Raw genomic sequence first — 57,671 nt, 5'->3', positions numbered from 1 at the left:
GACGTACTTTTGCAGTTGTTACTTCAACGCCACATTTTTCACAAATGACGCCCTTGTATTTCATACGCTTGTATTTACCACACAAGCATTCGTAATCTTTTACTGGACCAAAGATTTTGGCACAGAATAAACCATCACGTTCAGGTTTGAACGTACGGTAGTTAATGGTTTCAGGCTTTTTAACTTCACCATGAGACCACGACTTAATCATTTCTGGTGACGCAAGACCAATACGGATGCGATCAAACTCTACAGGAGCATGACCGTCTGAATCCGTCTTTTTGCGCATGATATCGAGCAAGTCTTTCAATTTTTTTCTCCGTGTGTTGTGGAGATTTTCACTTCACAACTGGGTCACAAATATTGTTTTTTAACTGAGAAATCCCCCTTGCCCCTCTTGATTAAAGAGGTGAGAAGCACTGCTTCGCAAGGGAGATTCAATGGAGCTAATTAGTCACCATTTTTCAGTTCAATGTTGATACCTAAAGAACGGATCTCTTTGGTCAATACGTTGAACGATTCAGGCATACCTGGGTCCATGTAATGGTTACCATCTACAATGTTCTTATAGATACGGGTACGACCTTCAACGTCATCCGACTTCACAGTAAGCATTTCTTGAAGTGTGTATGCTGCACCGTAAGCTTCGAGTGCCCATACTTCCATCTCACCGAAACGCTGACCACCGAATTGTGCTTTACCACCAAGCGGTTGCTGCGTTACTAGAGAGTAAGAACCAGTAGAACGCGCATGCATCTTGTCGTCAACCAAGTGGTTCAGTTTCAACATGTACATGTAACCTACAGTTACTGGACGGTCAAAACGTTCACCTGTACGACCATCATACAATACTGTTTGACCAGTACGTGAAATGCCACCAAGTTCTAACAATTCTTTAATTTGTGATTCTTCAGCACCATCAAATACTGGTGTTGCTAAAGGAACACCTTTACGCAAGTTACCTGAAAGCACCAAGATTTCTTCATCAGTCAAGCTATCAAGATCTTCTTGTTCGCCACCAACTTTGTTGTAAATCTTGTCTAAGAAATCACGAAGCTCAAGTACAGTACGTTGCTCTTTCATCATCTTGTCGATTTGATCGCCAAGACCTTTAGCTGCCATACCTAAGTGAGTTTCAAGAATCTGACCCACGTTCATACGTGATGGTACACCCAGTGGGTTAAGTACAACATCAACTGGAACACCGTTTGCATCGTGTGGCATGTCTTCTACAGGTAAGATGTTAGATACAACACCTTTGTTACCGTGACGACCCGCCATTTTATCACCCGGTTGGATGCGACGTTTTACAGCCAAGTAAACTTTAACAACTTTCAATACGCCAGTTGTCAGTTCATCACCTGTAGAAAGTTTGCGTTTTTTCTCTGCAAATTTCTCGTCAATTTCAAGGCTCTTCTCTTTCAAGAACACTTGAATTTGAGTTAAACGTTCAGCAATCGCTTCGTCGACTGGTTGGATTTCAATAAGATCAACCAACTCAAGACCAGACAATAACTCTTCAGTTAATTTGTCACCGCGTTTAGTTGTACCGCCACCGTTAGATTCTTGACCTTTCAATAGACGAACAATACGTTCACGAGCCGCTTCTTCGAAGATTTTGTATTCTTCTTTCAAGTCTTTACGGTAAGCATCAAGTTGTGCTTTCTCAATTGCTTGAGCACGTTCGTCTTTTTCAAGACCGTCACGTGTAAATACTTGAACGTCAATTACAGTACCTTTCACAGATGAAGATACGCGTAATGAAGAGTCTTTTACGTCAGCCGCTTTTTCACCGAAGATTGCACGAAGCAATTTTTCTTCCGGAGTTAACTGCGTTTCACCTTTAGGCGTTACTTTACCGACAAGAATGTCACCCGCAGTAACTTCAGCACCGATATAAACGATACCTGATTCATCCAATTTAGAAAGTGCAGCTTCACCCACGTTCGGGATATCCGCTGTAATTTCTTCAGCACCCAATTTGGTATCACGTGCAACACATGAAAGCTCTTGGATGTGGATAGACGTTAAACGATCTTCTTGAAGTACACGCTCTGAAAGTAAGATCGAGTCTTCGTAGTTATAACCGTTCCAAGTCATGAACGCTACACGCATGTTTTGACCCAATGCCAATTCACCGCCATCTGTTGATGGACCATCAGCAAGAACGTCACCACGTGCAACTTTGTCACCTAAACGTACAACAACGTTTTGGTTGATACATGTATTTTGGTTCGAACGGGTGTATTTGATCAGGTTGTAGATATCTACACCTGCTTCGCCTGCCACCATCTCTTCTTCGTTTACACGAATAACGACACGAGAAGCATCAACGAACTCAATACGACCACCACGTTTCGCAAGTACACACACACCCGAGTCATGCGCTACGTTTGCTTCCATACCTGTACCAACAAGCGGTTTGTCAGCACGTAATGTAGGAACAGCCTGACGCTGCATGTTTGAACCCATCAATGCACGGTTGGCATCATCGTGTTCAAGGAACGGAATAAGTGATGCCGCTACAGATACCACCTGCTGAGCAGATACATCCATATGCGTTACTTTTTCTGGTGGAATACGTACGAATTCACCTTGGTGACGTACAGATACGAATTCTTCAGTTAAGTTACCGTCTTTATCGATACCAGAATCGGCCTGTGCAATCACAGTACCTACTTCTTCAATCGCAGAAAGGTATTCAACGTCATCCGTTACACGACCATCAACAACTTTACGGTATGGAGTTTCCAAGAAACCGAAGTTATTACATTTCGCATAAACAGAAAGTGAGTTGATCAAACCAATGTTTGGACCTTCAGGAGTCTCAATTGGACATACACGACCGTAGTGAGTTTGATGTACGTCACGTACTTCGAAGCCCGCACGTTCACGAGTCAAACCACCTGGGCCCAATGCTGATACACGACGTTTGTGTGTAATTTCAGACAATGGGTTGTTTTGGTCCATGAACTGAGACAACTGGCTTGAACCAAAGAATTCTTTGATTGCCGCAGCAACTGGTTTCGCATTGATTAAATCTTGCGGAGACAAGTTATCAGTTTCAGCTTGAGATAAACGTTCTTTAACAGCACGTTCAACACGAACTAGACCAACACGGAATTGGTTTTCTGTCATTTCACCAACAGAACGAACACGACGGTTACCCAAGTGATCGATATCGTCGACTTCACCTTTACCGTTGCGGATTTCAACTAATGTTTTCAATACATCAGTGATGTCTTCGTTCGAAAGAATGCCTTCAACTTCACGAGACTTCTGATCCGTACCCACTTCGTAAGGACGACCCAAACGACGGTTGAACTTCATACGACCTACTGGTGATAAGTCATAACGTTCAGAAGAGAAGAACAAGTTGTTGAATAAGTTTTCAGCAGCTTCTTTTGTTGGTGGCTCACCCGGACGCATCACTTTGTAGATTTCTACAAGTGCTTCTTCACGACCAGTTGTAGTATCTGCACGTAAAGAATCCGCAATGAATGGACCACGGTCGATATCATTGGTATAAAGTACGTTGAATTGTTTAACGCCGCCTTCAGCCAATTTCACCATAATTTCATGGCTAAGCACGGTATTTGCCGCAACAACTTCGCCATCACGTAACGTTACATCTTCAGCAACAATACGTTCATATAGGTATTCATCAGGAACAGAAAGTTTTTCAAGACCTGCTGCTTCCATTTGACGAACATGGCGCGCGTTAATACGTTTACCTTGTTCAACAATTGTTTTACCGTCTGTACCCACGATATCAAACTGTGCCATTTCGCCACGTAGACGTTCTGGAACCAAGTCAATTTGATAGCTACCCATATCAAGATATACAGGTACTTTTTCGTAGAACATGTCTAGGATTTGTTCGTTGTTATAACCCAAGGCACGAAGCACAACAGTCGCAAGTAATTTACGACGACGGTCAATACGAACATAGACAAGATCTTTTGCATCGAATTCAAAGTCTAGCCATGAACCACGGTAAGGAATGATACGAGCAGAATAAAGAACTTTACCGCTAGAGTGAGTTTTGCCTTTATCGTGGTCAAAGAATACACCTGGTGAACGGTGTAATTGAGATACGATTACACGCTCAGTACCATTGATTACAAAGGTACCATTGTCTGTCATAAGTGGCATTTCACCCATGTAGACTTCTTGCTCACGCACATCTTTGATTGTTTTAGTTTCGCGATCTTTAATGATCAGACGAATTTTTACACGCATTGGCGCCGCATAAGTTGAGCCACGAAGAATACATTCGCGCACATCAAATTCAGGCTTACCAAGACTATACTCAACAAATTCTAAAGCAGCATTGCCAGAATAACTTTCAATAGGAAAAACTGAACGAAATGCGGCTTGGAGACCGATATCTTCGCGGTTTTTTGGAGTTTTGCCGTCTTGAAGGAAAGTTCGGTACGAGTCGACTTGAATCGCGAGCAAGTACGGAACATCCATTACCTTGGGCAATTTACCAAAATTCTTACGGATCCGTTTCTTTTCGGTATATGAGTATGCCATCTGGAGTCCTCGGAAAGTAAACTAAGTCCGCCTGCAGAACGAACTTAGAAGGAATTACGCAGGCCGATATGGCCACCACTTTCACAAATGCTGCAATTTTTAGTGGTATTAAAACGCTTAACAATATTTTTTACTGAAAAATATTGGTAAGCGTTTGGTTTTATAAATTATTTTTAATTTGTATGATTTTTATATCATGCAAACAAAAATCGAGCCGATTATTGTAACGCAAAAAGGCTGATGACCCAAGGGCCACCAGCCATTTTTTGGAGCCGATTATAAAAAAATCGACTCCCCTTAAGATTACTTAAGTGTAACTGTAGCACCAGCTTCTTCAAGTTTTTTCTTAAGTTCTTCGCCTTCTTCTTTAGAAACGCCTTCTTTAAGAACTGAAGGAGCGCTTTCAACAAGATCTTTAGCTTCTTTAAGACCAAGGCCAGTAGCTTCACGAACTGCTTTAATTACAGCAACTTTGTTAGCACCGAAAGAAGTCAACTCAACGTTGAATTCTGATTGTTCTTCAGCAGCAGCACCAGCAGCGCCAGGAGCAGCAGCAACTGCTACAGCAGCAGCAGATACGTTGAATTTTTCTTCGAAAGCAGAAATAAGTTCAACAAGTTCAAGAACAGTTTTTTCAGCAACTGCGTTTAAGATTTCTTCGTTTGTTAAAGCCATGAGAGTAACTCCAAATGGGTATTGAATGGTGTGTAAATTGATTTAAGCTTAAGCAGCTTCTGACTCGTTTTTCTCTTTGAGCGCTGTAATAAGGCGACCCAATTTCGAAATAGGAGCTTGAAGAACGTTTGCAAGCATAGTAAGCGCTTTCTCTTGGTTTGGAAGGTTCGCGATAACGCTAACTTCAGCACCTTGATAAACTTTACCGTCAAATGCAGCAGCTTTAAGTTCAAATGCTTTATTAGTTTTAGCAAATTCTTCGAACAAACGAGCAGCTGCGCCCATGTCGTCTTCAGAAGTTGAGAAAGCTAAGATTGTTGGGCCAACAAGGTTGTCGCTCAAGATATTGAATTGAGTATCTTGAAGAGCACGTTTAGCCAAAGTGTTACGAACTACGCGAGTAGCAACACCTAGTTTACGAGCTTCAACACGTAGAGCAGTTAATTGCTCAACAGTTAAACCTTGATAGTCAGCAACAACAGCAGCATACGCAGTAGAAGCAACTTCAGTTACTTCAGCTACGATCTGTTTTTTGCCTTCGATAAGAAGAGCCATTGTAAAACCTCCTAACGGTGATTTATGCACCTATACAGATGCACTCCCAATTCGTTAGCTCATCACTGAACCAACACGCGGAGGAGGAACAAATCACACCACCGCGTCTACTCAGGCTGGGCTATTAAGAAGAAAGCATAAAACTCCCCTCGCCTGAGGTCTTTGACGCTGATAAATCTAAATTTATCAATTCAAAGTTTGCCTGAGGGGCGATCAGCAAAGTACCGCTTTGCCGACCCGCAAGACGAGAAACTATGCTTCGAGTGAAGCAAATATCTTTTCTTGCGTAAAAATCAAAGCAGCGCTTTGATTTTTACTCAGGGCTTTAAAATTCTGTAATAAGTCGAAACTTATTTAGAAACGTTTGCTACATCAACAACAAGACCAGGACCCATAGTTGAGCTTAAAGTGATCTTTTGGATGTAAACACCTTTAGAAGTAGCAGGTTTTGCTTTCTTAAGGTCAGCTACAAGAGCTTCAACGTTTGAACGAACAGCTTCAGCAGTGAAACCTACTTGACCGATCGCAGCGTGGATAATACCCGCTTTGTCTACACGGTAACGTGCTTGACCAGCTTTCGCGTTTTTAACAGCAGAAGCTACGTCAGGAGTTACAGTACCCACTTTAGGGTTTGGCATTAAGCCACGTGGACCAAGAATCGTACCTAACTTACCAACAACGCGCATTGCATCCGGAGCTGCAATTACTACATCAAAGTCAAGGTTACCCGCTTGGATGCTTTCAGCAAGGTCATCAAAACCAACAACGTCCGCGCCTTCAGCTTTAGCAGCTTCAGCAGCAGCGCCTTGAGCAAACACAGCTACACGTACAGTTTTACCAGTACCTGCAGGAAGTGTAGTCGCGCCACGAACAACTTGGTCAGATTTACGAGGATCAACACCTAGGTTTACAGCAACATCCAAAGATTCTTTGAATTTTACTGCTGGAAGGCCGTTAAGAACTGCAACTGCTTCTTCCAAAGTGTAAACTTTGTTAGCTTCAACAGCAGCAACAATGGCTTTTTGACGTTTAGTTAATTTAGCCATGTCTTATAGCTCCACTTCCAAGCCCATAGAACGCGCAGAACCAGCAATGGTACGTACACGTGCGTCTAAATCAGCACCAGTAAGATCTGGTTCTTTAGTAGTCGCAATTTCTTCTAATTGAGCGCGAGTCAACTTACCAACTTTAGTTTTGTTAGGTACAGCTGAACCCTTTTGGATGCCCGCAGCTTTCTTAAGAAGAATCGCAGCAGGAGGAGTTTTCATGATGAATGTGAACGACTTGTCGTTGTACACAGTGATCACTACTGGAATTGGAAGACCAGCTTCAACTTTTTGTGTCGCAGCATTGAATTCTTTACAGAATGCCATGATGTTAACACCACGTTGACCTAGTGCAGGACCAATCGGTGGAGATGGATTTGCTTTACCAGCTGGAACTTGCAGCTTGATATAGCCGTCAATCTTCTTAGCCATTTCAATTACCTCTGGGTACTAACGCCGCTAGGCTCCCCATACATATAAGTAACGATACCGTTACAACAACAATGCCCGACTCATAACAAATCGGGCGTTTATCAACCAAGTTAAATTAAACCGATTTTTCGACTTGGCGAAATTCCAGCTCAACCTGAGTTGGTCGATTAAATACATTAATCGTCAACGTTAAACGTGACTTATCGTATAGAACTTCTTCCACCACGCCTTTAAAATCGGTGAATGGACCGTCAATTACGAGTAATTCTTCACCTGGTTCAAACATCGTCTTAGGACGAGGTGCTTCGCCAGTATTGCGTACACGTGCAAGAATCGCATCAGCTTCTTTTTGCGTAATTGGTGCAGGTTTTTCTGCAGTACCACCAATGAAACCTAATACTTTTGGACATTCTTTAACAATGTGCCAAGTTTCATCATTCATTTCCATTTCGACTAACACATAGCCTGGAAAGAATTTACGCTCAGATTTACGTTTCTTACCATCCTTCATTTCCACTACTTCTTCAGTAGGGACAAGGACTTCACCAAAGCTATCGGCTACAGCGCTACGCTGGATTCGATCATTAAGTGAGCGTAACACTTGTTTTTCATAGCCTGAATAGGCATGAATAATGTACCAACGTTTCATAGCTCTCTTACCCGATAATAAACTTCATTAACCAGCTCAAAGCATAGTCAAAGCACCATAATAAAATAGATGCCACTAAGACTACCGCAAGTACCTGCCAAGATGTGGTCATGGTCTCTTGCTTGGTTGGCCAAGTCACTCGACGTAACTCAATTCGAGCATCTTTCAACAATCGAACAAAGCCTTTGCCTTGATGGGTGGCGTATAATAAACCTAAAGCCACGATGATACAAGCCAAAATTACCCCAACACGGACCCAGACATCATTCGCTGGTGCCCAGTATGCTGGCAAATGTTGATTCACCATCATAGAACTACCGAGTAAAATCAACGCGATAACCCACAGAACATAGTCTAAAGGGGAACCAGAATTAACAACTTCAGCAGGATTATTTCTTTGAGGAATTGGCGCGTCGCTTAATGCGTCACGCGATTTATCATTCGACATTTTTGTACTCGTCGTAGGATTCGCGACTTATTATATGACCAGTTGAGCCAGCATCAAGCTTCTTTTTAAAAAAATTTGGCAGGCCAGGAGGGACTCGAACCCCCAACATTCGGTTTTGGAGACCGACGCTCTACCAATTGAACTACTGACCTGCAGAGCAAATCGAGAGTCGAAACTCTCGATCTGTACAAAGATAACTGTATTATATTATGCAGTTACTTTAGAAACAACACCCGCACCAACTGTACGACCACCTTCACGGATCGCGAAGCGTAAGCCAGCGTCCATTGCGATTGGGTGGATTAATTCTACTGACATTTCTACATTGTCACCAGGCATAACCATTTCTACGCCTTCTTTAAGCGCGATCGCACCAGTTACGTCAGTTGTACGGAAGTAGAACTGTGGACGGTAACCGTTAAGGAATGGAGTATGACGACCACCTTCGTCTTTAGAAAGTACGTATACTTCTGCGTCGAATTTAGTATGCGGTTTGATTGTACCTGGTTTAGCAAGTACTTGACCACGTTGAACGTCTTCACGTTTAGTACCACGTAGAAGAACACCACAGTTCTCGCCCGCACGACCTTCGTCAAGAAGTTTACGGAACATTTCTACGCCAGTTACAGTTGTTTTAACTGTATCTTTAATACCAACGATTTCAACTTCTTCGCCTACTTTCACGATACCAGTTTCAACACGGCCAGTTACTACTGTACCACGACCTGAAATTGAGAATACATCTTCGATTGGCATAAGGAATGCAAGGTCGATAGCACGTTCTGGCTCTGGAATGTAAGAGTCAAGAGCTTCAACAAGAGCAACTACTGCGTCTTCGCCGTATTGACCAGCTTCACCATTAAGCGCTGCAAGAGCAGAACCACGGATTACTGGGGTGTCGTCGCCTGGGAAGTCATAAGTAGAAAGAAGTTCACGAACTTCCATTTCTACTAATTCAAGAAGCTCTTCGTCATCAACAAGGTCGCATTTGTTTAAGAATACAACGATGTAAGGTACACCTACCTGACGAGAAAGAAGGATGTGTTCACGAGTTTGTGGCATTGGACCATCAGTCGCAGCACATACAAGGATCGCACCATCCATTTGCGCAGCACCAGTAATCATGTTTTTAACATAATCGGCGTGACCTGGGCAGTCTACGTGAGCGTAGTGACGGATTGGAGAATCGTATTCTACGTGTGAAGTATTAATTGTAATACCACGTGCTTTTTCTTCTGGTGCAGAGTCGATTGCAGCGTAATCTTTCGCTTCACCGCCGAATTTTTTTGCACATACAGTTGCAATTGCAGCTGTTAAAGTCGTTTTACCATGGTCAACGTGACCGATTGTGCCCACGTTAACGTGTGGCTTATTACGTTCAAACTTAGCCTTAGCCATGCTTTTCTTCCTCGTTTACGTCGAACACAATTCTGAGTAAAACCCAGCTCCGACATATCGCCTAAAAAAATAAACACCCAATACTTGAAAAGCAGACTAAAAAGCCTGCTTCTGGAATCTTGTGCAACATTTAAAGTTGCTAAACTGTAAAATCTGGAGCTCTTATCGAGATTTGAACTCGAGACCTCTCCCTTACCAAGGGAGTGCTCTACCACTGAGCTATAAGAGCAAATATAAGCACTTCAATAGATATGGAGCGGGAGACGAGGGTCGAACTCGCGACATGTAGCTTGGAAGGCTACCGCTCTACCAACTGAGCTACTCCCGCACGATGTTGGTACAAACCACTTATTGAAGTCTTAAAATTGGTGGTGAGGGAAGGATTCGAACCTTCGAAACTTTCGTAGCGGAGTTACAGTCCGCCCCCTTTGACCGCTCGGGAACCTCACCATTTTACACTTACTTCAGTGTCGTTCTTTCTACTCACTCTCAAACTTTCTAAGATGGTGCCGGCACACGGATTCGAACTGTGGACCTACTGATTACAAGTCAGTTGCTCTACCAACTGAGCTATGCCGGCGTTTCTTAGTGTTTCGTACGTTTCGTATCGGAACGGTGTGCAGTTTAGCAAATCTTGAAATCCTTGCAAGTGTTTTTTCTAAAAAAAACGTGAAAAACTCATAAAATCAATCCATTTGATGATAATTCAACCGCTTTGATCACTGCGCGAGCTTTTATTTGGGTTTCATTCCACTCTGATTCAGGATTAGAGTCATACACCACCCCTGCTCCAGCTTGAACATAGACCTTATTTTCACGAATTACACAGGTACGAATCGCAATCGACATGTCCATTTCACCATGCCAGCCTAAATAACCAACAGCACCACCAAAAATTCCACGTTTTACTGGTTCAACTTCGTCAATAATTTCCATAGCGCGGATTTTTGGTGCGCCTGAAAGTGTGCCCGCAGGGAATGTTGCTTTAAAAACATCCAAAGCATCGACATCATCACGTACTTCACCTTGCACATTTGACACAATGTGCATAACATGCGAATAACGTTCGATCACCATTTGATCAGTCACGTGAACTTTACCGATTTTAGAAACGCGTCCAACATCATTTCGCCCCAAATCGATCAACATCAAATGCTCTGCAATTTCTTTTTCATCAGATAGCAAATCTTTTTCTAGCGCTAAATCTTCTTCTTTTGTTTTACCTCGTGGTCGCGTTCCCGCCAAAGGACGAACTGTTGCCACACCATTTTCTAAACGGGACAAAATTTCAGGTGATGAACCGACGATATGAAAGGGAATGTCATTCTCAAGTGTTTGCCCTTGCACCAAGAACAAATATGGAGATGGATTGAGGTGACGTAGTGCACGATAGACCTGCAAAGGCTCACCATCAAAATCGGATACCATACGATGGCCCGGCACAACCTGCATCACATCACCGGCTTTAATATACTCTTTTACTTTTGCAATAGAGTCAATAAAGTTGTCATGTCCAGTGATGGATTCAAACTGTGGTGCAGTATGCTTATTTGCTTTGAGTGCAATTGGGGTTGCCAAAAGTTCTTCTAGCTCATCCAATTGTTGCTGCGCTTGGGTATAGGCCTCAGCATCATTTACATCGGCATGTACAATTAAGAATAAAGTATCTTTGAGGTTATCAAAGACAATGACGGTTTTAGATAGCATCATCCAAATATCTGGAATCCCGACTGGGTCAGCTTCTGGCACATTATTGAGCTTCGGTTCGATATAACGCACAGCGTCATAACCAAAGTATCCAACCAATCCACCGGTAAAGCTCGGTAACGTAGGCAAATCTTGCTGTGTAGGGACTTTATATTGTGCTTGGAAGTCACGGATGTATTGAAATGGGTCTGCACATTGTTGTTTTTCAATCGAACCATCAACATGTTGAACGGTCAACTGCCCTTCATTACACGAAAATACGGTGGACTCACCCAAACCAATAATGGAGTAACGTGCCCAGTTTTCGCCACCCTCTACAGATTCAAATAAATAGGCTTGTTTATGTTGTTTTAATCGCGCAAAGACAGACAGCGGAGTTTCTGTATCTGCCAAGCGCTGACGATAGACTGGAATCAAGTTATATCCAGCAGATTTCAGTTGTTCAAATTGAGTTTGTGTAGTCATCTCGGTTTCTCTATATTTCGCGTGGTCAATTTCAGTTAATTTCTTCTCATGCTGATTGAGTGACGCCATCGAAAACCTACACACTTGCTCATTTTCACTTCCTTAACCCTAATTATTTCAACCCAATAATTCTTTTAAGTTATCGACCACATGCTGCGGCTGACAATCTCGAATATTTTCACCATGATTATAGCCATAGCTGACCACAATACAATCAATACCAGCACGACGTGCTGCCTCTACATCATTGACAGAATCACCCACCATCAAAATTTGCTGTTTTGGTAAGGCATAATGTTCCGCACAATACTCTAGCTGCTTGGGATGTGGTTTCCGCTCTTCAAAACGATCTCCGCCTATCACATCATCAAAGTAATCATGCATACCCAGTGCTTGCACAATACTGCGTGCCGGTTGCTCTGGTTTATTGGTTACACAAATCAGAATTTTCTGCTCTGCTTTTGCCCAATCCAAGAACGATAGAATGCCGTCAAAGGGCTGCGTCAAGACACAAGGATCGGCATTGTAAATCTTTAGAAAAGTTTCCAGTAAAAGATGGTGCTGTGCGGCATCCACCTTTCCGGTCAAGTATTCAAGTACGCTATGACAAAATAATGAAGTCCCTTTCCCAATCCAGTTTCGCACCTGCTCTTCTGTGACCAAAGGTAATTGCAACGCATTTAGACTCATATTCATCGCACGATGTAAGTCAGATGCTGAATCGACTAGCGTTCCATCCAGATCAAATAAAATCATTTGGCGTTCTGCTAAACGAACTTCAAACATAATATCCCTCTATTTTTTTGTAAATTTTCCCCATAAAAAAGGCATGCCCATGCATGCCTTTTGAGGAATGTCTCGGTTTATTTAAACAACACCCATGCAATAATTGCAAGAATGATTAAAACAATGACTGAGATTAAGCCTACAGAGGCATTTTTTTGCGCTTCACGCTCTTGCTCTACACATGTCGCTGGAATTTCTACATCACATGCTTCATTTTTCGGAGCAGCAGTAATGTCAATTCCCTCAGGGATTGGCGCAGGTTTAGGCACACCCACATTGGTCGGCATACCATCACGAGTCAATTGAACTGAACCATCACGCTCTTTCAACTCTGGCATCCCTTGATCATTCATTTGTTGTGCTGCAGTTTTAACGATAGGCTCTTGTGTCTCAGTTTCAGACGTTTTAACAACAGGTTCTTGTGCCGCAGTTTCAGAAACCGCAACAGCTTCAGACGGCTGCTGAACAGGTGTAATTTCTTCTGTTTGCAACGCTTCAACGCTTTGTTCAATATCCGCTGGGATCTGAACAGCTTTAGCTGGAGCCAATAAACTAAACTTCACACTGGCAAACTGTACAATATCACCTTCTTTTAAAAGTGATTCACCAGTCAAACGGACATCATTAATAAACGTCCCATTGGATGAATTGAGATCTTGCAACCAGAGTGCCTGATCTTTCAGTACAAAGGCAGCATGTTTACGCGATACATCAGATTCTTGTAAAACAATATCTGCTTGTTGATGACGACCCACCAACATATCTCGCTCAATACTAATTTCTTGTCCTGTTAAATCACCAGAAATTGCTTGAATTTTCCAAGTCATGAAGTTAATTCTCTATTGCTCGTTTTTTTCATCATAGCATGCAGTGGTTTCAAAGCTAAACCACCCTACTGTCTAACCTAAGGAGTTTCCGCCACTTTGCCATTCGGTACGGTTATGGTTTGGCGCTTCACTGCAGGTTCAATGGCGACTGGCGTGGAGACCACTGCCGCTGGCTGTGTGGTTTGTGGTGCTGTAGGTACCGTCTTATACACAGGGGCTGGTGCTGTACCTTTTGAAACAGGTATGCGCTGCTGATACACATCGTCCACATTTTCAGGTAATTTCGCAAAATTACCGTCATTATCCAGTGCCAGTTGCAGACTATAGAGCTGACTGTAACGTTGCTGAGACATTTTCTTCACATCAGCAGAATTTCCAACAATGGTCGGATGAATAAAGATCAGCAAATTGCGTTTACTGTTGGATTTTCCTTCCGAGCTAAAAAGTTTGCCCAGTACAGGAATAGCCCCGAGCCCCGGAACGGATTGACGCCCATGCAATGTATTGTCCGAGATCAAACCACCCAACACAATCGTTTGACCATGCTCTGCCAAGATCGAGGTTTTAATCGCACGTTTAGTCGTAACTAAGTCCGACGCTTGACCTTTATTGTCTTTTACATCAGAAACTTCTTGCTCGACCTCTAAACGCACCGAGCCGCCATCACCAATATGCGGCACAACTTTCAAAGTAACACCGACATCTTTACGCTCAATCGATGTATACGGATTGGCTGTACCACCATTGGTGGTGACCGAACCTGTCACAAATGGAACGTTTTCACCCACCACAATATAGGCTTCTTCGTTGTCCATCGTCACTATCGACGGTGTAGATAATAAATTGGATTTGGTCTTTTCTTTTAAGGCCTGAATCATCGCACCATAGAGTTTGCGCGAACCATCACTACCTTCACGATAATCACCAAGAACTAAAGAAGTACCCGCACTCACCGCGCTACCCGCACCCGCAGCACCACCAGTTAAATAACCTGCGGCAATATTTTTTAAACTAGAACCAAAGTTATCAAAGTTAATTAAGCCGATACCACTACTGATATCTCCCAACGCCCATTGCACACCGAGCTGATCGGTATCCGTGCCTTCAACTTCAATAATCGCCGCTTCGATCAGCACTTGCTGACGACGAATATCGAGCTGCTGAATCGCAGATTCAATTTCACGCATGAGCTGCGGATCTGCTTTCACAATCAGTGCATTTTGTGTGGCATCAGCAATAATACTCACGCCATTGGCATTAAAGCTTGAGATACCGTTTTGCGTATTATTGGAAGAGTTATTACTGTTGAGGTTAATACCTGAACTGGTGTTATTTTGTGAACTGAATGACTGTGAATTCGAACTGTTACTATCATTCATTAAACTGTTCATCGTGCTGCTATTTGAGCTATTCGATGAATTTGTACTCGAAACGGCCTGCCCTGTGACCAAGCCTTGTAAGATTTCTGACAAGTTTTTGGCACTTGCATACTTTAGACGAAAAACTTTCAATCCACCCAATCGATCTGCAGCAGGCACATCTAAGGTCTCAATAATCTTACGAATACGCTTACGTGTCGCTGTATCACCTTTAATGATAATACGATTGGTTCGATTGTCCGCAATAATACGAATTCGTGAACCTTTCGGGTCTTTTGATGCGCCGGTCGAACTCATCGACTCTAACAGCCCAATCATTTCTTCGGCCTGACTCGATTGCAGCGTCACGGCTTCGATATCATTTTGACCCGTTCCATCTAAATTACGAATAATCGTTTCGAGCTGGTAAATATTACTAGCACGGTCTGAGACGATCAGCGCATTGGTCCCCGCCACTGCTGACAAATGTGCAAATTGCGGCATCAGTGGACGTAGGGCTGGAATTAAGTCGTTGGCATTGGTGTTATCAAGCCAAATTACTCGGGTGACAATTTGGTCTCCAGACGCACGGTGGCGCGCATCATAAGGAATGCCCGAGCTTTTTACATTACTGTCTGGAACCAGTTTAATGGTGTTGCCCGATGGAATCGCCACCACGCCATTGACATTCAATACACCGAGAAACAGGTCATAGACTTCATTTTTATTTAAAGGCTTATTGGAAATAACCGTTACATTTCCTCGTACCCGTGGGTCAACTGCAAAATTTTTCCCCGTGATATCTGCGACTTCATTAATGAATGCCGTAAGATCTGCATCACGTAAATTGATTTTCCATGTTTGTGCATAACTTGCTGTGCTGACCATAGCAACCAAGGGCACCATGGCATAGGCAGCTAAAGTTGAACGGTTATTATTAAATAAAGCCATATACGCCTGTGTTTCCTAACCCTATAAAGTGATGAAACATCACTAAAAATCCTGTTGTATGGTCATCACTTGATCACCACGTTTGACTTCAAGTTTCACCTGCCCTTCACGGCGGGCTTGTTCTAATAATTGCGCCTCAGATTGTCCTGCACCGACTGCCTGCCCATTTAAAGACATGATGCGGTCACCCGGTTGCAAACCCAATTTATTTCTCAAGGCAGCAGGTGTTCGATTTGAAATCTCAAACCCACCATTACCTGATGGATTCACCCCCATTTCCTGCAGATATTGCTCACGATTTTCTGTCATGCGTTGTACGGCCTGACCAATCGCGGACTGCGTCGTGCCTTGCCCTGAATTTGCAGGATTAGCTGCATTTTGCATGCTGTTATTTTGCAAAGATCCGCCTGATGTTGCATTGGCTGTAGGGACAATCGGTTGATCTAATCCGTTTTCAATACCTTGGAACGCTAATTCACGCCGTGCACCATTACCCTGCGTTAAAATCACCTTATCCCAATAAACTTCAGCCAGTTGATATGATGAACCTTGAATGGTTTCTCCAACCAAGTAGCGATCTGAACTCTCATTGACCTTAATCACTGCCGACGAGTAGCGACTTGGCTGTCCAACCACCACACCTTGTAAAACCATATTTAACTGCGCGTCAGCTGCTGAACTGCGGTTTTCCTGAAACAAGGCAAAAGAGCTAATATTAGGAACTTGCGTTTGCTGTGAACCCAATTCAACTCGGTCTAACTGCATGGCTTGTGGCGGTGCAATCAATAACCAAAATAAAGCGGCTAACTTCCAGCACAGGTACAAAATTATTAAAGCCAAGACCACAGGTGCAAGTCGATCTGTTTGCTTCCAATTGATCTCGCGGATTTTTTCGAAATAGTCAGCCATCAGTTCACCCCACTCAATAGAGGTTGACGCGAACTAATCACATACGTATCTAATCCTGCCTTACCTTCATAGGAAGCAACATTCATCAAAAAGCGCTGGGTTAATTGCACATCCAACATGAGGTCTGGCTCAAGTGATAAATTCATCATCTTTTGTTCGCGTTGATCTCGAACATCAATCGACAATTTGCCATTATCATCTTTTAATTGAGCTAACATGGCAGGCACATTCATTGACTCTTGACGCTGTGCAAAGCTAAAGGATAAATCCCCACCTGCCCACTGCATCTCGCCTAATGACTGACTAAATCCCTGTTGTGGCTTATATTTAAACTGCACATCTTTTAATTGAATGGCATTCATTGGCCATTGCCAATCGGCAAAACTTTTTAAGGTTTCAGGAGCAATTTGACCCTCTAAGTTTTTAATACTAATACTTTTACCAAAACCATACCCCATCACACCTTGTAGTTTGGTATTGCCACTATGAATTTCAACATTTGCACCCAAGCGTAATAAAATCAAATCCCACGGGCGTGTGTTCCAGTTTAACGAGCCTTTCAAATTTCCTCGTGTCCAATCTGCTTGCCCATGCCAAATATTGCCACTGACGTTATGTAGCATTTGGTTATTTTTATAAAACTTTGTAATGAGCCACGCTGCTGGCACTTGCAGCATAACGAAAATTAAAAAACTGATCGCAGCAAAAATGAGCCACCGAATATTATTAGTTTTATTGATCATCCCACCACAACCGATCCATCAATTTTTTTCCATCATTTAAACATTTTTCTTTATAGACACATTATGCATACTTTTTCTGCATAGCCAATTCAAAGAGATAAAAAAACCAGGCATTTGCCTGGTTTAATTATCCTGAACTCAGGATATGACGATTTCATGAATTGTTCTTAAATTAAGAAGTCTTCTAGTTTCGCGCCTTTTTCTAACTCAGCCACTAACCAACGTGGTTGCTTACCACGACCAGTCCAAGTGTCATCTGCATTGGTTTTGCTACGGTAACGTGGCTCAACCGCTTTACGAGTTGATTTTTTACGTTTGCTTGAACCAAATTCAAGGATTTGTTCAACGCTTAAATCTAAATTTTCTGCAATTTCAACAATACGGTTGTACGCATCTTCAATCGCTTGATCTTTTTTTGATGCAATCAGTGCTTCAGCTTCTACTTGAAGCTTCTTTAACTCTTCAACTGATAAATTACTAATATCAGGCATAATCTTTAACTCCGAAATTTCATTTTAATAATGCTTATGAAAACTCGCTCATAATATTATAATAAAATTTTTATTCAATAAATAATTTTCATTTTACTACAATATTTTAACACGACTCCTTAAAATATATAAAGTTAAATTGTATTTAAATATTATTTCCCACTGAATTTTCTAAGGCTTTTATTTTGGTTTTAATATTTTCTGGAATAGAGGTTTTTTGTAGGGTAGTTTTATCCACGCACACAATAACCGCATCGCCTGTTGCCACGATTTTTTGTTGCTGTTCACTCCATAATATATAACTCATACGAAATGCACTATTTCTTAATTCTTCAACGCGCGTTGCCACTTTTAAAATATCAGGATAAACCACGGGGCTTAAATATTTACACTGGCTTGAAGCAACAACCGTAACCACAGACTGATTAAATATATCCAACTGATCTAAATAACCAATCCGCGCACTTTCCATATAACGATAATAATGCACGTTATTTACATGACCAAAAGCATCCATATCCCCCCAAGCTACGTGTTGAGTATGAATCAATGAATATTGAGCTAAATTTTCTTGCATATAATATCCTTATATTCTAATTTCCATAAAATTAGCATTATTTTCAAATATTAAATTTAATTGTTTGGTCAAATCTTCCTGCTGATCTAAAGCTGACTTGATACGTAAATAACTCATTAATACATCATCTGGATATAATTCTAACAATGCATCCGCCTCAGCTTGGCGTGCTGTCGCTTGGTAAATATTCCATTTTGCAAAACTAAAAACAGGCAGCGCAGGATACTTTTCTTCCCAACGTTGAATCTGCTGTTCTACAGCCACATAGTCAGGGTTTTGCTTCAGCATTTTTTGCTGGAACCACAAAAAGAACACTTCTTTGTTAAATTGCTGTTCCAGCAAATGAATAGCCAATTGCTCATGTTCCTGACTCATCTCAGGCACACGAGACAAGACTTTTAACCAAAGCACTTTGACCACATATTTACGCTCTGTGATTTGATCTTGCAAATCCAAATAACGCTGCTTTAGGTGCTGTAAGTCATCGACATCTGCTTGATCAAATGCTGATAATAATTGCTCCAACCAAGCTTGTTTTGTCAGCTCATCTAAGTGCCCATAACGTGTCGAACGCAAATACAACCAAGGAAACTGCAACGCAAACATACCCCATAGCGTAGTTAAGCGCTGCTCATAGGCAGTGCTGACTTTTTGCAACCATGGCGATAATTCATGTTGATTCAAAAATTCGAGATGCGTTAAAGCCTTTTCACCCTCTTGTTGGGATAAATAAATTTCAATCCGTTGCAATTCTGCGAGTTCAAAAGCCATTGGATTGGTCTGAGTTAATGCATTTAATGCTGTTTCATATTGTTGCTGAATCCAATATAAACGCGCATCAATCACCCCTTTTAATAATCCAGACTCAGTAAAAGCTTGCTGAATAAAGTTTTTTTGATCTTGCGCAGCATTTAAAAGCCAAATGACAGCCAATTGTTCATAGGGATGCAGTTTATTAAAACTAAAGACTGTTTCAGATTTACGCTGCTCTCGACTTAAATAGCGTTTAACCGCATACCAAAGCATTTGCACGAACAAACTCAGTAGTGCCAGCAATAATGCTAAAAACCAAATATTGGATTGAACTTGCCATTCACGCCAGTATAAATAGACATAGCCTGCACCATGTCCAAAACTCAGCAAACTAATAATGGCAACAACCAATAAGCTAATAAATAAATAGGCCAATAAAATATGTTTCATAGTCGATTATCCTATGAGTGCCCGAGTATTTAATAGCGGTACAGAAATAACCGGAATGTCCTTTAATTGTTCTAAACGTTGGCGTATTGGTTTTAATGAAGCATCTGGCAATTGCTGCATAATTTGCATAATTTCAGTGATTTCTTGTTGAAATTGAGGATATTGTCCTTGATTTAAAACTTGCTGAGCCAAAATTAAACGTAACTGCATTTCTTTTAATACCAAGCTACGCTGCATTAATACGGGACTTGGTTGTTCGACTGATTCGACTTGAATCCATTTTTGCCAAAAAGAAAGACCCTTTTGCTGCTCTTTAGAACTATAGGGCTTTAATATTTCTTTTTCTAACAATTGATCGATCGATTGCAGGGTATTTTTCACTTTATCAGATTGCAACTGACGCTCTGTCACATATTGCTTTAAGGTCTCACGATCTTTTTGAATCACCTGATGCAAACTCATACGCAGTGCAGGTGCCAAGCTCAACTGATCCAATTGTTGGTCTAATTGGTTTAATTTTTCCAAAGCGACAGCAAATTGTTGTTGCTGCATGGCAAATTCAACCAAATCAAGTTGCTGACCCACAACAATCATTGGCTCAATGCTATGGGTTGCCTCAGCAGCAATCGAAGTATTCGATGTCGTTGCAGCCGCCATCTCGGTCGCTGTGCCGCTCAACCGGCGTTTCAAAGCCACGACCTGATCATTCAAACCTGCATTGCGCTGTTGCAATAAAGTTTGCTGTTGCATCAGTTCGGTTTGTTGAGCATTGACTTGAAATAGGTCAAAACTGAGTTTAGCCAACCAAAGTACGGCGACAATGACCACAACGACAAACAACTTCTTCATGTATTTCCCTGCACGACTTGCACATGCTGCAATATGTGTGTCGCGTTTAAATCTTCGAGTTGAATAATTTTAAAATCTTTGTTCAGTGTTATACGACTTTGCTCAAGTAGCTCGAACAACCTTACACCTAAAACTAAAAAATGTGCATGACTCAGCACTGATAAATGCGACTGAATCAAGTCAAGCCAATTGAGCCAACTGGCCTCACTGGTGATCAACATACAATACGGAGATGACAACTGATGTTCAGAAATGAGTGTTTTTACTTTTTGAGTGGTCTCTTCCGGTAGATGCCGTTCGTATAGCACAAAATTGAGAATCTGAATGCCACGTGCTAGCAACTGCTGCATCATAAATTGACGACCACCTTCACCGCGCCAAAACGCTACACAAGCCCCGGCCTCTAATTGTTCTAAATGGCTTAAGGTGAGCATTCCCTCTGAGGTTTCCACCTGCGGCACAACACTGTGAATGCCATAATCAGCCAGCTTTGCTGCGGTTGCGTCACCGACTGCAATCCATTGAGTATGTTCGAGCTGTTCAAGTGAAATGCCTGCCTTACGCAGACCTTGTATACCAAAGGTGACCGCAGAGGGGCTCACCACAACCAATACATCCGCAGCACTCAACTGGGCGTAGCACGCTGCCAATGCTTCTGACCATGCCCGCGGCTTGAGCTCAAGTAATGGAAGCTCAGCCACAGCAACACCCGCAGAGCGCAGCGTCAAGCTAAGCTGCGCTGCACGATCTGTCGGACGTGTATTGATAAAAAGCATGTATTAATACAGTGCCTTTAAAATTTCACCGGCACCTTGGGTTAACAAGTCTTGGGCCAATTTGACACCGAGCTGTTCAGCCTGTTCGGGAAGACCTACTTGCTGTGCTTTCAACAAGGTTTGACCGTCAACACTACCGACTCGACCTTCCAAATGAATCTGACCATTTTCTAAGGTTGCATAACCTGCAATCGGTACTTGACAGCCACCTTCTAGATATGCATTAAAAGCACGTTCTGCACGTACACAAGAATTGGTCTCTGCATGCATTAAGGGCAAAATTAAATCCAATACAGCTTGATCTTGGCTACGACATTCTAGGCCCAATGCACCTTGTCCAACTGCAGGTAAACTCACAACAGGCTCAAGAGTATGACGAATACGCTCTGCTAAGCCCAAACGCTTCAGCCCTGCACTCGCCAAAATAATCGCATCATAGTTACCCGCATCGAGTTTAGATAAACGCGTACCCACATTGCCACGCAGATCAATAATTTCAAGGTCTGGACGTTGTTTTAAAATTTGGCATTTGCGGCGCAAGCTCGACGTTCCAACCTTCGCACCCTGGGGTAAATCATCAAAACTGTTATAAGTATTTGAAACGAAAGCATCTAATGGGTCTTCACGCTCACAAATCACGGCCAAGCTTAAACCTTCAGGCAAAGCCATTGGCACATCTTTCATCGAATGAACTGCCAAGTCTGCACGACCATCCAACAACGCCGCTTCTAACTCTTTTACAAATAATCCTTTCCCCCCAATTTTGGCTAAAGGGGTATCTAGAATCTTGTCACCTTGGGTCACAAAGGTCACCAACTCAACTTTCAAATTTGCATGAAGTGCTTCTAAGCGTGCACGAATATGTTCCGCCTGCCAAAGTGCAAGCGGGCTTTGTCGAGTTGCGATCTTAAGGATATTCATAAATTTTAAAATACAGTCTATAGGGCTATTATTCTAAACTTAACTTGCTCAGTTGAAAATGCAAGCTTAATTCGCAATGTGCTTTGACACTTGCCCTATAATTTTTGTATTCGCTCACGTAAATTCGGTAAATGTCGACGGCTGACCGCCAAACGCTCTTCTAAATCTCGACAACGCACCTGATACTGCCCCGAGCTTACGACTTCTAAACCTTCTAAAAAGCTCACAGACACCAAGGCATTTCGATGAATACGTATAAAGCGATCACCAAATTCATGCTCTAAATCCTTCAGCGTTTCATCAATAAGTACATTGCCATTTTTATGCCGAACAGTGACATATTTCTGATCTGCAAGAAAATAATAAATATTTTCCACAGGGACCAGTTCTACACCACGATAAGTCTTTGCCGCGATTTGATGGCGGCTGATTTTAATTTCGTCCATATTTTCTTTTTGTTTTATCGTGCTCAATTGAGCTTGGGTTAATTTAGTTAAATGATCTAAAACCTGCTGCAATTCCTGTTGCATAACCGGTTTTAGTAAATATCCCTCTGCATTCGACTTAAATGCATCAAGTGCATGATGATCATATGCAGTACAAAAAATAATAGCGGGCATGGGGTCTAATTCACGCAACAATTTAGCGCAAGTCAGCCCATCCATTTCAGGCATTTGTATATCTAGTAAGATGACATCAGGCTCGAGGCTTTGAGCCAAGTCAATCGCTTGTTGACCATGTGAGGCTTTCGCAACCACTTGATGTCCAAGTTGAGTGACTAAACGTGACAATCGCTCTACTGCTAGAGGCTCATCATCACAGATCAGGATGTCCATTTCTCCTCCTTATCTCGTTAACGTCATTTATTTTTATTGGTCAACTGAGATTTCTATTTATATTGATATTGCACCACAGTCGTATACATTCCCTCGCCTGCGTAGGTTTGAAAAGTGACATGCTGACCATAATATGCCTCAAGTCGCTGTTTCACATTTTCGATGGCAATACCATTCCCCTGACGTAATTTAATTGTATCCTGTGTATAAGGATTTGTAATAACGATATTAATTTGATTTTGTAATATTTCAATCAATATATTTATCGTACTCTTTGTCAAAATCTTTTCGACTCCATGAAAAATACTATTTTCTAATAAAGGTTGTAAAGTTAATAGTGGAATTTGTACTTGAGCGTACTGTTCAATGTCGGCCAGTTTCCACTCCACATTGAGCCGATCGCCCAATCGCATTTGTTCGATGGCCAAATAACGCTGACACAAATCGATCTCATCTTTGAGACTCACCAGTTTCAATTCTTGAAAACTCGCACGGAACAATCGAGATAAATTCAGTAGCATTTGCTCCGCTTTATCTGGGTCAATCGCAATCAAGCTAATCACATTGTTTAAGCTATTAAATAAAAAATGTGGATGAATCCGAGCTTGCATAGCCTGAATGCGTGAGTTTAATTCACTATGATGTTGTCGACCCCACTGTTCTCTTAAATATAAATATCGAAAACAAAATGCCCCAAGTAATACCCCATAGCTCAGATTTAAAACCACACTAGCAGTTAAAACATCTGCACTCAAACCAGCTAAACTGAAATTTTCACCAAAATAGATCAAAACATTTAAAATTAAGGTGGTGAATAACACCAAAGCTTGCAATAAAACAAACCCGCTAAACATGAGCATTTTCATGCTTAAACCACGCGTCTTGCTCTGCAAAAGCTCTGAAAATGCTGCAAATGCCAATAATATCCAGTTAATAAACAACACATGCTGCATGACACTGTAAACACTTAAGGCTTGCCACGATTGAGCTTGTGCCAAAGCCAAGACCAACGCCACAATATTGCCCGCAAGAAAAAGCTCCCACAAATAATGCCAACGGCCCATTTTTCTTGAAAATACAGAAATTGTCATAGGCCCAAACCTTGTCTAAAAGTTTGATCAACTTGCCCTTCGGCAACTGGGTTCGAATTTGCTATACTCTTGTTCAGTTCTATGCTTTTTATCTTATTGAGCCGACATGACCACATCTTCTAATTCCTCAAATCCGTCACAAGCCCAAACTTCAGGCATGTGGGGCGGTCGTTTTTCCGAAGCTACTGACGCTTTTGTTGCTGAATTTACAGCATCTGTACAGTTTGACCAACGCTTTTATAAACAAGATATTGCAGGTTCAATTGCACATGCAACCATGCTTGCAAAAGTTGGCGTTCTAACTGAACAAGAGCGTGACGATATTATTCATGGCTTAAACACCATTAAAGCAGAAATTGAAGCGGGTAACTTCGAATGGCGCATTGACCTAGAAGATGTGCACATGAATATTGAGTCACGTTTGACTCAACGTATCGGTATTACAGGTAAAAAACTACACACCGGTCGTAGTCGTAATGACCAAGTTGCAACCGATATCCGTCTGTATGTTCGCGACGAAATCGATGCGATTTTAGAATTATTGAAAAAATTACAAAAAGGCATCCTAGGCTTAGCGGCGAAAAATACCAATACCATCATGCCGGGCTTCACGCATTTACAAACTGCACAGCCAGTGACTTTTGGCCACCATTTAATGGCGTGGTTTGAAATGTTGGTACGTGACTCAGAGCGTTTAATCGACTGCCGTAAACGTACCAACCGTATGCCTTTAGGTTCTGCTGCACTTGCAGGAACAACCTACCCAATTGACCGTGCATTCACTGCCGAATTACTAGGTTTTGAAGCTGTCGCTGAAAACTCTTTAGACGCCGTATCTGACCGTGATTTTGGTATTGAATTCAATGCTGCAGCATCACTCATCATGATGCATTTATCACGTATGTCAGAAGAAATGATTCTTTGGACATCGGCACAATTCAAATTTGTGAACATTCCTGACCGTTTTTGCACCGGCTCTTCAATCATGCCGCAAAAGAAAAACCCAGACGTTCCTGAGTTGATTCGTGGTAAAACTGGCCGTGTATATGGTGACTTGATGAGCCTATTGACCCTAATGAAAGGTCAACCTTTGGCATACAACAAAGACAACCAAGAAGATAAAGAACCACTATTCGATGCAATTGATACTGTTCGTGGCTCACTCATGGCATTTGCCGACATGATCCCTGCACTAGTGCCAAACATTGACATCATGCGTGAAGCAGCGCTGCGTGGCTTCTCAACTGCAACTGACCTTGCCGACTACCTCGTTAAAAATGGCGTGGCATTCCGTGATGCACATGAGATTGTGGGTAAAGCAGTTGCTCTCGGTGTTCAAGAAGGCAAAGATCTTTCAGAATTAACCCTTGAGCAACTTCAACAGTTCTCTGACTTGATTCAGGCCGATGTCTTCGAAAAAGCATTAACACTTGAAGCATCTGTCAATGCACGTAACCACATTGGTGGTACTGCACCTGCTCAAGTTGAAGCAGCAATTGAACGCGCACACGCACGTTTAGAAAAACTTTACGCATAACTTTTTCAAGTTAAATGGAGTATTGATATGTCTCGACAAGTTTTTTGCCGTAAATATCAGGCTGAAATGGAAGGTTTAGACTTTGCACCATTCCCGGGTGCGAAGGGACAAGAATTGTTTGATACGGTATCTAAACAAGCTTGGCAAGAATGGCTAAAACACCAAACTACGTTGATCAATGAAAAACGTTTAAACGTGTTTGAAGCTGACGCGAAAAAGTTCCTTGAAGAGCAACGTGAAAAATTCTTCAGCAATGATGAATCTTTAGAAAAAGCCGAAGGCCTAAAGCCTGAGGCGTGATAAAGCGGAGCACTGCTCCGCCACGCCGCAAGACAAGCAGCTATGCTGTGCGTAGGCTTTAATTGAAAAGAATCTCCAATCTTGGGGATTCTTTTTTATTGCTCTAAAAATTACGCAAGAAAAGCGAAGCGCGTAGCTTCAAATGTCATGAAGGAGTCCAAAGGGGCTCCTTTTTTTGTGCTTAGGAGTACTGCCACGCCGCAAGACAAGCAGCTATGCTGCGCGTAGGCTTGAATTGAAAAGAATCTCCAAATTAGGGGATTCTTTTTTGCTATTCTACAAATGATGCAAGACAAGCGAAGCGTGTAGCTTCAAACTTCAAACTTCAAAAAGGAGCCTAAAAAGGCTCTTTTTTTGTGCTTCGGAGCACTGATATTTTCGCAAAACAAAGATGACGTCTGTGTAAGCTTTCATTGAGAAATGATCTTTATCATTGCTGAAAAATCTTTTATCCATTGATCAATTTTATTTAAACTTAAATAGATGAATCTATTATTTAAATAATGTTAATTGTATTTTTATCATCACATATATCGATTTTTATCGTTTAAATCCAAACAAAACCTACCAAAGTTATCGGCCAATTTGTATCAAAAATTCTTAATGTAAATTTGTGATACACTTCTCAATAAAACACAACATTACACTACAATAAACTCCATGTATTTCTAAATCTGCTTTCCTATAATAGCAATCAAGAAGATGGAAACATCTTCCATAATAGCGATAAGTAACCCCGATTTTCCTTCCCAGATTTCCCCCAAAATCTGGGAATTTTTTTATCCAAAATTTGCGCTAACATCTCACATTTAACTTCAAGCTCTAATCAAATGAAGCGCTATTCAAACTAGTCAACCCCCTCAATTTTTTCTAAAAACTCGGCAATAAAAAAGCCCCGATCACGGAGCTTTTAATAACTACCTTTAAATCAAGGTTGCTTTAAATACGGCCATGCGGCTTTTAAATAAATAAACATCGACCATAACGTTAAAACTACGGCTGTATAGAGCAATCCATACGCCAACATTTCTAGGGGTGGCCAATTCAACAAAAATACTGAAATCGCAATCATCTGGAATGCAGTTTTATATTTACCAACAGTTGAAACTGCAACACTTGTACGCGCGCCTAATTCAGCCATCCATTCACGAAGCGCAGACACCGTGATTTCACGTGAAATAATTACAATCGCTGCAAAGGCCATCGAAATGGTCGGTTGCCATTGCACCAAGACGATCAACGCAGTTGCGACCATCAGTTTATCTGCAACAGGATCGAGAAAACGTCCAAATGCTGAAGTCTGATTTAAACTTCTTGCAAGGTAGCCATCAAACCAGTCAGTGACAGCTGCGATCACAAAAATAGCGGTCAGCAATATATGACGTGACATGCTGGCAGCATGTTCACCCACGCCCATTGCAGGTGGCCAGTACGCCACCAACAAAAACACAGGAATTAAAGCAATTCGTGCCAATGTTAAAATATTAGGAATATTCAGGATTCGACCTGTTGTCATAGACACCCCAGTTTTCCCCTCATGCACGATGAAAATGCAAAATAATTTGAGGATTTATCCATCGTTAGTTGCACTCACTTTATACGAAATGCCCCTCAGTGTCACTAGGCAAACACCGTAACAGTCTGTCGCGCAATCGCTATCAACTGGTTATTTTCATCCCATAAATGAGCATATTCTGTAGCGTAGCCATCCGCGGCATAGTCGGTAAATACTTTATATTTAAACCAATTATGTAAGTTTGATTGCAAGAGATGTACATAGGTCAATGTCCATGTTAAAGAACTCGCAGGCGCCATAGTTTTGTACATAGGCAGTACGCCGGGCGGCCACATATCCATCGAGACCATTAGGTCAGCAACAGTCATCTTACGGTTATCATGACGTTCTGGGTTAAAACGCATCCAACCACTAAAGTCAGGTTTTTTGCTTGCAGTACACGGATACTGCCCATCTACCCAGGCCAAATCCATTTGCTGAAAGCACTGGGGTGCAAGTGGATGATGTTCGGCAATCTTTAAGCTGCTCACTTCAGGAAAATCGGGTGCTTGACGCTCCTGATTGACGGCAATGCTTGATTCACGTGGAACACCAAAGCTCGCCAATAAAATGCTTTGTACGGCATCATCTTGCCAAAGTCGAACTTCGATGGTGGTGACGGATTTGCCCTGTCTTAAAATTTCAGCACTTAAACGCACGGGCGCCAATTGTACTGGGCCTACAAATGTCACACTACAGCTGAGTAAACGTCGCTGCGGATCGGCAATGGTGGCAACGGCTTTGTGCATCATCATGCCAGCCACTAAGCCGCCATAGATCGTACGTCCTTGCAACCATCCTTCTGGAATCTCAACCCATTCATTGTGTTCAATATGTTGATACAACTGTGCGAGTGACATCATCATCCCTGATCATATTTTTGATTTTTATATCATTGTATAAAAATCAAATGATGTGAATGATCAGTGACTCATGCGTCAATGAGCATTTTGGCAAATTCAGACTTGATGCGTCATCGATTGGGGCTAGTTCACTCTATTCATGCAGAATTTTATAAATGGTACGTGCCATCACATCGCCTAAGCCCGGCACTAGTTTTAAATCATTTTCAGAAGCTTTGAGTACCCCCTGAATGCCACCAAAATGGGTCAACAGATCCCGACGACGTTTTGGCCCTAAGCCCGGAATCACCTCAAGTACCGATGAGCCGCGCTTTTTATCTCGTTTCACTCGGTGTTTGGTAATGGCAAATCGGTGGGCTTCATCACGAACCTGTTGAATCAAATGCAGGGCTTTATGGTCTTCGGGCAATTGGATTTTTTCACCATCGGTAAAGTGCAATGTTTCCAGACCTGGTTTACGCCCCTCACCTTTGGACACCCCGACCATAAAGGCATCAAGCTCGAGTTCCTGCATGACTTCCATCGCCATGTGTAATTGACCTTTACCTCCATCGATTAACAACAAATCGGGCAGCATATGCTTTTTATAGCGGCGGGTCAGCGCTTGACGCATGGCAGCATAATCATCGCCTTCGGTAATGTCATTGATGGAAAATTGGCGATAGTCGCGCTTTCTTGCACCGCCCGCATCAAAGACCACACAAGACGCGATGGTTGCCTCGCCCATAGTGTGAGAAATATCAAAACACTCAATACTGTCAATCGGCCGCCCAACGACTTGCTCTAACTGATGAAAGCGCTCATTCAATTCAAAATGGTCAGCCAATTTACCTTTAATCGCATGTTGTACATTCATCTGTGCCAATTCTTGCCACTCTGCACGGGTTTCACGCACTTTATGTTTGATTTGAATCCGCTTTTCAAAGTGTTGGTACAACGCATCTTCCATGTCTTTACGATCAGGAATATCGACATTAATGATGAGTTCCGCAGGGATTTCGTCTGCCACCTGAAAGTAAAAATTGGCAATAAAATCTGAGAGCATTTGCCCCAAATCATCGCCCAACATATCAGGGAAATAACTCTTTCCGCCGAGCATTTTGCCATTCCGCACATGCATAATCTGCACACAGGTCACACCAGCTTGATAAGCAATGGCAATGATATCGGCCTCACCTTTGACTTTATAAATCGCTTGCTGAGTTTGTACATCACGCAGCAGTGCCATACGATCACGATAAAATACCGCCTTTTCAAACTCCAAAGCTTCGGCAGCAGCTTCCATTTTCCCAATCAGCTCTTGATTGAGCTCTTTGGTGTCGCCTTGTAAGAACCGAATCGAGTTATTGACATCTTCTTTATAGTCTTCGGGTGAGATCAACCCCACACAAGGCGCAGAACAGCGTTTAATTTGGTATTGCAAGCATGGTCGTTTGCGCTGCGAAAAATAGCTATTTTCACACTGACGCACATTAAACAGTTTTTGCAGCACCACCAAAGTGTCACGCGCGTTATAAGCACTCGGATAAGGCCCAAAAAACTTACCAGCTTGATGCTTACCTTTCCCACGTCCTGCGGCAATTCGTGGATAGGGTTTATCGGCTGAAATAAAAATATAGACATAAGATTTGTCGTCTCGCAGCATGATGTTATACGGCGGACGATGGAGCTTAATCAGGTTTTGTTCGAGCAATAGGGCTTCCGTTTCAGAACGCACCACCAAGGTTTCAATATCATAAATACGGGCGACCAAGGCTTGCGTCTTGGGATGCTCAATAGTTTTGACAAAATAACTCGACACACGATTTTTTAAATTCTTTGCTTTACCCACATACAGCAACTCACCGTCTTTACCCAGCATGCGGTAAACACCGGGTAGAGTCGTCATATTGGCAAGAATTTTTTCAATATGTTCGCGTGCGTTTTCGTTCACTTTTGCCTTGTTCCGTCTTCGATATTGCTCTTTGACATGATGTGATGCTTTTACCTACATTTTCAAGCAATCCCACAAATTTATTGTTGCTCATAGCAATGATCTGATTGCTAAAAGCTATTAATGCAAAATTCTAAATTTGCTATGCTCAAAACATCACGCTTTAGGAACATGATGCATGACGAACGCCAATCCCGCCATCCATGGCGTACACCCGACAACTTCGACGCAGAGCACTGCTGAAAAAAACCGTTTGATGGGTAAGCCGCGTTTTCATTTTGAACCGCATGACGTTATGCAACGCTTAAAGCAACGGATCATTGGACAAGAAGCAGCATTAGACGAAATTGAAAAAATGCTGCATGTGGTCAAGGCTGATTTTTCCAGTCCAGAACGACCGCTCTGTGTAACCTTAATGCTTGGACCGACAGGTGTTGGTAAAACCGAAACTGTGCGTTTAATCAGTGAAGTGATTTATGGCCGACCTGATGCCTTTTGCCGTATTGATATGAACACGCTCGCACAGGAACATTATGCGGCTGCCATTACTGGTGCGCCTCCGGGCTATGTCGGCTCGAAAGAAGGCCATAGTTTATTTGATGAAGTTGCCATTGCAGGTAGTCATACCCGACCGGGCATCGTGCTTTTTGATGAACTGGAAAAAGCGTCAACCGAAGTGCTTCGCGGCTTAATGAATGTGCTGGATAGCGGAAAATTAACCCTAACCTCAGGTACAAAAACCATCGACTTTCGTAATTGTATGATCTTTATGACCAGCAATGTCGGTGCACAAGCGGCACAGCAATATCTAGATAAGTTAAATTTTTTACCCGAAAAAATACAGAAGGTTTGTCTCAAACGCGTGCCGGTCAGCAGCATTATTGAAAAAGTCATGCAACGTAAATTCGACCCTGAATTTATTAACCGTATTGACCGTGTACTGCAATATCAACCCGTTCAAGATGATGCTTTACCTCGTTTGGTGGAGATTGAACTGGAAAAACTTAATCAACGCCTACAACATCAAAAACGCAGTATCAAACTCACAGATGCAGCCAAAGCACATTTTTATAAGAACCATGATATTCGTTATGGCGCACGACATTTAGCACGAAAAATACGGGTTGAACTTGAACCTATTTTGGCGGTGTATTTTTTGAATCATCCCGAACAAACTAAAATACACCTAGATGCACAACTTGGAAAATTGGTTATTATTAAATAATTCACTGGTCTTTAAAAGGCATGCTCACATACCTTTATTCAGCATTCTTATATTTATTGGATTGGAACACCAATCGCTTTAGCAAAAGCTTGCGGATCTTTCGGTGAAACCATGACGAATTTGCGTTGTCCATTCTGTATATATTCAATTTTTAAACGTTTAATGGAAAGCGCAGGTGCCGCAGACAAATCCTGACTTGCACTGATGCGTTGGATATCCTGCAAAGGAATCTGCCAACGTAGAAACATGCTACGGATGTTTAATTCTGTAGCGGAAATTTGATAACGTGTATTGAATATTGGCCACCACAGCAGTAATACCGTTAAAATATACACCGCGGTATGAAGAGGATATTGCTGCATCGTGCCTTTGGCTTGCATGGTGAGTAATAATTGAATGAGTAAACCGCTCATACAAACAATAAACGCCACCACCCACCAATCTTTTTTTGAACGAAAAACTTGCATCTTATCCCCCATCAACTGCTTTTATTCTATACAAGATTTTGCAGGATGCATCTGCTATTTCAGCTTTTATTTTTGCAGGAAATAAGCGTATTTATCACATTATTTTCAAGAATATGGAGAACCATTTCGCTCAAGTACCGCTATTCATCAATTGTCATTTTTGGCGTTCTTTACGCTCGAATCACGCTTCTTTCGACATAGGTTGTTCCTGCAAACGTTTATAATTCTTTTTCTCTTGATACATTTTAGCATCGGCTTGTTGTACCAAGCTCATGGCATCTACATAGCCTTGCTGATGGTCTGTTTGGCACAGCCCAATACTCAAACTCAAGCCACTTTCCATTTCTTCCACGGTTTCAAGTAATCGCGGAATAAAACTACTTTGCACATGCAGTTCAGTACACCCCGGTAACACCAAACAAAATTCGTCCCCACCATAGCGAAAACAATGATCATCTAACCGCGCGACTGACTTAATCGCCTCAGCGACCGTTTGTAAAACTTGATCGCCTTTAGGGTGCCCTTGCTCATCATTAATTTTCTTAAAATCATTGATGTCAATAAACACTACAGTAACTGGATCTAGATTTCGCTGTGCGGTATATAAAATACTGGTGAGCATGGAAGATAGATGTCGAACATTCAGTAATCCTGTCAACGGATCACGTTGAGAAAGCTCCTCCATTTCTTGTGCACGAAACTCTAGCGCATGCGCATACTGTTCCATTTTTTCACGGGAGATCTTCACCTCATTAATCAAACTCCATACATAGGTTTCCACCACCAATGTAGTGTCGAACATAAAGAGCTTTTCCAAGGTGTTAATAATCCGCTGATACTGTTCCGTATCATTAAAGGTACGCTGAATTAAGCGGAACAACATAGTCTTTAGGGTATGTACCGCAGAGAGATACAACTTAGGCTCTACACCAATGCGCTTATGAACCAAACCAATCCGTAAACGGTTATTCACATAAGCGCTGTCATAGCGCCCAGAAAATAAGTCCAATAAATACTGGTGCTGCGCGCGTTGCAAACGCTTCAAGGTATCAAGATCACCAATCAGAGTGGCAATTTCAGGAATTGAGGTTTGATTTTCATAAAATTCATCGACCATACTGTCGAGTATCGGCGCCACAATCCCACCAATCGAAGCCAGTTCCGCTAGCTCTAAATCAGTCAAGCCAAGCAACTGTTTACGTCGTTCTATATCTTGCATCGAAATATGCATTTGATGCATCAATGTTTGGTTGGTTGCTTTCATGAATCGGATCCCCTTCCCGCCAAATCAATCCCTTCAGGCGTTTAAACAGGGTTTCTATGCAGTAGGTCTTCACGCCTGCATGCAAAGCTTCAACCGTTCACCTTTGGGTTTTGGCTATCATTGATGATGACGCTTTTCTTTCAGCTCAACGGTTTTGCATGGGCTTAAGTTCGGACGTCAACATCATATTCCTCGTCTATTGGCTCACTTTTTCTGGCTTATTCTGGTTCTAGCTTATTCTGGCTAACACTATTTCTGCTTTTGGCTGATTTGCTCTGCATAATTATTTTTATTCTGCTTGCACGATAACTGATATTTTGCTGACTGTCAGCATAAAAAAACGCCCCTAAGGGCGCATTTTTTCAATATTTATTCTACTTTTAAAATAAATATGGGCGTACAAAAATCAGGAAGAACAGCCCCAACATTAGGAACCACTTTAAAAAGTAATACAGTGAACGATTGGTTTTTTTCAAGGCTTTGGCTTTTATACGAATTTGATAGACATAGCCAAATACTTTATTTAAACCACCCGTTTTATCACCGCTTTCATTCGGTGAACTCGCAGCAGTCATGACATTTTTACCAAACCAATGGTTAAAAGCTTCCATCCACTTTGACTTTAATGGCCGTTCAACGTCTGCAAAGAAAATAATCCGGTTCTGATCCGTTTTATTTTCAGCATAGTGAATATAGGTTTCATCAAACACCACACTCTCGCCGTCACGCCATGAGTACCGCTGACCATCGACATCAATAAAACAACGGTCATCATTCGGCGTTAGTAAGCCCAAGTGATAACGCAATGAACCGGCATAGGGATCACGATGACGGACTAAACGACTGTCAGGCGCCAACTCAGTAAACATCGCGGCTTTAATAGTGGGTAGATTTTTTAACAAGGCCGTAGTTTTTGGGCAAAGTTCAGCAGCCGAAGGATGGGCTGAGTCATACCATTTTAAATAAAAGCGTTTCCAACCTGTTTTAAAGAACGAGTTAAATCCAAGGTCATCATAAGTACTCGATGCTTTGATGCCCCCTTTTTCATATAAGGCCTTGGCTTCATCACGAATCATTTCCCAGTTTTCATCTAAGACTTTTAAATCTTTAAAATGCTGCGTGTCGATATAGGGTTGGCTCGGCACTTTTGAAAACATGTACATGAGAAAATTGATCGGTGCGAGCAATGTCGAATGATCAAAAAACTGACGATAAAATGAATGACGGACTTTACCGCGTTGCTGGATATAAAACGCAGAAATGACAAAGACCGCCAGGATAATCCACTTAATCATATGAGGACCTTGTGCTAATAAGCATTGTGCTTAATGAAAAATTAACTTTTGAGAACGCGGCGAGTATAGCATAGTGCTCAGTGATGCTTAAATCAGCAGCATAGATCACTGTGTCTCATCAAAGATGGATAACCATGCCAAAAGTGAATTGACCATTCTGCCGAAAAATACACTTGCTTTTTTCTTGAATTTTTCTTTCGCATCTCAATCTATAGCTTACATTTATAAAAAAATGTGAACTGAAACATAAGCTTCAACATATTTAATTAGAGCGATAGCGATTAAAGGCAGATCCAAAGGCTATTTCCAAAAGAAATTTTGATGACCCTAGCGTCACGGCTTGATACAACTTGTTATGTTCTTTTTAGATATAGTTATCGTAAGATTAGCGAGGCATAAAGTGTACGCAGGAACCGCGTACTCGCTTCACAACATCAACTTAGAAGTCCTCCAAAATAAAGGAGATCAGGCATGATCCACGCTGGCAATGCCATTACCGTCCAAATGCTTTCGGACGGAATTGCAGAATTCCGCTTTGACTTACAAGGTGAGTCGGTCAACAAATTTAACCGCGCAACAATTGAAGATTTTAAAGCTGCAATTGACGCTGTTAAAGCAAACGGTGACATCAAAGGTTTAATCGTTACTTCAGGTAAATCTACATTTATCGTGGGTGCAGATATCACTGAATTCGGTGACAACTTCGCTCAAGGCGAACAAGCGATTGTGGATTGGGCATTGCCTGTTCACGACATCTTCAATGCGTTTGAAGATCTAAACGTTCCTAAAGTTGCTGCAATCAATGGTATGGCATTGGGCGGCGGTTTTGAAATGTGCTTAGTGTGTGACTATCGTGTGATGTCAGATGCTGCACAAGTTGGCCTTCCAGAAATCAAACTGGGTATCTACCCTGGTTTTGGTGGTACGGTTCGTTTAAGCCGCGTGATTGGTATCGACAATGCGGTTGAATGGATGGCAATGGCTGCACCGAAAAAGCCAGCTGCTGCGCTCAAAGACGGTGCTGTTGATGCAGTTGTTGCTGCAGACAAACTACAAGACGCTGCAATTGACCTTGTAAAACAAGCGATTGCTGGCCGTGTAGACTGGAAAGCAAAACGTCAAGAAAAATTAGATCCTGTTAAATTGAACATGCTTGAACAAATGATGGCATTCAATACAGCGAAAGGTGCAGTTCTTGCAAAAGCAAATCCTGCTCAATACCCAGCGCCAAAACTTCTTCTAGACTCATTACAAGCAGGTACAAGCCTTCCACGTGATGAAGCATTGAAAATCGAAGCGCAAGGTTTTGCTAAAGCGGCTGTGACTCCACAAGCAGGTGCGTTAATTGGTTTATTCCTTAACGACCAAATTGTGAAGAAAACTTCGAAGAAATATGAAAAAGGTGCACACCCTGTCAACCAAGCAGCTGTATTAGGCGCGGGTATCATGGGTGGTGGTATTGCTTACCAAGCGGCAAGCAAAGGCACACCAATCATCATGAAAGACATTGGTAACCCACAACTTGCTTTAGGTATGAAAGAAGCTAATGGCTTACTGACCAAACAAGTTGAACGCAAGAAAATGAAACCTGCTCAAATGGGTGAAACTCTTGCGCGCATCCGTCCTACTTTAAGCTATGACGAATTCAAAGAAGTGGACATCGTGATTGAAGCAGTCACAGAGAACCCGAAAGTTAAGGGTATCGTACTGGCTGAAACTGAAAAAAATGTTCGTGACAATACGATCATTGCTTCGAACACGTCAACCATTTCAATCACACGTTTGGCTGAAAACCTACAACGTCCTGAAAACTTCGTAGGTATGCACTTCTTTAACCCAGTTCACATGATGCCATTGGTAGAAGTGATACGTGGTGAGAAAACATCTGCTGAGGCAATCGCAACGACTGTGGTTCTTGCTCAGAAAATGGGTAAAACACCAATCGTGGTAAATGACTGCCCGGGCTTCCTTGTAAACCGCGTATTGTTCCCTTACTTTGGTGCATTTGACCTTCTATTGAAAGACGGTGCTGACTTCCAACAAGTCGACAAAGTCATGGAAAAATTCGGCTGGCCAATGGGTCCTGCTTACCTCATCGACGTTGTGGGTATCGACACAGGCGTACACGGTGCAGAAGTGATGGCGGAAGGTTTCCCTGACCGTATGAAGCCTGACTTCAAAGGTTCAATTCAAACGATGTATGAAGCAAAACGTTTGGGTCAAAAGAATGACGTTGGTTTCTACAAATACGAACTTGACCGTAAAGGTAAGAAAGCCAAAGTGGTTGATCCAGTGGCTTACGAACTTGTGGCTTCTGTTGCAACTGCGGAAAAACGTGAATTTGATGCTCAAGAAATCATTGACCGTATGATGCTGACGTTCTGTAACGAAACTGTTCGTTGCCTAGAAGACAACATCGTAGCGACTGCTGCTGAAGCAGATATGGCGATGATCATGGGTGTAGGTTTCCCTCCATTCCGTGGTGGTCCATGCCGTTACATCGACCAAACAGGTGTCGCTGAATACGTAGCGCTTTGCGACAAATATGCGTATTTAGGTAAGGCTTATGAAGCGCCACAAATGTTGCGTGACATGGCTGCTAACAACAAAAAATTCTACGGTTAAGGAGCAACGTGAATGGCTACTTTAAATCCACGTGACGTTGTCATCGTTGATGGCGTACGTTCAGCAATGGGTAAAACCAAAAATGGTATGTTCCGTAACGTCCGTGCTGACAGCTTATCTGCTGAATTAGTACGCGCGCTTGTTGCTCGTAACCAGTTTGATACCAATGAAGTTGAAGACGTAATCTGGGGCTGCGTAAACCAAACCCTAGAACAAGGTATGAACATTGGTCGTAACATCGCTTTATTGGCTGATCTTCCAAAGACTGTTGCAGGTCAAACCGTAAACCGTCTGTGTGGTTCTTCTATGCAAGCAATCCACACAGCGGCTGCGCAAATTGCAACCAACCAAGGTGATATCTTCATCATTGGTGGTGTAGAGCACATGGGTCACGTTGGTATGATGCACGGCATCGACATCAACCCAGAAGCGTCTAAGCACTATGCAAAAGCGTCTAACATGATGGGCTTAACAGCTGAAATGTTAGGTCGTATGAACGGTATTTCGCGTGAAGAACAAGATGCGTTTGGTGTGGAATCTCATCGCCGTGCTTGGGCTGCAACACAAGAAGGTCGTTTCAAAAATGAAATCGTGGGCGTTGAAGGTCACGATGCGAATGGCTTCAAAATTCTGTGCGATATCGATGAAGTGATTCGTCCTGATGCAAACCTTGAAGCATTCCAAGCTTTACGTCCAGTATTCGATCCGAAAAGCGGTACAGTAACTGCTGCAACATCTTCAGCTTTGTCTGATGGTGCTTCTGCAATGTTGCTGATGTCTGCTGAACGTGCTCAAGCATTAGGTCTTAAGCCACGTGCTGTGATTCGTTCTATGGCGGTTGCAGGCTGTGACGCTGCGATCATGGGTTATGGTCCTGTACCAGCAACTCAAAAAGCACTTAAACGTGCTGGCTTGTCAATTGCTGACATCCAAACGTTTGAATTGAATGAGGCGTTCGCTGCACAAGGTTTGTCTGTTCTTAAAGGCTTAGGCATCTATGACCAACAAGACCGTGTGAACTTGAACGGTGGTGCGATTGCATTGGGTCACCCATTGGGTTGTTCTGGTGCGCGTATCACAACGACTTTGCTGAACGTAATGGAACAGCAAGATACGCAAATCGGTCTTGCGACGATGTGTATCGGTCTTGGTCAAGGTATCGCGACAATTATCGAACGTGTTTAATTTTTAATTAAATACTGAGATAAAAGAAACCCCGCTTAGTGCGGGGTTTTTTTTTTGTTAACTAAACTCTCATGAATACATACTGGAAGCCCCTTCTCCCTCTGGGATGAGCAGCATGCGCCACAAGAGGATGAGGGAAATTTTTCATATAAATCCTCTCCCTGAGCGGTATTCTGCGCAAGTCTCCTTAAAAGGAGAGGGAATGTCCATTGTGAAGTAAATTTTGTTCAAAAATCTTCAGCAATAAACCGTGCTAAACAACCCTTAAAAAACGTCTTAGCATATTTAAAATTTAAAACGTTAATTCTCGATTTTCAGCGATTTTTGAATTATGGTAAGGCCTGAACCAAAACTTAAATATGCATAACAATGATAAATAAACGACTTCACTACCTCATAAAGATGAGCTGCCTAAGCACTTTTATTTTTCTTACAGCTTGCGTTACAAATAATCAAATCGGTGAACTCTCCCGTGATCTGTTTCAAAAATACGAAACAAAATATGCATGGAGAACAATCCTTGAAGATGATGTGATCGCATTTGGCAAACCTGCTAAAGCAATACCCAATGAACCAATCGATAGCATCGTAGTCGCAGGCAATAAATACAGCTATTTGATCAATAAAGGCGGTGCTGATTTTATTCAACTGATAAGCCAACTCAATCCACAATATATTCGTCTCCATCGAGAACTTGACTTTAATTCTCCGAGCCCGAACAGCACTAAATTTAGCGGAAGCTTTAAATTTTATTATGCGCCTCCCAATGGAACACTAAGTCCTACGGAAAGGGCATTATTCAACCAATATGGTGTAGCACCATGTGATTGTTCAAAGGCAGAACAACAAGATCACCTGTTTAACTTAGAAATTGCAGGTACGGTTTACCCAAAAGTTGCGAATGCCGCAGATTTAAAGCCCTTAAGCCATCCCTATAAGATCCGTATCCAGCATTACGAAGACCAAAGTGGCCATGTCAAAAAGTCAGGGCAGGAAAAATTGGCAGAATTACCACTATTGCCTTTAACACTCACTATCGACATCATTCAATTGCCTCTAAAAGCTTTGGGCTTTATTTATCAGCCTTAAATCAGAGTAGGATCATATTCAATTGGTTGAATTTTCTAAGTACACATACAGCCTGACTAGCTCAAAATGGTTCCCATTTTTCCAGTATTAAGTAAGTGTTGAGTTGATCCCCATCCCTTCAACTCAACATCCTAAAATACTAAACTTAAATTTTCTGCGCCAACAACGTCGCAAAATGCTGTTGAATTCGATTTCCCTCTGCATCCACCCGATGCAACTCACCGACATTTTCATTGTATTTCACAATATTCCAGCCCTCATACAAAGCATTTAACTCCCCTGCTTTAAACGTAAATGGAAAGTCAGGCTGTGCAGGCAGATCAGGCGTATCCATCGCACAGACAATCAGGTTATAACCATTGATATTGGTGGCTTGCTGCATATGTTGAATCAGAGGCTTCACTGTCTTGGCTTCTAAAAACATCATCACCACGGTACAGCAAATAAAATCATATGTACCTGTAATGCTTGGGTCAGCGTTTAGATCACGCTGCTGTACATGAATATTTTCAATGCCTTCCGCAGCGATCACCTCTTGCAGCTTATGCAAACTGTGTGGGTTCACATCCCAAGCATCCACCTCAAAATGCTGCTCAGACAACTGACTTAAGTACAGCGAATTACGCCCCTGCCCACAGCCGACATCCAAAGCTCGACCACCTTGCAAATATGGTGTTGCTGCCAAAATTTCTGAATGTGTTGGGCTGAGTTGATACTTCTTATAAAAATAGTCCTGTACTAAGCAATAAAAACTCAACTGACATTGCACATCGTCACTCGCAGACACAATTTTGTGCCACGCCTGCGGCTCAATAAACGGCGGTGGCTGATCTGGGCTAAATACATGCGTCGAGAGGATATTTCCTGACGCATCCAGCATGGCAAAGTTCACTTCACCTTGCAGTACGGTGAGTTTTGCCCATGTGCCTGCTTTGGTATTGTGCTGTTGTTTAAAACCTTGTGGAATCGACTGCTGCGTCCACACAGGGAGCTGTTTATAACAAATAAGCTGCTGCATCTGACGTTATCCCTCATGCGACATTATTTTTATGCCATACCAATGGCGGAAATGTATATTCACCATAACGGCTTTAATAGTGATTTTAAATCAGCTTTGAATTGAAAATTTCGAATGCTGTGCAATACTCACTGTTCTTGTTTGTTTTTCTGCGTAACTCCATGTTATCCGTTTGTAACATTGGTGGAATATTCACACAATCAAATCCCTCACTCTGTGCCGTGTAACCTAAGCGCTGTTGATAAGGCATAAAATTTACAATGCCTTATTTTAACTAAGTTTTATAGAGTGATGACTATGAACGCGATCAAAACTACTTTAGCTGTTGCTTTAGTTGCTGCTACAACTTCTGCTATGGCAACTACTGCTGTAGAACAAAAACCTGCGACTGCTGTTGAAGTTGTAAAAGCTCAAGCTGCACAAGCGAAAACTGCAACTGTAGCTGCTGCTCAAGCAACTAAAGATGCTGCTAAAACTCAAGTGGCTGTTGCAGAAAAAGCGACTCAAACTAAAACTTTAACAGTGAAAGAAACCACTAAAGCAAAAACTGCTGACATGAAAAAAGCAGTTGTAGAAAAAGCAGCAGCAACTAAAGAAACTGCAGTTGCAGCAAAAGATGCAACTGTAGAAAAAACTGTAGCGGCTAAAGACGCTGTTGTTGCAAACACTGTTGCAGCAAAAGACGCGACTGTAGCAAAAACTGTAGCAACTAAAGATGCTGTCGTTGCAAAAACTGTTGAAGCAAAAGATGCAGCTGTAGAAAAAGCAACTGATGCAAAAGAAGCTGTTGAAACTAAAACTGAAGAAGTAAAAGCTGAAGCGAAAAAAGACTGCGCTAAAAAATGTGCAGAGAAAAAAGCTGAAGCAGCAAAAGCTGAGAAAAAAGGTTTCTTTTCTTGGTTCAAAAAAGCAGCTTAATCGTTGATTAAATGCAAAAAAAAGATGCCTTCACGGCATCTTTTTTTTGCCCATTTAGACTGCAATACTGCTTTCTGACAACGGAATAATCTTTTGATAAACAAACTGATTTTTCCCTTGTGATTTCGCCTGATATAGGCAGGCATCGACATGTTGTAAAGTCGTGGAGTAATTGGATAAACTCAACTGTTGAAATTCGGCCAAGCCCATACTAAAGCTGACATCTAGCCTTAATTGATCTTTTCGAAACGGCACATGTTCACAGCGTTCCAATATCGTTTCACATAACTTTTTACCCTGTTCCAAATCGGCACCTTCGAGGACAATTAAAAATTCTTCACCGCCCCAACGACTAATAAAACTAGCGCGTGGACTACAATTTTTTAAAATTTTTGCCAAATGCACCAAAACACTGTCCCCCATTTGGTGTCCATATTGGTCATTAATTTTTTTAAAATTATCGACATCGAGCAAAATGACACAGCCTTTATCAACCGCACCCTCTATAAATATTTGTTCTTTAAAGGCATGGCGATTTTTCAGTCCCGTCAACTCATCGCAAAAACTTACACGTTGCAAAGCCAAATATAGACGTTTATTTCGTGCATACAGCTCACAAATAAACAGAAAAATGATCAAATAAATACCCAATGCCAAACGATAAGAACTGATCCGCGAGAGCATATGTACCTGTGCATCCGACCAATATTCCCCAGCCAATGGCATGGCACCATACCAGCCACAGATCAGCGTCATTAAGCCAATCAGCCAGCAAAAGGTTTTGAAGTCATATTTGATCGCGTAGTAACACATCAATAAAGGCAAGACCATGCAAGCATAGAAGATCTGATCATTTGAGATCACATATTGGACGGCCAGTGCCACGATCAGATAGCCATAATCCACCCACGGCACATTTATCCAGCGCTGAACACCAAACAGTAAACACACCACAGCCAAACTTGTTGCAAATTGCTCTAGAAAATAATCAACAAAGGCAAAGTATTGGTTGTCCATCTGAAAGCACGCCACAAACAAGAGACTGCCTGCAAAAGCACTCACGATACTCGGAACAGCTAACATTAGGGTTCGCTTAAAGCGGCGTTTTTTTAAATGGCTCAGCGCTAAATAGGCTTTAATAAATACCCAAATCTGAAATGCCGAAATCGCACACAGGAGAAATTTATCTTCTAAGATTTTGGCAGGATCGACCATCAGCGAAGCCACAAAGATCGCACTAAAAGCATAGAGCACGATCAGTAAATCGTGGCTTAAATGCTTCCGCATTAAAATCATGCCATAGGCAGCAAATGCATTTACCACCCAAACAGGGCTAATGAATAATTCATAGGTATAGCCTATCGACACCAATGAAACCGCACATATGGCAAGCCATAGCAGTATTAATTTTTTCATACGCTAAAAAAATCATCTCTAAAGATGGCGATAAACCTTTCATTCAAAGCCAATCGGTCTAAGGTTAGAATGTTTGCAAGTTCAATACAGCTCAGCTTCTTATGAGTTATGGGCTGCTGGCTAAAAAGTTATGTTTAAATTTTTGGCGTATTTTAAGTGATTTAAGTCACACTATTGGTTGATAGTTGTATCAAATTTGCAATTTAAACAATCGAAGACTGTTTTAAAGCCAATGTTTTTTGCGCCATTCGTGCTAGTTCGGAACTCAGTTCCCAAAATGATGCTCGATAACAACAAAAAAGCCATCCGCTAAAGGATGGCTTTCACTTGCATAACATGTCTCGAAGTTGTGCTGAATAATTTGAATGAAAAGGACTTATTTTAATATTTGTAATTGTTCCATCAACCAAGCCATGTATTTATCTTGATCCATAAAGTCAGGCGCCGTCCCTGTATCCAAACTATAAAATTGTTGATTAAATTCAATCACAATCTGTTCAGTCAGATGCCAATCTTCAATCATGCGAAAATATTGACTGAAGAAAAAACGGTTCTTACCCCAATTGTTTAAACTTTCCAACCGTGGATATTGGCGGTTCGCGATAAAGTCGATATAGACCTGCTGAATATCATCAAAAATCTGAATAGCTCGCATGAGCATGGACCTCTATATGATGTAAAACCCTGCTATAAGCCACTTTATCGCGCAAATTTGAAAGAGTGATGACAGTCAGTTAAAGCTTTTGTTTCAACTCTGAACGGTTCTTTTGGCGGATCTCATCCATTTGTGCATTGAGCGCTAACATCTCTGTATAAAGCTGATTAAACTGCTTTAAAGGCGCATCTTCATAGAACATAAATAATTTATTTTTCTTTTCCCATTTATTGGCTTTCAGCACAGCAAAGAGCTCATCAGCCTTCGCCAAGCTTTGCTTTTCTAACTCAAATAAAGTATGCGACTCATCACTATCACGACTGTCTCTTAAACTCTGCGCAATTTGCTGACGAAACACCTGTTTGACCGCCAACTGTTTGGCCTGCGCTAAACCATTTTCCTCTTGCTGTGTGGTTTTTTGTTCATAAGCATCGACCACTGCATGCACCTGCTGCAGCATTTGCTCAGTCTCTTGATATTGGTTTTTTTTATCTTTTAATAAGCGATCGATATCGAGAAATTTATCCCAATTCAGTGCTTTAAGATCACGAATATATTGATTCCGCGCTTCTGCACGCTGCACCATTTGGCTCAAAATAAAATCCGCCATGATCTTATAATCACCCGTTAATCGTGCATCTGTTACATTGAGTTGTATCGGTTCTTCCCAGTGCTGAGCTTGCTGAAAGATTTGCTCAGTTTTTTCACGTAAAACCGTTTCATAGGTCGAGAGTTGCACAGCTTCTTTTTGCTGTACTGAATATTGATAAAACATCCATCCAAAGACCAATACCGTAGCACTGGCCAAGACAACAAAGATACGCGGCATAATGAGCTCCGAATGCCCTTTTATTCAGTTTAACCAAAAGTTTGAAGATTGACGATAAAATAGCCATGCTTTTTAAGGAGGCTATTTGAAATCATCAATATAGAAAGTCTTAAATTGCGCATGTCATCAAAACGAAAATTCATGGATAAAACATGAATTTTCGCCTTCAATTTGCTGTAGAGATGTATTCGATTATGGGGTCTTGATCGGATTGGTATTTAACTGATGGTCGATGTTTCCGAGATTGATTTGCTCACGACTGATTTGCACATTGGTCGCATTACGGTCGATCCCAAAGGGTTGCAACATAATATATAAACCATTGCGTGGGTCAGAAGACTGCAAACCTGCGGCAATATTTAAAACATGCTGTTGCATCAAAGGCGATAAATTCGACATATCTGGCACTGCTGTGGCGGGTAAGATATCAATATTTGACACGATTGTTGCATCGACACCTTTGTTTTGAGTATCACGCTCAAGTTGCATCACCCGTTGCTGTAAGGCTTTACGGCGATCCACCTGCTCTTGATACTCAACAATGCCCGTCTCTGCACGCATTTCACGCTCTGCCATAATGGTTAAAGCAGGCATCTGAATAGCTTGTTGTTCGGTTTCATCAGCTTTTGTAGTGGCTTTTTCCGCAGCCAATGTACTCATAGCCGTCATTGCTGCACTAACAAAAACCAAAACGGAAACAGATTTAGGGAGATTCATCATGTTCATTCCAAGAGATTTAAAAATAGAAAATTGAAAAAATTTACACTGCTATTATTGTACAACAATTAATCAATTTACCAGATTTAACCCCGACAAACGGCAGGATAGCACAGCTAGTTTAAACCTCACGTTGCTCATTCTGGACTTGAGATATCATCCTTTACCTATCTGCATTACCACTGCTTTTTCTTTTTTATACTGTTCCAATTCTTAACAGCACAGGAAATGACAAAGCAAACTCTTGCTGCGGATGTCGGCTAAAGAAATCCTGCAAAGCTGCACACGGCTGAAGTGTCGGATGCCGCTGTTGATAGTGTTTAAGCCCAGACCACGTTTGCAAATAGTCCAAAATTTGCTGTGAACTCCACCTGTAATTTAAAAACAGCTGAGGTGTCGCTAACTCCTGAAATGGAAACGGAATACTGCGATATTCTTCGTCGATGTAACAACGTTCAGCATCCCAATAGCCTTTTAACGTGACAAAATACAGATCCTGTAAAAGCTGGTTCAATTCCGCGTGTTCAAATTGAATCAGACCATAACCCACAATGGCGATATGACCTTGGGGTTTCAATACGCGTCGTACTTCTGCATAAAATGCAGCAAAATCGAACCAATGAATCGCTTGCGCGACTGTGATTAAATCCGCTGAATGGTCGGCAAGCGGACAATGTTCGGCGCTAGCTTGCTCATAACGCACATTGTCTAAATTGGGTGCTTGTGCCAATTGTTCAGCACTCAGATCTGTCGCTAAAATCTGTTGAAAATAGGGCGCCAAACCTTTGGTAAATTGACCTGAACCTGCACCACAGTCCCATGCCAATTCACGCACGGCAACATACTGCAAAATGCTATCAACGACTTCAGCAGAATAACTTGGACGTGCTTGTTGATACAGCACACTCCCTGTAGAGAAAAGATCTTTCATTGTAGAAATTCATTGGTTATTTTTTATCAGTTTAATCGAATTTTAGGGGTAGGAACTAGCACTTAAGTCATAGCTTCAGCGATAAAATTTGAGCTTCAAAATATTTACTCAATCACATGCTGTATATAAAAACTGGTCTGCGCAATCGGGCTTAATTGATCATTCATTTGATAATATTTCACATCATAATGACCAGTTTTACATCCAGTCATAGGATAGAAACTCACCCAGTTTTGTTGCTGTTGCTCACTAACTTTGCGTGGTGTAAAGAGCAGCACTTCACCGCTATCACGATGCGTCAAACGCACCATGACTTGCATATTGTTTGGAACTTTACCCATGGTATCAAAATGTGCATACAACGGCTGTGTGACATAGATTTCACGAGGTAAAACTTGATCTACATCCGTCTGTGATTGATCTGTCACATACGCTTGCCCTGCCAATCGCTGATGCGGATCATTTTTGGCTTGTAGAAATTCGTCTAACATCTGCTGCGCAAATTGTTGCTTATTTTGAATCCCTGCAAAACTGTAATTGGGAAATGCCTGCTGTAAATATCGCCCCAATTGTTGATCTGAAGTCTGCTGAATAATGCTCTGTAGCTGACGATGTTGGCTTTTGCGTTGTTGCTGTATATCTTTAGAATGAGGTTGATCCGAGGCATCTTGATCTAAAGCCAAGAGTGCCACAGGATTACTCGTCGCCAAAGTTACAAGCGAGTGTTCAGGTGGCGACGACGTCAAGCTTGGTTGGTCATTCCACGATGCCGCAATATAGCCCAGTGCAAAACAAAGCAGTCCAAGCATCGGATATTGAAGTCGCTTCAACTGTCACTCCACGAATCTATGTTCATTTGATTAAAGGCCACAGCGGAGCACTTCTGTGCCGACAATATACTCACCAGAGCTCATCGTCGTACCCGTATTAATCACCTGATTTAAGCTAAAGTTAGATCCAACTTTTAATTTAAGCAGACCATTATCACATGCTGCAGTGATTCTGCTGCCCGATTTCATATTGGATACACAGCCCGTTTTAGTCACGGCATAAATTGTTTGCCCTGCGGAAATACTGGTGCTGCATGATGCTGTAATTATTTTATCGAGCGATGATTCACAAGAAGAACAATTGCCATTATCACAAAGCGCTGCTGCGTTTTCACTTTTACATTCATAGGTCACACCATTTTGGATAATGGTTTTAGAATAGGAAGAATCGACATTACTGCCACCACCACCACATGCGCTCAGCAAGGCACTCATGCCGATCAAAACAGGAAATAATATTTTTTTCATAACCTTAACTTTTATTTTTAATAATTTTCTAATAGCCATTGGGCTCATCATCTGGCATCGATTGTATCAGTTAAACTGTGCGAAATATCAACAACTAAAAAACAGCAGACGAAAAAAAACCTCAAACAATCGTTTGAGGTTTTTTTGAATATGGTGGCGAGACCCAGGATCGAACTGGGGACACACGGATTTTCAATCCGTTGCTCTACCTACTGAGCTATCACGCCGATGCGGTGTATTAAGCCGTATCTCAGTTAATTAGTCAATCATATTTATAAAAATATTTTTCGTATGCATATTTTTTAGGCAAAAAAAATCCCTGATGGGATCAGGGATTGAAATCTTGAAATAGATTTTAAATATGGTGGCGAGACCCAGGATCGAACTGGGGACACACGGATTTTCAATCCGTTGCTCTACCTACTGAGCTATCACGCCGATGTCGCGTATTAAACAATTTAAGTGTTTTTCAGTCAAGCAGGTTTTATGCTTTTTGAAACAAACGTTTATTTTTACAGCAAATATCATGTTATTTGCTTATTTTTTATTTAAAACTCAATTCATTATTTAACCAGTACTATTTCTAGGCATAAAAAAACAGCGCAATGGCTGCTTTTTTATAATCTATTCAAGCTTAAATTTTTTCTAAATGCGCCAGGCAACGATGAATTGCCCCACATCCCGGTTCAAACGTCTTCACGCCTTTTTCTTCTTCCATTCGGCAGACTTCACTCACCAGCCTTTCCGCAACACCGCGTCCTCGGTTCGCAGGATGAACCACAACATTTTCCAAAACTCTACTTTCCCCTTGTCCAGTGCACCAAATCGCCCCAATCAACTTAGTATTAAATTCTGCTGTGTAAACTAAGGTATACTGAGCCAAGTTTTGCTCTAGTTGTTCAATGGCATCCTGCCCATCTCCAAATTCCGGGCTAGTGTCATACAGTCGCTCAAGCTGGCTGCGCACTTCGTCATTTTCTAGTGAAGTATAAGCATGTACGGTAATAGGCATTGATTAACCCTCCTGAGCAATCTAATATGCGATGATTTCGTCATCGCGAAAAATTTTTACATCATCATTTTTGACGTTTTTTGAGGAACGTGTCTATGACGCAACGTATCAGTGAAGTGGTAAGAAACACTAACGAAACCAAAATTCGAGTTCGGGTGAATCTTGATGGTACGGGTCAAGGCACCCTCAACACAGGTGTTCCATTTTTAGATCATATGATTGATCAAATCAAGCGACATGGCTTATTCGATATCGATATTCACTGTGATGGTGATCTGGATATCGATGATCATCATACCGTAGAAGACTGCGGGATCACACTCGGACAAGCATTTGCGCAAGCACTTGGCGACAAAAAAGGCTTAAAACGCTATGGTCATTTTTATGCACCACTGGATGAGTCTTTAAGTCGTGTCGTGGTCGATTTATCAGGTCGTCCGGGTTTGTTTATGGATATTCCCTTTACACGTTCGATGATTGGTCGTTTTGATGTGGATTTATTCTCTGAATTTTTCCAAGGTTTTGTAAATCACGCCTTAATGACGCTGCACATTGATAACCTGAAAGGTAAAAACAGCCATCACCAAATCGAAAGCGTGTTTAAGGCATTTGCACGCGCTTTGCGTATGGCATGTGAAATCGATCCACGTGCAGAAAATACTGTTGCTTCAACCAAAGGTACTTTGTAATGACCCGTATTGCCCTTCTTGACTATGGCATGGGAAATTTACACTCTGCAGCCAAAGCCCTGGAACATGTGGGTGCAACTGTAGATGTAACCAATGATCCCAAGCTGATTGCTCAAGCCGATAAAATCGTATTTCCTGGTGTAGGCGCAATGCGTGACTGTATGCAAGGCATGCATGAAGCAGGTATTGATGAAGTGGTACGCAATGCCGTATTCAACAAGCCTGTTCTTGCAATTTGTGTCGGCATGCAAGCATTGATGCAGCACTCTGAAGAAAATGGCGGTACAGATGCGCTGGGTATTTTTGAAGGTGAAGTGAAGCATTTTCCAGAGATGGCAGGTTTAAAAGTTCCGCATATGGGCTGGAATCAGGTGCATCAGGCAGACCCAAGCCATCCGATGTGGAAAGACATTGAACAGGATGCACGTTTCTACTTCGTCCATAGTTTCTATGTGGAACCGAAAGATACTGCCCTAGTCGCTGCGACTTGTGATTACGGTTTAGAGTTCTGTACGGCGCTGTATAAAGAAAACCTGTTTGCTACGCAGTTCCATCCTGAAAAAAGCCATACTGCTGGTTTGCAATTGCTGAAAAACTTTGTGGAATGGAAAATCTAAATATCCATTTTTAAATATTTTAAAAGCTCAACTCTGGTTGGGCTTTTTTATTTTTGCGAATTTTTCTTTAATTTTTTATAAAAAATACTTATTATTCATACAAATATTTAAAATAATTTTTTTTAAAACTATAAGGGGGAATAAAATGTCATCTAATGTTCAAACAAATGATTCAGGTTTTAGCGCAAGTGGTCGCTTTGGTCGACTTTCATATGCTGCATGGATGGGCCTGAGCTCTCTTATCGCTGTTCTACTTTTATCCACTTATCTTATAAAGTATTTTTTTCCAAGCTCACCAATCGAATTAAATGGAATTTTTATTCCAATCATTTATATTGTATTTCTGTATTTTTCCATTGTATTTACAATACGTCGTTTACATGACCGCAATCAAGCAGGTTGGTTATCCTTACTTATACTTGTTCCGTTTGCCAATCTGATTTTCATGATCTATTTATACTGTGCTAAAGGAATGGAAGGCAGTAATAATTTTGGTACTGCAAGAGAAACAAAGGGCTGGGGAAAAATCTTAGGTTGGATCTATATCATCTTTATTCCTCTTAGCTTTGTTTTGGGTATTGTTGCAGCAATTTCAATTCCTGCTTATCAAGACTATGTACAGCGCGCACAGCAAACCTCAATAGAAATCCAGCAACAAGCCGAGCAAAACCAATAACAGCTTCTCATCTATACACTGTCATCAAAGTCTGCTTAATGCAGGCTTTATTTTTGCCTAAAGCCTGAAAAACCATTAAGCTGAATGACAATAAACCACGCTATCAATTGTTATGGAAGAGCCACTGCTTCAAACCCTGCCCAGCAAAGAACAAATTCAGCAATTGCCTGTATTTCAGAATCTTCCACTGCAACACATTCATATCATTAACAGCATTGAACAATGTCTTGCACTTGAAAAAGAGTTGAAAAGCTGTGCATTATTCGGTTTTGATACCGAATCCAAACCCACTTTTAAAGTCGGTGAAGTCTCAACGGGCCCACATCTGATTCAATTGGCCAGTCATGACACAGCCTATTTATTTCAAATTAACCCTCAAATATTAGAATTTTTAAAACCTGTTTTTGAAAATCGAGATCAAGTTAAAGTGGGCTTTGGTTTAAAGAATGATGCGCATCTTTTTCGTAAAAAAGGCATTGAACTGAATAGTGTGATTGAACTGTCTAAATGCTTCTCCGCCTTTGGTTTTCCTAATCCCATGGGGCTAAAAAATGCCATGGCACTTTTATTTCAGCTGAATTTTCCTAAAAGTAAAAAAATCAGTACTTCCAACTGGGCACGCAAAATACTGACTCCACCCCAAATTCAATATGCGGCTGCCGATGCTTATGCACCTGTACTGGTCTTTGAGGAATTACTTCGTTTAGGCTTACTCCCTAAACACATCCCCAACACTTCATTAAAATTACGCATTCGCCCGAATAAAATAAAAGCTGAAACTGAGGCTTAGAGATTTAGCAATACTTTGCTAAGATGGCACACAACGAATTTAACGAGATTAGGCAAGGAGCGAAAGCATGCTGATCATCCCTGCAATTGACCTGAAAGATGGCAAATGTGTCCGTTTAAAACAAGGTCGTATGGAAGACGATACCGTATTTTCTGACGATCCAGTGGCAACTGCACAGCATTGGGTAAATGAAGGCGCGCGTCGCTTACATTTGGTAGATTTAAACGGTGCTTTCGCTGGTACACCGATTCATAAGCCTGTGGTTGAAGCGATTGCTAAAGCACAGCCTGAATTGCCAATTCAAATTGGTGGTGGTATCCGCTCACTTGAAACCATTGAACATTACCTTGATGCAGGCGTATCGTTTGTCATCATTGGTACAAAAGCAGTGAAAGAGCCTGAATTTGTTGAAGAAGCGTGCAAAAAATTTGCAGGCCATATCATTGTCGGTATCGATGCCATGAACGGCATGGTGGCAACAGATGGTTGGGCAAATGTCACAGACGTGAAAGCTACTGATTTGGCAAAACGCTTTGCAGATGCTGGCGTATCAAGCATTGTCTACACCGACATCGCACGTGATGGCATGATGCAAGGTGTGAACGTTGAACAAACCGTTAACCTTGCAACGTATTCAGGCTTACCTGTTATTGCATCGGGTGGCGTGACCAACCTTGACGACGTGCGTAACTTAAAAGGCCAACCGGGCATTTTAGGTGCGATTACCGGTCGTGCAATTTATGAAGGCACATTGAACCTTCGTGAAGCTCAATTACTGCTTGATCAACAAAGCTTGTAATTTACCCGAGCAGAAAAGAGGTCTTCGGGCCTCTTTTTTTTATTTCCCCTCTTCGAACAATCAAATACACATGTCAACCGTCCAATCTGCTTGGAAAGCCAAGTTCCCGCAGCTCGCACTCATCCTGATTACCATGATTTGGGGTGCCAGTTTTATCACCGTGCAATACGGTTTAAATTTCAGCAGTCCCGTGCTGTTTGTCGGTCTACGTTTTGCCGCAGCTGCACTGGCTGTGAGTCTGTTATCGCTCAAATATCTTAGACATTTTTCTCAATACGATGTCATTGCGGGCGCAAGTATTGGCGCTGTGATTGCGATTGGCTATGCGACACAAACGGTCGGCTTACAAAGTATCAGCAGCAGCGAATCGGCTTTTTTAACCGCGCTGTATGTCCCGCTGGTTCCGATTTTTATGTGGCTCTGTTTTCGGCATAAACCACATCTGATGACATGGCTGGGAGTAAGTTTGGCTTTTGTCGGTTTGGTCTTTTTAACTGGTAATGGTTTTGGCGCTATTCAGCTCAATTTTGGACAAATCATTACGCTGTTCGGGTCGATTGCCATTGCCTTTGAAATTATCTTGATCAGTTATTTTGCACCCCGCGTCAATCTGCGCAGAGTGACGGTTCTACAGTTGGCATTTGCCTCTCTGTTCTGTTTTTGCTTTGCCCCACTAGTGGGTGAAACCACTTTGCCAAAATTTGAATGGCCATTAATCGCTGTACTCTGCGGATTGGGGCTAGCTAGCGCCGTCATTCAACTGGTGATGAACTGGGCGCAGCGCATGGTTGACCCTGCACAGGCAGCAATCATCTATGCAGGTGAACCGGTTTGGGCCGCGATCATTGGGCGGCTTGCAGGTGAACGCTTAACACCGCTCGCTCTCATTGGCGGACTGTGTGTTGTTCTGGGTGTGATTGTGAGTGAATGGCGGCCGAAACGGTTAAAGAAACGCTAATTTCAGCATCCTTTCCCATAACAAAAAAGCGACCCATAAGGTCGCTTTTTTGATGCCAAGATTTTTTATGCTAAAAATCTTTAAACTCGCATTACTCATACATCGGTCGGTTGTCATTGACACGGATTAAACCTTTAATCGCGCGGTACACAATCCATAACCAAGACAGTCCGATTACCGTGACGCAGAAGGTACTCGCTCCCAGTGCTACACCTGCAAAAGCATTGGCATTATTGCCGGTAAAGAACAGAAAAATAAAAGGCACGAAAGCAATGATGTTCCAAATGAGATACCACCAAAACGTGCGAATCTGCCAAGTGAAATGGCTTTCAAAAATCGTGCCGCGCACATCACTGCGTTTGACGTAATTGATAATCAACGCGAGGACCGCAAGCAAGCCGGCAGAAAAAATCGCCACAATATAAAGAATATACAAAATAATCGTGAGCAGGCGGTTTGGATCTTTATCAATGGAATAATTCATTTCGCTCTCCGTCATGATGATTTTGCGGATCATTCCACCCTAGATATGCAGGATATTAAATGGTGAAATCAGCCATAAAATCAGTAATATGTTAAAGGCTATAGTACAGAAATATATTTTTCGAAATGGTTGTTTTTGTGTTTTATGCCGCAAACGTTGCTGAGCCAGCCATGCCGCCGGCCACCCACCTAAAAAAGACAAAAGATGCAGTGTATTTTCTGGCACGCGTCGGTTCCCCATTTGCGCAGCTTCTTTATCTTGAGCGTAGAACCAATAGGTCAGGACATTGATAATACTCACAAAAAGCAGCACCATGCCACTGAGTAAACCCGCCACAGACAAACCCGCCAAGGCGAGGATATAAATGATGCACAAGATTTGCATCGGCTCTGCCTGACGCGGCATCTGCACCACATTTTTTTTATTAGGGCGTTGTGTAGCTTTGGTTTGTGAGGCTTTTAAATAATGCACTTGCTGTGCACGAAAGCGTCCGCGTTCGTCTAAGATCACAGCATAATCCAACGCGCAGCCCACGATTGGTCGTGGGCCGGGACGGGAAAAATCTTTAATGTGCAAAAATACGCGATCTTTGGTGCTATCGTTCGGTTGAATGAAGCCGTAGCCCTTGTCATCAAACCATTCTACTAAGCGTCCTTGATCACGCATGCTTTTCCCCCTCGTTGTTTTTAAAATTTATGCAGTGACGAATTTTAATCGTTCAATCAGCATATTACGCATTTCAGCAGGGTTTTTCTGCAAAATATCATCCCCTGTACGGCCTTCTGCCGCATTTTTCTGTGCCACCTGTAAACGCATCATCCAGAAACGACCTGCCGCCATCGCCAAATATAACTCTAGGCATGATTTTTCATCTGCGGTTAATGGACGCACGCTTTCATAGGCATTTAAAAAGGCAATGGCTTTGTCTTCATTCAAATGTACATCCGGATATTCAGTACAAAAGTCATTTAAAGTAATAGCAATATCAAACAAGAGTTCGTCTTTATTTAACTCATAAAAGTCTAAAATGCCGTTGAGTTGATCGCCTTCAAATAGAGTATTGTCACGGAACAGATCAGAATGAATAAAACCGGTAGGACGGTCTGGATACATCGCCGTTAAGATGTCATATAAGCCCAACAGATTGTTAAGTAACGTGGTATCTGCTTCATTTAATGTTGGACGAATATCACGTGAAACTTGTAACCAATAAGCATGATCACGATATTCTGCACGTTCCAAAGGGAAATCTTGTAAAGCCACATGCATTTTCGCTTGGGCTACAGCAATCGCTTCTGCTTGCGCTAAGCTCGCAGGCATGGGATGTTGACCTTGCATGCGTGGCGCAATCTGTGCAGGTTTATCCTTTAAGCTATGAATCGCTTTACCCGAATGATTCAGCGGTACAGGCACAGCTAGACCAGCCTGCCCCAAATGTTCAAGTACAGGGACCAGTTCCCCTGCACCTTGCTCGTCCATCTCTTCAAAAACAGTTAATACATACTGCGTGCCATTTTCGCAAACAATAAAATAGTTGGTATTTTGAATACCGCCTTGAATCGGAATCAGGTCAATCACCTCCAGTCCATAAGGTGCTGCAAAATCCTGAACTTCCTTTAAAGTCAAAGTGGTATAAACCGACATAGAAAACCTGCGAAAAAACTTACATATTTTTGATAGAATAACCGCTCCGACTACTAAGGTGTAGCATCTAAGTCGCGAAGTTTCATAATCGGCTGTTATTTTTGGAAAAAATTATGCTTGCTAAACGTATTATTCCTTGCCTCGACGTGGACAACGGTCGTGTAGTGAAAGGTGTTCAATTTCTTGATATTCGTGATGCAGGCGATCCAGTTGAAGTTGCACGCCGTTATAACGAACAAGGTGCGGACGAAATTACCTTCTTAGACATTACCGCAACCTCAAATGGTCGTGATACCACTTACCGTACGGTAGAGCGTATGGCTGAGTCTGTATTTGTGCCATTAACAGTCGGTGGTGGCGTGCGTAAAGTAGAAGATATCCGCCTGTTATTAAATGCGGGTGCGGACAAAGTTTCGATTAACTCTGCGGCTATTTATAACCCTGAATTTGTACAAGAAGCCTCTCAGCGTTTTGGCGCACAGTGTATTGTGGTTGCGATTGATGCAAAAAAAACTGGCGACAATAAATGGGAAATTTTCACCCACGGTGGTCGTAAAGAAACCGGTATCGATGCCATCGAATGGGCAGTAAAAATGGCGGACTTCGGTGCAGGTGAATTACTCATCACCTCGATGGATGCTGACGGAACCAAAGCCGGTTATGACCTTGAACTGATGCGTAACATCAATGACCGTGTGACCATTCCAACCATTGCTTCTGGTGGTGTCGGTAATCTCCAACATTTGGCCGATGGCATTTTAAAAGGTGGTGCAGATGCGGTGCTTGCAGCCTCTATTTTCCACTTTGGTCAACACACCATTCCTGAAGCGAAAAAATATCTAGCAGAACAAGGCATTGAAATGCGCCTTTAATTGATTCATTTTCAATGAAGATTTAAAAAGAGCGATGATTCGCTCTTTTTTTGTTTTGATGTTTTTGATGCAAAGCATTGATTTGTAGCAGCGAATCGTCGATTTAATTCATCAACGATAGACATAAAAAAAGGAGCCTTGTCGGCTCCTATAAACCAAGAAAAACTACAGCACTTGGTCTGATACTTAAAACAAATGAAAAAATATACATAGCAACTTCATCAATCAACTCGTCGTGTACAAGCCTTTTGATGATTTAAATATAGGGCATTTACACTGTATTTGATTGACAGTAGATTCATAATTTATTGACAAATTGCGACAGCTCAAATGGGTAGCAACGCTCGTTGTCAAAACGCACAGTGCATTCATATTAGACCGTTTCAAGAAGTGCAACTGGCTTTTCACGCTCAGCGACCCACTTTGCAGGAAATACCCGATTGACCCAGTGTGACAATGGTTTCGCAATCGCTGTCGGTAGTAACACACCCAATGGGTTCTGTTCCTGTAATTTTGCCGAGGAGATCACCCGCGTCCCTAAAATATAATCAAACCACGGCTTAGTCACACACCAATTGGCATCCTGATTTGAGTTCATATGGTGGTCATAGTGCCATGGAATCTTTTTCATCGCCCACTCTGGCTCAAGATGTGCGCGACGATGGATATAATAATAATTCCCTGCGCAATACAGCACCGACAAACTTATTCCTTTGGAAATGGGATAAAACAGCGGGACAAATACAGCTGAAACTGCCACCAGAGACAATATTTCATTTTTCGTGCGCCAGTTCTGTACACCTTCAACATAGCCATGATCATGAAAATCTGTTTTTCGAACTTCACGATGATGTTCCCAATGTGATTTCATGCTTTTCGGTACTGGACTAAAACGTGGCTTGCCTGACCGATGTGTCCCATGCAAAACATATTTATGCGCGAACCATTCAAAGGCATTGGCGACGACCAACCCTGCAATAAAACCTTTTAACATGACCAATATCTCCTTTTCTTAGCTCCACTATAGGTAATGAAAAGAGCTAGATATTGACCGTTTTTTTTAATATTATTGACAAAACACGACAAAATTTAGAATTAAAAAAATATGCAACAACTCAAGGACTATACAGGATCGGTCTATGGAGGACTGGGCCATTTGCTCTATGCTTATCACCAAGCTCAAGGCATTGCTATTCCTGAAAAACTGAATAAAGTTCAAAACTTAGAACGTTTTGATTATGCCGTTTGGCGTGATTTATTGATGGATTTGGATCAAAAGATCCAAAAGCCAGCGCTGGGTTTAGAAATTGCAGAACATGTGCAACCCAAACATATTGGCATCATTGCGTATATTGCCCTGTCCTGTGAAAACTTAGGCGAAGCGCTGCTCCGCTACCATGATTTTCATCGCTTAATCTTCGATGGTAGTCCATTGCTGATTGATATTCAAAATGATTTTTTCTCGATCGGTTGGAATGATTTACCCATGAATATGGCCAATCAATTGACCGATGAAATTGCGATTGCCTTAATGCTGCAGTTTCTAAAATTATTCATGCGTTTTGAAGATATCAATTTACACGAAGTGCATTTTCATAATCCTGCACCGAAAAATGTCGCTCAGTATGAACAATATTTTCGCTGTAAAGTTCGATTTTCCCAAGAAAAGTCGAAGGTTATTATTCCCATTCAAGAACTGTCTCGCCCCTTTTCCCAAGGCGATCAGACCTTACAAAAACTGTTAATGCAACAGGCACAGTCTTTATTAGAAAAACTGC

General features: G+C 41.9%; 57 protein-coding genes, 7 tRNA genes and 1 pseudogene (2 of these 65 running past the window's edge). 16 read left to right on the top strand and 49 right to left on the bottom strand.

Annotated features, from left to right (window positions below; all coding sequences use genetic code 11):
- The 28 genes and pseudogenes from rpoC to FTU77_RS01025 form a co-directional block, all read right to left on the bottom strand.
- Nucleotides 1–310: the 5' end (the start) of a DNA-directed RNA polymerase subunit beta' gene (rpoC, locus tag FTU77_RS01160; RefSeq protein ID WP_180054256.1), read on the bottom strand. The gene continues 3,890 nt to the left of window position 1, outside the view; only the first 310 of its 4,200 coding nucleotides appear in the window; its start codon is at nucleotides 308–310; its stop codon lies beyond the left edge, outside the window.
- Between the two features lie 140 nt (nucleotides 311–450).
- Nucleotides 451–4,539 (bottom strand): DNA-directed RNA polymerase subunit beta, encoded by a 4,089-nt coding sequence (gene rpoB / locus FTU77_RS01155; RefSeq protein ID WP_180002850.1) that lies wholly within the window; start codon nucleotides 4,537–4,539, stop codon nucleotides 451–453.
- 303 nt (nucleotides 4,540–4,842) lie between these two features.
- Complete coding sequence (gene rplL, locus FTU77_RS01150; RefSeq protein WP_078189828.1) at nucleotides 4,843–5,214, bottom strand: 50S ribosomal protein L7/L12; 372 nt, start codon at nucleotides 5,212–5,214, stop codon at nucleotides 4,843–4,845.
- A gap of 48 nt (nucleotides 5,215–5,262) precedes the next feature.
- Complete coding sequence (gene rplJ, locus FTU77_RS01145; RefSeq protein ID WP_111885844.1) at nucleotides 5,263–5,769, bottom strand: 50S ribosomal protein L10; 507 nt, start codon at nucleotides 5,767–5,769, stop codon at nucleotides 5,263–5,265.
- Nucleotides 5,770–6,119: 350 nt separating this feature from the next.
- Nucleotides 6,120–6,815 (bottom strand): 50S ribosomal protein L1, encoded by a 696-nt coding sequence (gene rplA / locus FTU77_RS01140; RefSeq protein ID WP_078189830.1) that lies wholly within the window; start codon nucleotides 6,813–6,815, stop codon nucleotides 6,120–6,122.
- A 3-nt stretch (nucleotides 6,816–6,818) separates the two neighbouring features.
- Complete coding sequence (gene rplK, locus FTU77_RS01135; protein WP_004868049.1) at nucleotides 6,819–7,247, bottom strand: 50S ribosomal protein L11; 429 nt, start codon at nucleotides 7,245–7,247, stop codon at nucleotides 6,819–6,821.
- A 115-nt stretch (nucleotides 7,248–7,362) separates the two neighbouring features.
- Entirely contained in the window at nucleotides 7,363–7,896 is a 534-nt protein-coding gene (gene nusG / locus FTU77_RS01130) for a transcription termination/antitermination protein NusG (RefSeq protein ID WP_078189831.1), read from the bottom strand.
- A gap of 7 nt (nucleotides 7,897–7,903) precedes the next feature.
- Complete coding sequence (gene secE, locus FTU77_RS01125) at nucleotides 7,904–8,344, bottom strand: preprotein translocase subunit SecE (protein WP_078189832.1); 441 nt, start codon at nucleotides 8,342–8,344, stop codon at nucleotides 7,904–7,906.
- A 76-nt stretch (nucleotides 8,345–8,420) separates the two neighbouring features.
- A tRNA-Trp gene (locus FTU77_RS01120) sits at nucleotides 8,421–8,496 on the bottom strand.
- A gap of 55 nt (nucleotides 8,497–8,551) precedes the next feature.
- Entirely contained in the window at nucleotides 8,552–9,742 is a 1,191-nt protein-coding gene (gene tuf / locus FTU77_RS01115; RefSeq protein WP_078190047.1) for an elongation factor Tu, read from the bottom strand.
- 154 nt (nucleotides 9,743–9,896) lie between these two features.
- A tRNA-Thr gene (locus FTU77_RS01110) sits at nucleotides 9,897–9,971 on the bottom strand.
- A 23-nt stretch (nucleotides 9,972–9,994) separates the two neighbouring features.
- Nucleotides 9,995–10,070: transfer RNA gene (locus tag FTU77_RS01105), tRNA-Gly, on the bottom strand.
- A 38-nt stretch (nucleotides 10,071–10,108) separates the two neighbouring features.
- A tRNA-Tyr gene (locus tag FTU77_RS01100) sits at nucleotides 10,109–10,192 on the bottom strand.
- Nucleotides 10,193–10,246: 54 nt separating this feature from the next.
- A tRNA-Thr gene (locus tag FTU77_RS01095) sits at nucleotides 10,247–10,322 on the bottom strand.
- Nucleotides 10,323–10,420: 98 nt separating this feature from the next.
- Nucleotides 10,421–11,914, bottom strand: a complete 1,494-nt coding sequence (gene trpE / locus FTU77_RS01090; RefSeq protein WP_180054353.1) for an anthranilate synthase component I — start codon at nucleotides 11,912–11,914, stop codon at nucleotides 10,421–10,423.
- Between the two features lie 117 nt (nucleotides 11,915–12,031).
- The gene (locus FTU77_RS01085) at nucleotides 12,032–12,700 is read right to left on the bottom strand and encodes a phosphoglycolate phosphatase (RefSeq protein ID WP_180002846.1); all 669 of its coding nucleotides are present in this window, start codon (nucleotides 12,698–12,700) and stop codon (nucleotides 12,032–12,034) included.
- A 77-nt stretch (nucleotides 12,701–12,777) separates the two neighbouring features.
- On the bottom strand, nucleotides 12,778–13,527 hold the full coding sequence (locus FTU77_RS01080; RefSeq protein ID WP_180012116.1) for an FHA domain-containing protein: 750 nt from the start codon (nucleotides 13,525–13,527) through the stop codon (nucleotides 12,778–12,780).
- 77 nt (nucleotides 13,528–13,604) lie between these two features.
- A complete protein-coding gene (gene gspD / locus FTU77_RS01075) occupies nucleotides 13,605–15,836 on the bottom strand; it encodes a type II secretion system secretin GspD (protein ID WP_180050750.1) in 2,232 nt (743 codons plus the stop codon).
- Nucleotides 15,837–15,878: 42 nt separating this feature from the next.
- Complete coding sequence (locus tag FTU77_RS01070) at nucleotides 15,879–16,745, bottom strand: type II secretion system protein N (protein ID WP_180012118.1); 867 nt, start codon at nucleotides 16,743–16,745, stop codon at nucleotides 15,879–15,881.
- Nucleotides 16,745–17,488 carry a type II secretion system protein N gene (gspN, locus tag FTU77_RS01065; RefSeq protein ID WP_180054254.1) on the bottom strand — a complete coding sequence of 248 codons (744 nt, stop codon included), beginning with the start codon at nucleotides 17,486–17,488 and terminating at the stop codon, nucleotides 16,745–16,747. The genes FTU77_RS01070 and gspN overlap by 1 nt, the downstream gene beginning before the upstream one ends.
- Nucleotides 17,489–17,655: 167 nt before the next feature.
- Nucleotides 17,656–17,982 carry an H-NS family nucleoid-associated regulatory protein gene (locus FTU77_RS01060; RefSeq protein WP_078190459.1) on the bottom strand — a complete coding sequence of 109 codons (327 nt, stop codon included), beginning with the start codon at nucleotides 17,980–17,982 and terminating at the stop codon, nucleotides 17,656–17,658.
- A 142-nt stretch (nucleotides 17,983–18,124) separates the two neighbouring features.
- Nucleotides 18,125–18,556 carry a thioesterase family protein gene (locus FTU77_RS01055; RefSeq protein WP_078190460.1) on the bottom strand — a complete coding sequence of 144 codons (432 nt, stop codon included), beginning with the start codon at nucleotides 18,554–18,556 and terminating at the stop codon, nucleotides 18,125–18,127.
- 9 nt (nucleotides 18,557–18,565) lie between these two features.
- On the bottom strand, nucleotides 18,566–19,759 hold the full coding sequence (locus FTU77_RS01050; protein WP_180054246.1) for a heme biosynthesis protein HemY: 1,194 nt from the start codon (nucleotides 19,757–19,759) through the stop codon (nucleotides 18,566–18,568).
- A gap of 6 nt (nucleotides 19,760–19,765) precedes the next feature.
- A complete protein-coding gene (locus FTU77_RS01045; protein ID WP_180054244.1) occupies nucleotides 19,766–20,608 on the bottom strand; it encodes a hypothetical protein in 843 nt (280 codons plus the stop codon).
- On the bottom strand, nucleotides 20,605–21,384 hold the full coding sequence (locus FTU77_RS01040) for a uroporphyrinogen-III synthase (protein ID WP_180002832.1): 780 nt from the start codon (nucleotides 21,382–21,384) through the stop codon (nucleotides 20,605–20,607). The genes FTU77_RS01045 and FTU77_RS01040 overlap by 4 nt, the downstream gene beginning before the upstream one ends.
- A 3-nt stretch (nucleotides 21,385–21,387) precedes the next feature.
- A complete protein-coding gene (gene hemC / locus FTU77_RS01035) occupies nucleotides 21,388–22,305 on the bottom strand; it encodes a hydroxymethylbilane synthase (RefSeq protein WP_218945470.1) in 918 nt (305 codons plus the stop codon).
- Between the two features lie 95 nt (nucleotides 22,306–22,400).
- Nucleotides 22,401–23,141 (bottom strand): LytTR family DNA-binding domain-containing protein, encoded by a 741-nt coding sequence (locus tag FTU77_RS01030; protein ID WP_180002830.1) that lies wholly within the window; start codon nucleotides 23,139–23,141, stop codon nucleotides 22,401–22,403.
- Between the two features lie 53 nt (nucleotides 23,142–23,194).
- Nucleotides 23,195–24,348 (bottom strand): annotated as a pseudogene (locus FTU77_RS01025) (sensor histidine kinase).
- On the opposite strand from FTU77_RS01025, the gene argH reads away from it, so the two are divergent.
- Together argH and FTU77_RS01015 are read left to right on the top strand one after the other, a co-directional pair.
- Nucleotides 24,339–25,769 (top strand): argininosuccinate lyase, encoded by a 1,431-nt coding sequence (argH, locus tag FTU77_RS01020; RefSeq protein ID WP_180054242.1) that lies wholly within the window; start codon nucleotides 24,339–24,341, stop codon nucleotides 25,767–25,769. The pseudogene FTU77_RS01025 and the gene argH sit on opposite strands and share 10 nt — an antisense overlap.
- Before the next feature lie 27 nt (nucleotides 25,770–25,796).
- Nucleotides 25,797–26,069, top strand: coding sequence for an oxidative damage protection protein (locus FTU77_RS01015; protein ID WP_078193129.1), 273 nt, complete (start codon nucleotides 25,797–25,799; stop codon nucleotides 26,067–26,069).
- Between the two features lie 928 nt (nucleotides 26,070–26,997).
- On the opposite strand, the gene pgsA is transcribed toward FTU77_RS01015, so the two are convergent.
- From pgsA to uvrC, 3 genes are all read right to left on the bottom strand, one after another.
- Nucleotides 26,998–27,585, bottom strand: a complete 588-nt coding sequence (gene pgsA / locus FTU77_RS01010) for a CDP-diacylglycerol--glycerol-3-phosphate 3-phosphatidyltransferase (protein WP_180054240.1) — start codon at nucleotides 27,583–27,585, stop codon at nucleotides 26,998–27,000.
- A gap of 104 nt (nucleotides 27,586–27,689) precedes the next feature.
- On the bottom strand, nucleotides 27,690–28,484 hold the full coding sequence (locus FTU77_RS01005) for a thioesterase family protein (protein WP_180054351.1): 795 nt from the start codon (nucleotides 28,482–28,484) through the stop codon (nucleotides 27,690–27,692).
- Nucleotides 28,485–28,620: 136 nt separating this feature from the next.
- On the bottom strand, nucleotides 28,621–30,420 hold the full coding sequence (gene uvrC / locus FTU77_RS01000; RefSeq protein ID WP_180054238.1) for an excinuclease ABC subunit UvrC: 1,800 nt from the start codon (nucleotides 30,418–30,420) through the stop codon (nucleotides 28,621–28,623).
- A 178-nt stretch (nucleotides 30,421–30,598) separates the two neighbouring features.
- Between uvrC and FTU77_RS00995 the strand changes: the two genes are divergently transcribed.
- On the top strand, nucleotides 30,599–31,645 hold the full coding sequence (locus FTU77_RS00995) for an AAA family ATPase (RefSeq protein ID WP_180054236.1): 1,047 nt from the start codon (nucleotides 30,599–30,601) through the stop codon (nucleotides 31,643–31,645).
- A gap of 53 nt (nucleotides 31,646–31,698) precedes the next feature.
- Here FTU77_RS00995 and FTU77_RS00990 read toward each other — a convergent pair whose 3' ends face one another.
- A complete protein-coding gene (locus tag FTU77_RS00990; RefSeq protein ID WP_180054233.1) occupies nucleotides 31,699–32,112 on the bottom strand; it encodes a PH domain-containing protein in 414 nt (137 codons plus the stop codon).
- Between the two features lie 181 nt (nucleotides 32,113–32,293).
- On the bottom strand, nucleotides 32,294–33,376 hold the full coding sequence (locus FTU77_RS00985) for a diguanylate cyclase domain-containing protein (protein WP_180054231.1): 1,083 nt from the start codon (nucleotides 33,374–33,376) through the stop codon (nucleotides 32,294–32,296).
- Between FTU77_RS00985 and FTU77_RS15900 the strand changes: the two genes are divergently transcribed.
- Nucleotides 33,375–33,500: a hypothetical protein gene (locus tag FTU77_RS15900; protein ID WP_257220820.1), complete on the top strand. Its 126-nt coding sequence runs from the start codon at nucleotides 33,375–33,377 to the stop codon at nucleotides 33,498–33,500. The genes FTU77_RS00985 and FTU77_RS15900 overlap by 2 nt on opposite strands.
- Nucleotides 33,501–33,756: 256 nt before the next feature.
- Here the strand turns inward: FTU77_RS15900 and lpxO are convergent, their stop codons facing one another.
- Nucleotides 33,757–34,671, bottom strand: coding sequence for a lipid A hydroxylase LpxO (gene lpxO, locus FTU77_RS00980; protein ID WP_078190472.1), 915 nt, complete (start codon nucleotides 34,669–34,671; stop codon nucleotides 33,757–33,759).
- Nucleotides 34,672–35,142: 471 nt separating this feature from the next.
- Here lpxO and fadB point away from each other — a divergent pair, with 471 nt between their 5' ends.
- From fadB to FTU77_RS00965, 3 genes are all read left to right on the top strand, one after another.
- Nucleotides 35,143–37,296: a fatty acid oxidation complex subunit alpha FadB gene (gene fadB / locus FTU77_RS00975; protein ID WP_180054224.1), complete on the top strand. Its 2,154-nt coding sequence runs from the start codon at nucleotides 35,143–35,145 to the stop codon at nucleotides 37,294–37,296.
- A gap of 12 nt (nucleotides 37,297–37,308) precedes the next feature.
- Nucleotides 37,309–38,481: an acetyl-CoA C-acyltransferase FadA gene (gene fadA / locus FTU77_RS00970; protein WP_180054223.1), complete on the top strand. Its 1,173-nt coding sequence runs from the start codon at nucleotides 37,309–37,311 to the stop codon at nucleotides 38,479–38,481.
- Between the two features lie 369 nt (nucleotides 38,482–38,850).
- A complete protein-coding gene (locus tag FTU77_RS00965) occupies nucleotides 38,851–39,570 on the top strand; it encodes a hypothetical protein (RefSeq protein ID WP_180054222.1) in 720 nt (239 codons plus the stop codon).
- Between the two features lie 145 nt (nucleotides 39,571–39,715).
- Here the strand turns inward: FTU77_RS00965 and tehB are convergent, their stop codons facing one another.
- The gene (gene tehB / locus FTU77_RS00960) at nucleotides 39,716–40,588 is read right to left on the bottom strand and encodes an SAM-dependent methyltransferase TehB (protein WP_180054221.1); all 873 of its coding nucleotides are present in this window, start codon (nucleotides 40,586–40,588) and stop codon (nucleotides 39,716–39,718) included.
- A gap of 297 nt (nucleotides 40,589–40,885) precedes the next feature.
- On the opposite strand from tehB, the gene FTU77_RS00955 reads away from it, so the two are divergent.
- Entirely contained in the window at nucleotides 40,886–41,506 is a 621-nt protein-coding gene (locus tag FTU77_RS00955) for a hypothetical protein (protein ID WP_168379005.1), read from the top strand.
- A gap of 54 nt (nucleotides 41,507–41,560) precedes the next feature.
- Here the strand turns inward: FTU77_RS00955 and FTU77_RS00950 are convergent, their stop codons facing one another.
- The 10 genes from FTU77_RS00950 to FTU77_RS00905 form a co-directional block, all read right to left on the bottom strand.
- On the bottom strand, nucleotides 41,561–42,922 hold the full coding sequence (locus FTU77_RS00950) for a GGDEF domain-containing protein (RefSeq protein ID WP_180054220.1): 1,362 nt from the start codon (nucleotides 42,920–42,922) through the stop codon (nucleotides 41,561–41,563).
- Nucleotides 42,923–43,298: 376 nt separating this feature from the next.
- On the bottom strand, nucleotides 43,299–43,577 hold the full coding sequence (locus FTU77_RS00945; protein WP_078190480.1) for a hypothetical protein: 279 nt from the start codon (nucleotides 43,575–43,577) through the stop codon (nucleotides 43,299–43,301).
- A gap of 79 nt (nucleotides 43,578–43,656) precedes the next feature.
- On the bottom strand, nucleotides 43,657–44,406 hold the full coding sequence (locus FTU77_RS00940) for a hypothetical protein (protein WP_180054219.1): 750 nt from the start codon (nucleotides 44,404–44,406) through the stop codon (nucleotides 43,657–43,659).
- 192 nt (nucleotides 44,407–44,598) lie between these two features.
- Nucleotides 44,599–45,126, bottom strand: coding sequence for a hypothetical protein (locus FTU77_RS00935; protein WP_373685802.1), 528 nt, complete (start codon nucleotides 45,124–45,126; stop codon nucleotides 44,599–44,601).
- Nucleotides 45,127–45,319: 193 nt separating this feature from the next.
- Complete coding sequence (locus FTU77_RS00930; RefSeq protein WP_180002804.1) at nucleotides 45,320–46,054, bottom strand: class I SAM-dependent methyltransferase; 735 nt, start codon at nucleotides 46,052–46,054, stop codon at nucleotides 45,320–45,322.
- 104 nt (nucleotides 46,055–46,158) lie between these two features.
- Nucleotides 46,159–46,884 (bottom strand): hypothetical protein, encoded by a 726-nt coding sequence (locus FTU77_RS00925; RefSeq protein ID WP_257223559.1) that lies wholly within the window; start codon nucleotides 46,882–46,884, stop codon nucleotides 46,159–46,161.
- Nucleotides 46,885–46,914: 30 nt separating this feature from the next.
- Nucleotides 46,915–47,352, bottom strand: coding sequence for a hypothetical protein (locus FTU77_RS00920; protein WP_180054218.1), 438 nt, complete (start codon nucleotides 47,350–47,352; stop codon nucleotides 46,915–46,917).
- Nucleotides 47,353–47,503: 151 nt separating this feature from the next.
- A tRNA-Phe gene (locus FTU77_RS00915) sits at nucleotides 47,504–47,579 on the bottom strand.
- 135 nt (nucleotides 47,580–47,714) lie between these two features.
- A tRNA-Phe gene (locus FTU77_RS00910) sits at nucleotides 47,715–47,790 on the bottom strand.
- Between the two features lie 196 nt (nucleotides 47,791–47,986).
- On the bottom strand, nucleotides 47,987–48,364 hold the full coding sequence (locus FTU77_RS00905) for a GNAT family N-acetyltransferase (protein WP_067725594.1): 378 nt from the start codon (nucleotides 48,362–48,364) through the stop codon (nucleotides 47,987–47,989).
- Between the two features lie 95 nt (nucleotides 48,365–48,459).
- On the opposite strand from FTU77_RS00905, the gene hisB reads away from it, so the two are divergent.
- From hisB to FTU77_RS00875, 6 genes are all read left to right on the top strand, one after another.
- Nucleotides 48,460–49,053 carry an imidazoleglycerol-phosphate dehydratase HisB gene (hisB, locus tag FTU77_RS00900; RefSeq protein ID WP_067725592.1) on the top strand — a complete coding sequence of 198 codons (594 nt, stop codon included), beginning with the start codon at nucleotides 48,460–48,462 and terminating at the stop codon, nucleotides 49,051–49,053.
- Entirely contained in the window at nucleotides 49,053–49,670 is a 618-nt protein-coding gene (hisH, locus tag FTU77_RS00895; protein WP_180054217.1) for an imidazole glycerol phosphate synthase subunit HisH, read from the top strand. The genes hisB and hisH overlap by 1 nt, the downstream gene beginning before the upstream one ends.
- A 145-nt stretch (nucleotides 49,671–49,815) precedes the next feature.
- Nucleotides 49,816–50,346 (top strand): DUF805 domain-containing protein, encoded by a 531-nt coding sequence (locus FTU77_RS00890; protein WP_180054345.1) that lies wholly within the window; start codon nucleotides 49,816–49,818, stop codon nucleotides 50,344–50,346.
- 112 nt (nucleotides 50,347–50,458) lie between these two features.
- The gene (locus tag FTU77_RS00885; protein ID WP_180054216.1) at nucleotides 50,459–51,136 is read left to right on the top strand and encodes a 3'-5' exonuclease; all 678 of its coding nucleotides are present in this window, start codon (nucleotides 50,459–50,461) and stop codon (nucleotides 51,134–51,136) included.
- A gap of 67 nt (nucleotides 51,137–51,203) precedes the next feature.
- Nucleotides 51,204–51,935 carry a 1-(5-phosphoribosyl)-5-[(5-phosphoribosylamino)methylideneamino]imidazole-4-carboxamide isomerase gene (gene hisA, locus FTU77_RS00880; RefSeq protein WP_078190493.1) on the top strand — a complete coding sequence of 244 codons (732 nt, stop codon included), beginning with the start codon at nucleotides 51,204–51,206 and terminating at the stop codon, nucleotides 51,933–51,935.
- 70 nt (nucleotides 51,936–52,005) lie between these two features.
- Nucleotides 52,006–52,893: a DMT family transporter gene (locus FTU77_RS00875; protein ID WP_180054215.1), complete on the top strand. Its 888-nt coding sequence runs from the start codon at nucleotides 52,006–52,008 to the stop codon at nucleotides 52,891–52,893.
- 91 nt (nucleotides 52,894–52,984) lie between these two features.
- Here FTU77_RS00875 and FTU77_RS00870 read toward each other — a convergent pair whose 3' ends face one another.
- Genes FTU77_RS00870 through FTU77_RS00860 form a run of 3 tightly spaced genes read right to left on the bottom strand, consistent with a single transcriptional unit; the run spans nucleotide 52,985 to nucleotide 55,021 of the window.
- On the bottom strand, nucleotides 52,985–53,377 hold the full coding sequence (locus FTU77_RS00870) for a hypothetical protein (protein WP_168378990.1): 393 nt from the start codon (nucleotides 53,375–53,377) through the stop codon (nucleotides 52,985–52,987).
- 39 nt (nucleotides 53,378–53,416) lie between these two features.
- Complete coding sequence (locus FTU77_RS00865) at nucleotides 53,417–54,043, bottom strand: DUF1294 domain-containing protein (protein WP_180022370.1); 627 nt, start codon at nucleotides 54,041–54,043, stop codon at nucleotides 53,417–53,419.
- Between the two features lie 27 nt (nucleotides 54,044–54,070).
- Nucleotides 54,071–55,021: a homoserine kinase gene (locus tag FTU77_RS00860; RefSeq protein ID WP_111884520.1), complete on the bottom strand. Its 951-nt coding sequence runs from the start codon at nucleotides 55,019–55,021 to the stop codon at nucleotides 54,071–54,073.
- A gap of 110 nt (nucleotides 55,022–55,131) precedes the next feature.
- On the opposite strand from FTU77_RS00860, the gene hisF reads away from it, so the two are divergent.
- The gene (hisF, locus tag FTU77_RS00855; RefSeq protein ID WP_306674445.1) at nucleotides 55,132–55,893 is read left to right on the top strand and encodes an imidazole glycerol phosphate synthase subunit HisF; all 762 of its coding nucleotides are present in this window, start codon (nucleotides 55,132–55,134) and stop codon (nucleotides 55,891–55,893) included.
- A 373-nt stretch (nucleotides 55,894–56,266) separates the two neighbouring features.
- Here hisF and FTU77_RS00850 read toward each other — a convergent pair whose 3' ends face one another.
- Nucleotides 56,267–56,887 carry a hypothetical protein gene (locus FTU77_RS00850; protein WP_180054214.1) on the bottom strand — a complete coding sequence of 207 codons (621 nt, stop codon included), beginning with the start codon at nucleotides 56,885–56,887 and terminating at the stop codon, nucleotides 56,267–56,269.
- 111 nt (nucleotides 56,888–56,998) lie between these two features.
- On the opposite strand from FTU77_RS00850, the gene FTU77_RS00845 reads away from it, so the two are divergent.
- Nucleotides 56,999–57,671, top strand: partial view of an AraC family transcriptional regulator gene (locus tag FTU77_RS00845; protein ID WP_180054213.1) — the 5' portion only. It continues 338 nt past the right edge of the window; the window shows 673 of its 1,011 coding nt (coding positions 1–673); its start codon is at nucleotides 56,999–57,001; its stop codon lies off the right edge, out of view.

The sequence above is a fragment of the Acinetobacter sp. YH12142 genome (genome assembly GCF_013418435.1).
Lineage (GTDB): Bacteria > Pseudomonadota > Gammaproteobacteria > Pseudomonadales > Moraxellaceae > Acinetobacter > Acinetobacter amyesii.
The sequence above is the reverse complement of the archived record's forward strand: the minus strand, read 5'-3'. Positions and strand labels throughout refer to the sequence as shown.

Bases quoted from the DNA above. Each gene is read 5' to 3' on its own strand.
- FTU77_RS01085 (WP_180002846.1), bottom strand. From the start codon at position 12,700: ATGTTTGAAGTTCGTTTAGCAGAACGCCAAATGATTTTATTTGATCTG.
- fadA (WP_180054223.1), top strand. From the start codon at position 37,309: ATGGCTACTTTAAATCCACGTGACGTTGTCATCGTTGATGGCGTACGT.
- tuf (WP_078190047.1), bottom strand. From the start codon at position 9,742: ATGGCTAAGGCTAAGTTTGAACGTAATAAGCCACACGTTAACGTGGGC.
- hemC (WP_218945470.1), bottom strand. From the start codon at position 22,305: ATGAATATCCTTAAGATCGCAACTCGACAAAGCCCGCTTGCACTTTGG.
- FTU77_RS01015 (WP_078193129.1), top strand. From the start codon at position 25,797: ATGTCTCGACAAGTTTTTTGCCGTAAATATCAGGCTGAAATGGAAGGT.
- FTU77_RS01070 (WP_180012118.1), bottom strand. From the start codon at position 16,745: ATGGCTGACTATTTCGAAAAAATCCGCGAGATCAATTGGAAGCAAACA.
- FTU77_RS00905 (WP_067725594.1), bottom strand. From the start codon at position 48,364: ATGCCTATTACCGTACATGCTTATACTTCACTAGAAAATGACGAAGTG.
- rplL (WP_078189828.1), bottom strand. From the start codon at position 5,214: ATGGCTTTAACAAACGAAGAAATCTTAAACGCAGTTGCTGAAAAAACT.
- FTU77_RS00885 (WP_180054216.1), top strand. From the start codon at position 50,459: ATGGAAGAGCCACTGCTTCAAACCCTGCCCAGCAAAGAACAAATTCAG.
- FTU77_RS01055 (WP_078190460.1), bottom strand. From the start codon at position 18,556: ATGCAAGAAAATTTAGCTCAATATTCATTGATTCATACTCAACACGTA.
- lpxO (WP_078190472.1), bottom strand. From the start codon at position 34,671: ATGATTAAGTGGATTATCCTGGCGGTCTTTGTCATTTCTGCGTTTTAT.
- FTU77_RS00945 (WP_078190480.1), bottom strand. From the start codon at position 43,577: ATGCGAGCTATTCAGATTTTTGATGATATTCAGCAGGTCTATATCGAC.
- argH (WP_180054242.1), top strand. From the start codon at position 24,339: ATGACCACATCTTCTAATTCCTCAAATCCGTCACAAGCCCAAACTTCA.
- rpoB (WP_180002850.1), bottom strand. From the start codon at position 4,539: ATGGCATACTCATATACCGAAAAGAAACGGATCCGTAAGAATTTTGGT.
- hisB (WP_067725592.1), top strand. From the start codon at position 48,460: ATGACGCAACGTATCAGTGAAGTGGTAAGAAACACTAACGAAACCAAA.
- FTU77_RS00995 (WP_180054236.1), top strand. From the start codon at position 30,599: ATGACGAACGCCAATCCCGCCATCCATGGCGTACACCCGACAACTTCG.
- FTU77_RS00870 (WP_168378990.1), bottom strand. From the start codon at position 53,377: ATGAATTATTCCATTGATAAAGATCCAAACCGCCTGCTCACGATTATT.
- pgsA (WP_180054240.1), bottom strand. From the start codon at position 27,585: ATGACAACAGGTCGAATCCTGAATATTCCTAATATTTTAACATTGGCA.
- FTU77_RS00890 (WP_180054345.1), top strand. From the start codon at position 49,816: ATGTCATCTAATGTTCAAACAAATGATTCAGGTTTTAGCGCAAGTGGT.
- FTU77_RS00940 (WP_180054219.1), bottom strand. From the start codon at position 44,406: ATGCCGCGTATCTTTGTTGTCTTGGCCAGTGCTACGGTATTGGTCTTT.
- gspD (WP_180050750.1), bottom strand. From the start codon at position 15,836: ATGGCTTTATTTAATAATAACCGTTCAACTTTAGCTGCCTATGCCATG.
- FTU77_RS00875 (WP_180054215.1), top strand. From the start codon at position 52,006: ATGTCAACCGTCCAATCTGCTTGGAAAGCCAAGTTCCCGCAGCTCGCA.
- FTU77_RS00850 (WP_180054214.1), bottom strand. From the start codon at position 56,887: ATGTTAAAAGGTTTTATTGCAGGGTTGGTCGTCGCCAATGCCTTTGAA.
- trpE (WP_180054353.1), bottom strand. From the start codon at position 11,914: ATGACTACACAAACTCAATTTGAACAACTGAAATCTGCTGGATATAAC.
- fadB (WP_180054224.1), top strand. From the start codon at position 35,143: ATGATCCACGCTGGCAATGCCATTACCGTCCAAATGCTTTCGGACGGA.
- FTU77_RS01005 (WP_180054351.1), bottom strand. From the start codon at position 28,484: ATGTCACTCGCACAGTTGTATCAACATATTGAACACAATGAATGGGTT.
- rplA (WP_078189830.1), bottom strand. From the start codon at position 6,815: ATGGCTAAATTAACTAAACGTCAAAAAGCCATTGTTGCTGCTGTTGAA.
- FTU77_RS01030 (WP_180002830.1), bottom strand. From the start codon at position 23,141: ATGGACATCCTGATCTGTGATGATGAGCCTCTAGCAGTAGAGCGATTG.
- tehB (WP_180054221.1), bottom strand. From the start codon at position 40,588: ATGCAGCAGCTTATTTGTTATAAACAGCTCCCTGTGTGGACGCAGCAG.
- nusG (WP_078189831.1), bottom strand. From the start codon at position 7,896: ATGAAACGTTGGTACATTATTCATGCCTATTCAGGCTATGAAAAACAA.
- hisA (WP_078190493.1), top strand. From the start codon at position 51,204: ATGCTGATCATCCCTGCAATTGACCTGAAAGATGGCAAATGTGTCCGT.
- FTU77_RS00950 (WP_180054220.1), bottom strand. From the start codon at position 42,922: ATGAAAAAATTAATACTGCTATGGCTTGCCATATGTGCGGTTTCATTG.
- FTU77_RS00860 (WP_111884520.1), bottom strand. From the start codon at position 55,021: ATGTCGGTTTATACCACTTTGACTTTAAAGGAAGTTCAGGATTTTGCA.
- FTU77_RS00930 (WP_180002804.1), bottom strand. From the start codon at position 46,054: ATGAAAGATCTTTTCTCTACAGGGAGTGTGCTGTATCAACAAGCACGT.
- FTU77_RS00935 (WP_373685802.1), bottom strand. From the start codon at position 45,126: ATGATGAATCTCCCTAAATCTGTTTCCGTTTTGGTTTTTGTTAGTGCA.
- FTU77_RS00955 (WP_168379005.1), top strand. From the start codon at position 40,886: ATGAACGCGATCAAAACTACTTTAGCTGTTGCTTTAGTTGCTGCTACA.
- FTU77_RS01045 (WP_180054244.1), bottom strand. From the start codon at position 20,608: ATGAAGAAGTTGTTTGTCGTTGTGGTCATTGTCGCCGTACTTTGGTTG.
- FTU77_RS01040 (WP_180002832.1), bottom strand. From the start codon at position 21,384: ATGCTTTTTATCAATACACGTCCGACAGATCGTGCAGCGCAGCTTAGC.
- rplK (WP_004868049.1), bottom strand. From the start codon at position 7,247: ATGGCTAAGAAGATTGACGGCTATATCAAGCTGCAAGTTCCAGCTGGT.
- hisH (WP_180054217.1), top strand. From the start codon at position 49,053: ATGACCCGTATTGCCCTTCTTGACTATGGCATGGGAAATTTACACTCT.
- FTU77_RS01050 (WP_180054246.1), bottom strand. From the start codon at position 19,759: ATGAAACATATTTTATTGGCCTATTTATTTATTAGCTTATTGGTTGTT.
- FTU77_RS00990 (WP_180054233.1), bottom strand. From the start codon at position 32,112: ATGCAAGTTTTTCGTTCAAAAAAAGATTGGTGGGTGGTGGCGTTTATT.
- FTU77_RS00920 (WP_180054218.1), bottom strand. From the start codon at position 47,352: ATGAAAAAAATATTATTTCCTGTTTTGATCGGCATGAGTGCCTTGCTG.
- FTU77_RS01080 (WP_180012116.1), bottom strand. From the start codon at position 13,527: ATGACTTGGAAAATTCAAGCAATTTCTGGTGATTTAACAGGACAAGAA.
- FTU77_RS00865 (WP_180022370.1), bottom strand. From the start codon at position 54,043: ATGCGTGATCAAGGACGCTTAGTAGAATGGTTTGATGACAAGGGCTAC.
- FTU77_RS15900 (WP_257220820.1), top strand. From the start codon at position 33,375: ATGAATCGGATCCCCTTCCCGCCAAATCAATCCCTTCAGGCGTTTAAA.
- FTU77_RS00965 (WP_180054222.1), top strand. From the start codon at position 38,851: ATGATAAATAAACGACTTCACTACCTCATAAAGATGAGCTGCCTAAGC.
- rplJ (WP_111885844.1), bottom strand. From the start codon at position 5,769: ATGGCTCTTCTTATCGAAGGCAAAAAACAGATCGTAGCTGAAGTAACT.
- secE (WP_078189832.1), bottom strand. From the start codon at position 8,344: ATGTCGAATGATAAATCGCGTGACGCATTAAGCGACGCGCCAATTCCT.
- gspN (WP_180054254.1), bottom strand. From the start codon at position 17,488: ATGATCAATAAAACTAATAATATTCGGTGGCTCATTTTTGCTGCGATC.
- FTU77_RS00985 (WP_180054231.1), bottom strand. From the start codon at position 33,376: ATGAAAGCAACCAACCAAACATTGATGCATCAAATGCATATTTCGATG.